Raw genomic sequence first — 57671 nt, forward strand, 5'->3', positions numbered from 1 at the left:
CGACGTTGCAGCCGCGGCTCCATCCGCGGAAGATTAATTCCATCCAGTGCAGTCTACGAAAAGCTAAAACTTGTGTAGATACCAATGCCCAGTGAGAGAGTCGGGCTTTCAGGCCCGGAGAGGGCACCCTCCCCGGCCGTTTGCTCGTCCGACCTTCCCGCGAGCGGGAAGGTGTTATCCAGATGCATAAACCCAAAGACTCATGTTTACCTGCTTACCAGACGATCTTTTCGGCATCGAAGATCGGACCTTCGACGCAGGTTCGTTTGTAATCCCACTCGCCGTCGTCTTGCTTGACTTTGGCGACGCAGGAAAAGCAGATCCCGATGCCGCACGCCATCGGGGTTTCCATCGAAACCTGGCAGTGGACATCGCGTCCTTCGAGGCGTAGCGCCGCGCAGACTTCCGCGACCTTCTCCATCATGATTTCAGGGCCGCAGGTCACAACGCGGACCCGCTCGCGGGCATCGGTTTCTTTCAAGCGTTCGGCGAGCACGTCGGGAACGAGTGCTCGCGTTCCGGCTGATCCGTCGTCGGTGCAGAGGTGGACGTCAAAGCCAGCCGATCGGAATTGATCGACTCCGGCGTGCAGCGATTGCCGCCGAGCACCGTAGATCACTTCGGCATGCTTGGCCCAACCGCTCTCCCGGTCGAAGCTCTGTTGGCCGAGCGCCTCGCGACCGAGAAGCAGCATTGGGGTTTGCCCGATGCCGCCGACCGCCATGATCAACCGGTCGCAGTTCTGGTTGGAAAAACCATTGCCCAGTGGCCCCCAAAGTGAAACACGCGTACCGACGGGGCTTTCGGCACAGGCCGTCGTGAAGCTGCCTTTCTTAAGGTAGATCAGATCGATGTAGGTCGGCGTGCCTTCCGAGTCCGCGATCACATCCCAGATCGCGAACGCTCGGCCGATCAGCGGTGCGTTGACATCGGCAAGGCGGATCATCATGAATTGGCCCGGCACGCAGCGTTGAGCGATCGACGGGCAGGCGACTCGCAAGCGATAGGTCGATTCCGCAATCGCTTCGTTCTCGACCAGTTCTGTTTGGTGTTGAACCAGTTGATTGGCGTAATAGTCGGCGTGCAGTGATGACATCGAAGCGGCTTGCCAAGGGCTAAAGGGAGCGGTCACGATCGGAATCTGCGCCGCAATCGACCGCACGCATCAAGGATGCCGGTCAACAAAAACGGGCGTGATTCCACACTACGGTAACGAAAAAGGGTTAAAACAGTGAAGCCCCAACCTGGGGAAGGTCGCGTCGGATGTGATTGTCGTCGCTTGAACGAGAGTAAGCTTCTACGACCTCGGTTTCGGTTTCCCGGCGTGTTCTCCCCTGCCCCGCCCTTCCCTCCCCTGCCCGATTCTCTAATCGAAAGAGTTGACTGTGATGAGAACGAGATGCCAAGTGTTCGCATTGGTGCTCTGCTGGCTCGTCGGTGCCGATACCGTGAGCGCTCAAGAAACCTCACCTGATTCGAAGACGCCGCCGCTGAAAACGCTGAACGATCATTTCCCCTTTGACGTTCCGGAAACGGTCGAATTGTGGCAGCAGCGTCGCGAGGATTTACGACGCCGCGTCTTGGTCGCCAACGGTCTTTGGCCGATGCCCGAGAAGACACCGTTGAAGCCTGTGATCCACGGCCGGATCGAACGTGATGGCTTTGTCGTCGATCGAGTCTACTTTCAGTCGCTTCCCGGGCACTATGTTTCCGGCATGCTCTTTCGCCCCGCCGAAGGCAACACGTTGGGAGTCATCGATGGAAAGCGTCCGGCGGTTCTTTCACCGCACGGCCACGGCGGTCGAACGATGAAGCTTAGTGATGACGCGTTAAAGAAACAGTTGGAAACCGGTGGTGAGATCTTCGAACAATCGGGGCGTTATCCTAAGTTGGCTCGCTGTGCTCATCTGGCGCGAATGGGTTGCGTCACGTTCATTTTCGACATGCTCGGTTATGCCGATTCACAACAGATCACTTATCAAACGGCGCATCGTCATGCCGACGCGCGACCCGAGGAATCGAATCGTGAGCAACCGATCTTCTTTAGCATCGACGCGGACTTGAACTTGCAGTCGATCATGGGGCTGCAGACGTGGAATGCCATCCGTTCGCTCGATTTTCTCGCTTCGCTTCCCGAAGTTGATGAGGAACGCTTGGGAGTGACCGGTGGCAGCGGCGGTGGGACTCAGACGATTCTCCTTTCGGCAATCGACCCACGTGTGAAGGTCGCATTTCCCAATGGGATGGTCAGTACGTCGATGCAAGGCGGGTGCTACTGCGAAAATTGTAACTACCTCCGGATCGGAACCGGGAACGTCGAACTTGCCGCCTTGTTCGCCCCCAAACCTCAAGGGATGACGGCGGCGGATGATTGGACCAAGGCGATGCTTGACGATGGCTTTCCGGAACTTAAACAGCTCTACACGATGTTGGGCAAGCCCGATCATGTGATCTGTGGTGACTTGTTAAAGTTCCCGCACAATTACAATCACGTCACCCGTGCGATCATGTATCCGTTTATGGCGAAGCATCTTGGGCTGCCAAGCAACGTTCCGCTGGAAGAACAGGACTATCAACCGTTCAGCGAAACGGAGATGGCGGTTTACAACGATCAGCATCCGGCCCCCGATGAAACCGGTGTCGACCATGAACGAAAGGTCTTGGCATGGTGGACGAACGAAAATCAGCGCGCGCTCGCTGATGCGGTTCCCGAATCGAGTACCGGCGAAAACGCCGACCAGTGGAAGCGATATCAAGATGTCATCGGTGGGGCTTGGCGAGTCATCTTTGATCGCGATTTGCCGGCGGGGAGTGAGGTCAATGTCGAACAGCTTTCCGAACGCGTCGAGCAAGGCGTACGTCGCCAACACATACGCGTCAGCCATCCCGAATGGAAGACGTCGGTTGAGGCGATTGTGTTTCGTGTCGCCGACGCTGATGCGAAGCCTCAATCGTTGGTCGTTAATCCGAGTCACGATGGCATGCAGGAAAAGTGGCTACTCGGCGACACGTTGACGGCCTTCAAAGAAAACTATCCGCGGTCTGCGTTGGTGATTCCTTTCTTGCAAGCTCCCGAGCGTGAAGGCGGCAACATGGTTCAGCCGTTGATCGATGACAAACGAAGCTACTCTGGATTTACCTTCGGCTACAACCGGCCGTTGGTTGTCAAGCGTTGTGATCAGTTGCTTTGTGTGTTGGCGATGGCACAAGGCGAAGTCGCCGCACCGCTGCGATTGGTCGGCCAGTTTCCGGCGTCGATCGCGGCCGGTGTAATCGCCGGCGACGCGGTTGACGAGCTGGTGCTGACCGATTCGGAGTACCGGTTTTCGACGGTCGAACGATACCAGGATGCGGACTTTGTGCCGGGGGCGGCGAAGTACTTCGACCTACCGGGCTTGATCGCTTTACGGGCACCGCATGGGCTGGCGTTTGAGGGGGGCGAGGTTCCCAATTTGGTCGAGCGAGTCTACGCCGCCGCGGGTGCAAGCGAACGGTTGACGCGGTCGGAATAGGGGTCCCGAAGGCGAAGAGAACGAGTTTGCTGGGCATTCGCCGGGATAAAAATCGGCAATTGGTTGACGAATTTGGACCGATATTGCCGGGAAACCGGCTGAAATACGGGGAATCGTGAACCAATTGGCCTTCGGGGCTGTCAGGCCTGCTCCGGTGCCCTTGCTGCTATCAGCGGCCAAAATTATCCTACCGGGCTCAAATTTTGGCTCTTTCCTTACCCCTTTACGGTGAAATCTGGTCTTATGTCCAGCCCCACACAGCGACACGTTCTGTCCGCGTTGGTCCAGAACGTTCCCGGTGTGCTTGCCCACATTTCTGGGATGCTTGCCTCGCGTGGATTTAACATCGACTCCTTGGCTGTCGGTGCAACCGAAGATGACGCTCTCTCGCGAATGACGTTTGTCGTCGTCGGCGATGACCGCGTCCTTGAACAAGTCCGCAAGCAGCTGGAGAAGATCGTCACTGTCGTACGTGTGATCGATGTCAGTAGCCGAGACTACGTCGAACGCGATTTGTTGCTGGTGAAAGTTCAGGCGGCGGCCGGACCGAAGCGTGCCGAGATCCGCGAATTGGTCGATATCTTCCGCGGCAAAATCGTTGATGTGGGGCCAGACGAGCTGATGATCGAAATCAGCGGTCGCGAAAACAAAGTTCAAGCGTTCGTCGAGCGTATTCGCCCCTACGGAATCACCGAATTGGTCCGTACTGGCCGCGTCGCGATGGTGCGTAGTGATTCCGAAGTCGCACTTTCTGAATCGACCAAGGCGACCGCCTAGTTCGGGCGATCGATCTGTCACCAAATACCAACACCTTCCTTTCCAATCCCGTTCACCCCGTTTTTTCATCCATGGCTGCAAAAGTTTATTACGACAACGATGCTGATCTGTCTCACCTAAAAGGCAAGACGGTTGCCATCTTGGGCTACGGTTCCCAGGGACATGCCCAAGCTCAAAACCTTCGTGACAGCGGCGTCAACGTCATCATCGGGCAGCGTCCCGGTTCGGCCAACTACGATTTGGCCGTCTCGCACGGCTTCAAGCCCTTGTCCATCGCGGACGCGACCAAGCAAGCCGACGTGATCAACATCCTGCTTCCCGATGAAGTCCAAGCGGATGTTTACAAGAACGACATTCAGCCGAACCTCGAGAACGGAAACGTTCTGATGTGTTCGCACGGGTTCAACATCCACTTCCAACAAATCGTTCCGCCGTCGGGAATCGATACCTTGTTGGTTGCCCCCAAGGGCCCCGGACACTTGGTCCGTAGCGAATATGAAAAGGGCGGTGGCGTTCCTTCGTTGATCGCTCTCGGCGAAGGTGCGAGCGAAGAAACCAAGCAAATCGGCTTGGCCTATGCGAAGGGGATCGGTGGTACTCGTGGTGGTGTGATCGAGACGTCGTTCAAAGAGGAAACTGAAACCGACTTGTTCGGCGAACAGGTTGTTCTGTGTGGTGGCGTCAGCGAGCTGGTTAAAGCTGGCTTCGAAACGTTGGTCGAAGCCGGGTACCAGCCCGAAATGGCGTACTTCGAGTGTATGCACGAACTGAAGTTGATCGTCGATTTGCTTTACCAAGGCGGCCTAAGCTACATGCGTTACAGCATTAGCAATACCGCCGAGTACGGTGATTACGTCACCGGGCCGCGTATCATCACCGACGAAACCAAGCAAGAAATGAAACGTGTGCTTGAAGAGATTCAAAACGGCACGTTCGCTCGTAACTGGATCTTGGAAAACCGTGGTGGCGCCGCGTTCTTCAAGGCAACCCGTCGTCGCGAACGCGACCACGGTGTCGAGCAAGTCGGTCGCGGCTTGCGAAAGATGATGTCCTGGATCGAAGAAAAAGAAGTCTAGGATTCGTCGCGTGACAGCTTTCACGTCGCTGCGACTGTGGCGACCCGAAACGAGCGACGTGGGCTCCTGCCGAAGCGAACCGTAAGGTGAAAGCGCTTGCGTTGGGGGTGTGTCGCGTCGGCCCCGTGTCGCGAAGCTTGGCAATCGACGTTGCCCGCGGCTTAAGTCATTTCACTCTCCCACTGGGAGAGTCGGGCCTTCAGGCCCGGAGAGGACGCCCTCTCCGGCCGTTTGCTCGGCCGACCTTCCCGCAAGCGAGAGGGTATTATCCAGAGGCTTCAACCCAATGACTCGTGGCCAACTGCTTAGCGCCGTCGGCCTAGTGGTCGGCGCACATCGGTTTGCGGACAATCGTTTCTGGTACGTTGTCATTTTTAATGTTTCGCAACGCGTTAGAATGAGACTCCGCAGGCAATCTTTCGTTTTCGTCAGTCATGACGTCGTCTTCGCAACGTGACTGATGGAACATCATTTGATCATAACGCCAAACGCCTGGGCGTTTCGGCAAAACGTAGCAAAGGAAGCACCATGTCAACTACCAGTGTCGCTCGGCAGCATTTACCCTCCGTTGCTGAAATCACCAAAACGCAGGTCGACACCGTCGAGGCATGGCATCAGGGGCCAATCGAGAATCAATACGATGGCTTTCTGGAACTCGTCTGCCGCCAACACGAGTTCAACTATCGTCTTTGGCACGAAGAAGACATCGCTCGTAGTCCGACGGCGGATGATGCGAAAATTGCAGAAGTCAAACGCGCGATCGACAAGCTCAACCAAGCCCGCAACGACATGATCGAAAAGCTCGATGATGCGATCACCGCGCTTTTGGAGCGTCTGCATATCCGGCCTGCGGATGACGCCCCGGTGAATACCGAAACGGCCGGCAGTGCGATCGATCGCCTTTCGATCATGTCATTGCGTCTTTATCATTACCGTGAACAACTCGATCGTGCCGACGCCGATGCCGATCATCGTAATAAGGTCGCGGCCCGAATTGACCTCTGCCAACAGCAGCACGCAGACCTGTCGAAGTCACTGCAAGAGTTGCTTGACGACATTTTCGACGCAAAAAAACGTCACAAGACCTATCGTCAAATGAAAATGTACAACGACCCTTCGTTGAACCCAGAGATTTACAACGCTTAGAACGCGTCAGAAAATCGGTTCAGGCTACCGATGCGTAGACACGGTTTAAGCCGACAGCGGTTGTGCATCCGTTTCCGTTCTTGCTTTTCGGTAGCGGAACCCACCTAACGAACGCAGTTTCGAACTCTTGGTGCTCGGTCCACTGCTTTGCCGGAGAAAGACAATGCCCCGTCCTGCCGCTCGTGTTCGATACGACAATACTGACCGCGTCGTCATTGTCACCGGGGGCAGCAGCGGGATCGGGCAAGCGATCGCCGAAGCTTTTGTCGAATCGTCGGCGCAGGTCATTTGTGCGGACGTCAATCCACCGCCGGAGGTTCTTGCAGATCGTGTGACCTACGTCAGGTGCGATACCTCAAGGGAAGAAGAGTGTCGCGACGCCATTGAATTGGCAGTGCAGCGGTTCGGCGGTGTGGATGTGTTGGTCAACAATGCGGCGATCCAACCGGTCGAATCGTACCGGCCGATTGACGAGCTTCCGATGGACGTTTGGCATCGGATGGTGGCGGTCAACCTGACCGGTTATACGTTGATGGCGAAGTACGCGATCGCTCAAATGCGACGGCAAGGAAGTGGTGTCATCGTCAACTTATCGAGCGGGCAAGCTCATCGAACGGCTCGCGAGGTTGGCGTCTATGGCCCGATTAAATCGGCGAACATCATGCAGGCCAGGCAATGGGCGATTGAGTACGCACGTGAAGGCATTCGTGTGGTGTCTGTTTCGCCAGGGGCGATCGACACTCCATTGGTAAGGGCATCCTTAGAGGCTCAAGGAGGCGCGGGGCCGCTCGCCAATCGGCATCCGATCGGGCGAATTGGTAAGCCCGAAGAAGTGTCCGCGGCGGTCCTCTGGCTTAGCAGCGACGATGCTTCGTTCATCACCGGGACCGATCTCGAAGTCGATGGTGGATTGGGGGCGTTCGGTGCCTTTGCCGATCCCTATCCAATGAGTTCATCAGAGGGTGACCGATCCGGTGCAAACTGAACGCCGTTTGCCTTTGAGGCGATTCCTTTTCCGTGATTACAGGCAGTGTTCTTCCAAGCCTCCGGGCAGTAACTCTCTCAGACGCGACCTGGCTCGTGCGAGTAAAGACTTGATCGCCGGCGGCGATGTGTCGAGTCTTCTGGCAACTTCGGAATACGACATGCCTTGGTAGTAAACCATTTCGATCGCTTCACGCTGACGCGGAATCAGCCGCTCGATCGCACTTCGCAGGGTCGCATCCAGTTCGGCGCGATCGAGCCCTTCGGTGGGCTGACCGCCGGAATCATCGCGTGAATGATCGAGGCTCTCAAGGTTCGCGTCGATGCCGGATGATTCCACCGAGACTGCTTTCCGGCGGGCACGGTTGCGGCGGATATTGAGTGAGTAATTCTTGGTGATTAGCGACAGCCAGGTACAGAATTTTGCGGTGGGAACGTAGTTGTCTCGCGATTGAAACACTCGCAGGAACACTTCTTGGCTGACGTCTTCGTCCGGTTCTTGCGACCCGAAGACATTTCGCACCACGGCGGTAACCAGGGGGGAGTACAAATCCATTAAACCGTCGAGGGCGTCAAGTTCGCCTTGTTGCAACTGAAGCATCAGTTGGACGCCTTGATCGTCAAGGTAATGGTCGAATGAAGTGGCGGGGGCGATCATTTGGAACGTTGGGAGAGAAGGCAGGCTGTCAGGGCGATAGGCATGCGACGAACCTAGTCGGAAACGGTGAATCGGATTCGCTAGGATCGGCCAAAGGCATAAAGCCCAGCGAAAGATAAGAAGCACCCGTTCTCAAATAGGTCGTTAAGCGAAAAATGTTTGCCCTAAATCAATCAACGCAGCGGTAGCGGAGATTCAACAGCATTTCCGAAAATTCTTTTCCCCCAGAGAAAGCTTTCACCGATTCCCCCAGAATTCAGTTTTTCTCGTTTAATTTCGACCTGTTTTCCGTTCTGTGCTATAGCTGGAAATCGCCAGATCAGACGGACGCTAGCGATTGAACATTGGGGGCAGTTTTCGTAATTGCGAATCTGTGTTCTCAATGGTTGGTTTGTTGCGAAACGTTGTTCGCGTTTGCGTCGGTTTGTGCGGTTCCACCCGCGAAACTTCTTTAGACTAAAAGACTGCAACGCACAGCTTGTCATGATCGGAATCAGGACAGGCTAGCGTGGCTTTTTTTCTAATGATGTCTCGCGTGATTGATTGAAATGATGGTTGATGATTCTGAACAACACGATATCCGTTCCCGGCTGCAAACCGGTGGGCAAGATGTGTTTGCAGAATTGTTTTCGTCGCACCGTGGACGTTTGAAAAAGCTGTTGTTGCATCACGTGGACGCACGCCTTCGTACCCGCACCGATCTATCCGATATCCTTCAAGAAGCGTACATGGATGCGTTTCGCAGGATCGAGCATTTCTTGCGAAAGCCCGATTTGTCGTTTTACGTTTGGTTGCGGCAGATCACGTTACAGCGGTTGATCGACAATCATCGGGCACACTTGCTGGCCGAAAAACGCAGTCTGAAGACCGAGGTTTCGTTATCGCAGTCGGCTTACAGTTCGCAAACTTCGCGTGCCTGGGCCCTGCAGTTGATCGAGGCCCAGTTGTCGCCGAGCCAAGTGGTGATGCACGACGAAATGGTTGGGCGAGTTGAGCGTGCTTTGGAATCGATGGACGATACCGATCGCGAAGTATTGATGCTGCGGCACTTCGAAGAATTAAAAAACAACGAAGTCGCCGAGGTCTTGAGTCTTAGCCCTGCCGCGGCAAGCAACCGCTACGTTCGCGCCTTAAAGCGACTTCGCGATGTCGTTTTATCTCGTTCCGAAACGCAGTGACTGGACCGAAGACGTGGTGAAATCTACCGAGCAACGTGAGCCCGTCGAAGTCCTGTGTGAACAGTTTCTCGATCAATGGCGATCGGGTTCCGGGATGACGATCGAAGAGTTCGCTTCGAAGCACGAAGATGCGAAGGATGACATCCTGACGCTGTTTCCCATGATGTTGGCGATGGAAAGCGTCAAAGAAAATCGTGTGCATGAATCGACTCATCGGCCCGTCCAACTCAAGGTCGATCGACTTGAACAAATCGGTGACTATCGCATCATCCGTGAAATCGGACGCGGCGGGATGGCGATCGTTTTCGAAGCGGAACAACAATCGCTTCATCGCCGCGTCGCACTGAAGGTCTTTCCGGCACAAGCGTTCGAAGATACCGATCACTTAGTGCGCTTCGAACGCGAAGCCAAGATGGTCGCAGGGCTGTACCATCACAATATTGTGCCTGTCTACGGAACCGGGGTTCAGGACGGGTTGCATTACTTCGTGATGCAACTGATCGAAGGCCAGACGCTTGATCAATTTACTTTGGGAATCAAGCGGAAGAAAAACGAATCCGATTTCGCCCCCACCACCGAAGTGCTTTCCGAGTACATCGATCCAGTGTCGATGCAGCGCGGGCGATCGTATTGGCATCGCGTCGCTGAAATTGGTCAGCAGGTCGCCGAGGCGCTCGACTATGCTCATCAACGCGGGATCCTGCATCGAGACATTAAGCCATCGAATCTGATGCTTGACTCGGATTGGCGTGTCTGGGTGACCGACTTCGGGTTGGCATCGGAAGTCGCCCATGACCCCATCAGTCGTACCGGTGATATCGTTGGTACCCTGCCCTACATGGCACCCGAGCGTTTGACCGGCATCGCCGACGTTCGATCCGATCTGTATAGCTTAGGATTGACGCTGTATGAGCTATTGACGCTGGAGACCGCCATCGGTGGTTTTAGCCGAAGCGAAATTCGGCGTCGGGTCTTGGACGGCAACGTGTTACCTCCACGCTCGATTTGCAAGGACATTCCCGCCGATCTGGAAACGATCATTTTAAAGGCGGTCGCCCGAGAACCGCACGCCCGCTATCCGACCGCGCGGGCGTTGGCCGACGACTTAGATAACTTTCGCAAGGATCGTCCGATTCGCGCACGTCGGGTGGGGCCGGTCGGCAGGCTACGTCGGTGGAGTCGCCGTAATCCGTCCGTCGCGATGATGAGTTTCGCACTGCTGTTCTGTATCCTGGTGTCGATGACAATGGTCACCGTCCAATGGCGGCGGGCGGTCAACGAAGGCACGCGGGCCGAAGCCAACCTGCGATTGGCACTGTATTCGATGGATCGGCTATTGGAGCGTTTCGAAGCCGATTGGATGGAGCATCCCAGTATGCTCGATTCGGATCAAGAAACCGGGCCCGCCGAAATGCGTTTTGTTGTTAGCGATCGAAGTGCCGCCGTGCTTCAGGAAGCGTTGTCATTTTATGAGCAGTTTGCCGAAAACAACGAAGGCGACCCGTATCTCAAACGTGATACCGCAAGGGCCTACAAACGCGTCGGTGGAATCTATGAGCGACTCGGTCATCTTGAAGACGCAGAGATTGCCTACCGCAACGAACTCAAAACGCTACAGCAGATGGAGGATGATCCGGACAACGAGAAATTGATGCGTTTAAGTGAGTCTTACAATCGCTTGGCGATGGTCTTGAATGCGGAGTACAAACACAAGGAATCACGTCAGCAGTTGTTCGGGGTGATCACGCTCTTGACCAGTCACGGCATCGAAACAAATTCATCGCCCAAACTGCGTTACCTTTTGGCGGTCAGCAACAACAATCTTGGAAAAGTGATGTGGTGGCTGCATTCGTTTCGGGATAGCAACAATCGTCATCGCACTGCGATCGGATTGCTGGAGCAACTCGTCGACGAGTACCCTTCCGAATCGATCTATCGGCATTCCTTAGCGAAGGCGTATCGGGATCATCGTTTCTCGTCGTTTCGGCATGACCGGTCCTCGTCCCGACAATTGGAAACCGCCGCGATTTGTTTGCTCGAGGAACTGGTCGCAGACTATCCCGACGTCCCGGACTATCGTTGCGAGTTAAGTGAGTTGTTGGAGACGTGCTCGAAGTTCGGGAGCGCTTCGCAAACAGAAAAGGAAGATCAAGCCAAACGTGCATTGGATTTATCGGAAGATCTAGTTGCGGAGTTTCCTGCGATCCCTCGCTATCAGGCATCGCTCGCTCGCGCGCTCTCGACTTGTGCTTCACATTTAGAAGAGACCTCGCTCGACAAGGCGATTCGACATCACCGCCGATCGGTTTCGATTTATTCGCGTTTGTGCAAACAGTTCCCCGGCGTGAACGATTACTTGACGTTCACCGCGCATGCAATGGGAGACTATGCCCAATGCCAGCTGGAATTTGGCGAGCTTGATGAGGCGAGTCTTTCACTTCAAGCCGCAACCTCGCGACAAGAAAAGTATCTCGAAAAACGCCCGAATTCCACTTTCGGCCGACGATGGCTCGAAGGGCATTACTGGCTGTTGGCTAAGGTCGAAGCCGATCGAGGACAAGCGGAGTCGGCAGAGCTATATCGTGCCAAGGCAAGTGAGATCAAGAAATCCTATCCAGATTTTAGGTCTCGAAGAAGTCGCGACCGCGACGACGAACAAGAAATTGACGACCAACGAAACGACAGCGATCTACAAAGTTGATTGCGGATTCGGATTCGCCAAATCAATCCCCGTTGCTTTCGATGGCTTGAGCGCTTTCGATGGTTTGAGCGGGGCTATTTCGCGACCACAGTGGGGTGATGCCACGTGGCCGCCATTTGGATCGACAGTAACGCAGCGAGTATCGCGTAGACCGGTTGGTTCCAAGGTCCAATCGCTTGGACGAGTAACACAAGCAGTGGACCGACGAGAGTCGCAGTCGTTAGCCATCCGCCCCATGCCCCGATCGAGGGTCGACCGGTGAAAGTGCGGCCGAGGCTTGCGACAAATGCGGGGAGCACAAGGAGGTAAGCTCCGGCGGGAACTAAGACCGCTGCCATCAAGGCGAGCAATGATGACATCATCCAGACGGAGTCGCAGAGCTCATGGCTGTTATCGCAAGGCATTAACTTAGGAATCATCCGCTCAAGAATTAGAATCGACGTCGCGACGGCAAGGCCGATCGTTAGCAAGCCCGCGAATAAATCGACCGGCGTATAACGGAGTTGATGATACGGCGTCAGCTTGAGAGTAACATTGGCGATAATTCCAAGAATGGCACAGGCAATGATCGGAAGCATGCCGGTTCCAACAAATCGAAACATCGCCTGGAACGGAATCTTGTAACCTTGTTTTAAGATTGGCAACCAAGTTAGTGCGAACGCAAAGATGGCGAGCGAAATCTGCGATGTCGCGTCTAGCGTGATAACTTTTAAACCGAATAGGTCGAAGAAGATTGCGTTTCTTGGAGTCAATGTCGTTTGCCGCCGCAACGCATCGATTTGCTCTTTCGTTAAACGATCGATGGCTTGGTGCACGGACGCGACGTGGTCACCCATGTGCTGCAGTGTTCGATCGCTGAGGTTTTCTGGAATGTCGTGAGGGGTGTGGTAGTGATGGGCGCCGCCGATGGTTGCAAAGTTAAATCCTGGCCAACCAAACTTTTGGCTGAACACATCGAAATCTGTCGCATTGGGAAGTGTTCGGTAGACCATCACGGCTAATGACGTGGTGATTTTGGGTTTGGCCAAGTCATCGATGATGGCGGTAACCCACGCAGCGTTGTTGTCATGCGTTTCAAACATCGGGATACCACCCGTCGTTCCGCGGGCATCAAAATTCAGGACAAATGCAGGGTCTTCGATTGGGAGAGCTTGGTGATCGTATAACGCGTGGGCTCCGAGTAAGCCGAACTCTTCTCCATCTGTGAAAAGGAAATGCGTCGTGCGTCTTGGAGGATTTTGTCCCAAGATGCCCGCGTATTCGACCAGTGCTACGACGGCGGAACTCGCGTCGCCTGCCCCGGGACCCCAAGGACAGGAGTCATGGTGCGTGACCAACAAGATCGGCCGCAGGTGGGGGATGGTTCCGGGAATTGTCACCAACAAATTTTTGAGGATCGTATTTTCCGGTAGAAGCCCGAGACGATCGTTGGGGTGCCAATCTTGATGTTCAAGATCAAACGGGATTTCGATTCGCCGTACGGTGGCTTCTGCTTGGAAGCGGACCGCCGACTTGAGTGTCACTTCGAGACGACGCAAGTAAGCATCGCCTTCGACGGTACCGGCAGAGTGTTGAAGGGCCGGTCGACCGAGCAGCAAATGAAGCGACTGACGCATGCGGGCCGCCGATGGCACATCGGGTGGCGCATCAATACCACGAGGTGATGGCCCGTGATAGATCCAGCCACCAATTGCGATCGCTAACGTAAAAACAGCGACAGAAATGAGTTGACGATAACCCCGCCGCATCGGATTGCCCACGTCGGTGACTCTACGATTGATCTACATGGGTTGCCAACGACGCCTTCGGGGAGGGTGAAGTGCCATCGTACGGCCCACCAACGTACCAACGCGTGTGACTCCGTGAAACCTGTACGGCGTTCCGATCTAGATTTTCGGATCAGCCGCCGGGGCAGTACCGAAAGCTTGAAGCCAATGTGTTCTTCGGAAGCAAGATCGGACGTAAAAGCAAGATGCTCGGCTGATCATCTTGTCGACCGGCGTTAGCCACCATTATTGCGGCACACCCGTGGCTGACACCCATCAAGAAACCCCCGCAGTGAAGAGTCACGGAACTGCGCGAAGGTCTTCAGCCGAAGCAATTAGGAACGTTTCGGAGAAGGTCAAGGTCGAGCCGTCTTGTGAGTCGGCGGCGTTAGCCACGGGCCCCAGCATGGGCATGGGGCGTGCAACTAGATTCGGTGGCTAACGCGTTCAGGTCAATGTGATCTGAAAAGTCTCGCGGCTCTTGCCTTCCGCTATGCGGCCGGCGTTGGCGGAGCCGCCTTGATTCGACCCGCTTGCGGAAGAGGCGAACCAGGAGGCAGTCCATTTTCTTTCGCTTCGAGAGCTTTCTGATAGAAGTCGGCGTCAGGTGTGACGAGGGTGTTCTTCGCATCGGAGCAACCGACGGCGACAACGATCGTTGAGAACAGAAACGCGAGTGAGATCAATTTTTTCATTTTGTATTTCAAAGTGTTAGAGAACGAGATGTGACAGAGCTTGCACCCAAGCGATGAATGATGCTTGATTCACGTTCGCAGCGTTTCTGCAAACGTTTACGGTTCATCCAAAGGATCTGAGGGCGATTAGAATTCAGATTCCAATACTTCTTTCTGAGCACGGGTTCCCAGTGCACCCCACAGGCCGTACGGGCTTGGCGATCCGGGAGCCAATGGGCCAGTCAACACATACTGATCGTTGTGATACCCAGGGCTGTTCGAGTACTGGTCACCCGCTTCGATTGAATCGGTGATGAAGCGAACGGCACCGTCGCCCATCACGACATGGCATCCACCGGGGTGTTGGCTACTCGGTGGCATGTTGCCGGGTTGAAGCTTGCTCCACCATCCGTTGCAGGTGGGGCTATTAGGCGGTGCTTGGGTCAGCATGCCGGTATCGACCGAGCCCATATGAGCCCAGGTGCAACCACGTCCCCAGTTCGCAGCAAACCAAGCACTGCCACCCATCAAGTTTGGTGGTTCGATTCCACCATCGGTGCCGTCCGACCAAAATCCGGGACGTTCGGGACTGACATAGGCGTCACAACCGCGGGGGTTGTCGTAGGCCGTTGGGATGTCATAGGCGGTTTGTCCACGGACGTCTCGGTCGAATAGCGAGGTGATGTGTTCGCCAAACGCGATGGTATTTGAAAGCCCATCGATCACGTCACGGAAACGCGTTTGCACACGGATTTTGAAAAAACCACGACCGGTCGCGTTACTTTGTCGCGCGAAGTTATCAGCTGGGACAAAACCATCGGTCATGTTGCCATAGAGGGCCAACCAGTTTGATGAGTCACCCAGTGATGCGGAGTAGTTACAACGTCCCATCGCTGGAAGTCCCTGGCCGGGATCGCTCGGGCAGCGGAGTGTCGGAATCTGCGTCATCCAAGGGCGATAGTGGTACCCGATCGCGGTTTCTTCCGGGGCGGGGCCCATTGCCGGCCAGGCGGGATTTCGCGGCGTGTTCGTGTCCGGAATTTGATACGTCGATTCGTTACTAATCTCGTCCCAGAGGGCTTGTTGCTCGATGTACGGAGTCATGCTGACAAAGCAACTGAGCATCATCAGCGAAGTTCGACTTGACGACCAAGTTTGCATTCCGGCTGTGGGGTCAGCCGCCCCCGTACCGTGTTTGGGGATGACGTTGAACGCAGAGTGGTAGTTGTGCATCGCGAGCCCGAGTTGCTTCATATTGTTGCTGCAACTCATTCTGCGAGCGGCCTCGCGTGCTGCCTGCACGGCGGGCAATAGCAGACCAACAAGGACCCCGATGATGGCTATCACGACCAGTAGTTCAACAAGCGTAAAACCACGTTTACGCGTTCCATAAATTTCTTTCTGGATAGGCATTACTTCGTTTCGAATGTGCTAGAAGAATCAAGAAGGGCGCGAGCAGACTGATTGCGATCAATCAGTCATCGCGTTCGACTGACCCGCTACGCAACACGCAGACCAATTCAGAAAACGCATCCTTTGATTTCAAAGCTTTGGATTAAGTATGAAGTCGCTATGGAAATTAGATTTCCATCGCAAACTTTAAGAGCGGGTTTGGATTCCGCTCAAAATCCAAGAGAATCTCCGATCAGGTTCAAGGATCAATCACGAGGCCCGTCGAGGGGGATATTGCCCCTTGCTTATGAGAGTTGCACCTCAAGGCGAAGCGAGGTCGGTTTTGCCTGTTATCTATGCAAGTTTTGCGTTCGCACAACACGATTCTCTCATTCGAAAACCTGTGTCCGGATGAGGGAAAGTCAAGAACGAGGGCACGTGTCAATGGTGAAGATTCTTCCGGCCTTCGGGGGCGAACGAAACCAAGGAGAAGGTGTCGGCTTTGCCGGTGGGATGAGCGACGGATGGGCGCCGACCTCATCGTCATAGCAGTTTGATTGACCGACTCAATCAACACCGAAGACAGCGGCATCAGTGGTGGGGGCATCGCCGGGAGGGCGGTGTTGATTCGTTAAAGAGGGCTCGAATTAAGCAGCGACCGAGAGAGGATCCGACTGTTGTTCAATCGCGATTTCGGCGAGAACGCGTTTTGCCGCATCAATGTCCGAGAGCTGTAGGGGGCCCATCCGACGCATGTCGCTTCGCACTTTCTTCGCCTTGCGTCGCGGCAGTAACCCGAGCACTTCTTCCGCCTTTTCATTCGGAAGTCCGCAGAGCACGAGGAATGCTTGGCGTGTCGTCACTTTCGCCAACGCTCGGCAAAGCTCGTCCGCCGACAACGATTGGAGAAACTGATCAATCTGGCGAATGATCTCTTCGCCGGAGACGCATGAACTGGGGGGGCGGATCGAGTCACCACGACGTATGGTGGGGGGATTGGCGGTCGTCTTTCGATTGTGGTGACTTGATTGGCCGGGGCGTGCCGGCCGATCATTTGGCGGTCGTCCGAAAAGTCCCGAGGCGGGCATCACCCCGACGGCTTGGGACTGATAAAAATCAGAAAAGCGAAACGAGCTGACTTCGTAAATCGGATCATCGGAGTTCGCTGCCTGAGCTTCTGAATTGGAACTCGCAGTTCCGTTCGACGCCGAAGAGGTATTCGATGGACCAGCTGAGGCGGCGATCGAACCGGCGCCGGCGGAGTCGGAGTTTCGTGGCGTCGTCGAGGTTGAGTCCTCATTTGCCGTCGCCGAAGTATCCGAAGGGAGGTAGTTTCCGGTTCGACGCTTCCTTGAGACACGTGCCCGACCGATTTGGATTTCGTCTTGGATTTCTGATTCAACGCTTTCTGCGTCATGCGTGCCGGCTTGCAATTCCTCACGCAGTAACTTCATCACGCGATATTGCTCAAGAGGGTCGACGTCGTCGAGCGTGTCCAGTTGAGCATGGATGGCTTGTTTGTCGTCTTGGCCGAGTTGCCCGACCAAGACGCGGTGAGTCCGTGCCGGTAGCGAACGCAGCAATATCGCAATTTGTCGCGTGGCGTGGGAGCGTTCGTGGGCGTCAATGTCGGGCATGGAGTTGCTCCATCAACTCGTTGTGTCAGATCGACTGTCTACCTAGGATCACACCACGGCAGCGGACGCGACGTGAACGTGAGGTCGTCTGGTTGAGATCAAGCGGCTTCGGCGACCCAGCGATGTACAATCTGGGCCGCTAACTCTGGGTTGGCTTCTATCAACTCGGTCAGGTCATCGCGAATGGAAGTCTCGTCAGATTGTTGAGGTGTCTTTCCGTTCGCGACCTTCGGTGAATCTCGATGGTAGTGACTCGGGTTGGCGAACGCCGGAGACGTCGGGTCGGTTTCTCGCATCCGTAGTCGCAGAGCTGCCGTCGAGCAAATAAGGGTGACCGCGAGCAGCGACAGCACCGAAACCGTTAGCGGGATGTTGTTCGCCGCAAATTCGCGAATGTCAGCTAGCGAGATGACTTTCGTCGTCCCGGTCGCGTACTGGCCTTCCGGAATCGCGTCAGGAAAACTGCAAAGATGGATTGACGCGTGCGTGGTTGGCGAAGCGAGCAGCGGGGGCAGGTTGTCTTTGACGTTCACCAACACCCGTTGACGAGCCTGGACAAGTTGGTGATCGGTCGGCCAGGGAACGAGGGCAGCGTGATGGTGTTGCGATCGATAGTCTCGCGCCCACTGTAAATGAAACTGAGACTCTGGGATCGCGATCGATACATGAGGCTGCGGAGCCCCTTCGCTGGATTTATTGGGAAGATGCATCACCGCGATACGAACGTCGCCGAATCCGGAAAGCATCTCTGCCAATTGATGTTCCAATTCGTATTCCACGTGCCGCTGGGCGCGTTTCTGTTCGTCGATCTTTCCGTTGTACGACTCCATCGCCGTCGTATCGGTTACCGTCACCTGTTCGACAGACATTCCCGCGTATGCTCCCGCAACGTATTGGCGGATCATGTCGATTCGGTTGGGCGACAGCGGTTTTTCGTTACTGGGAATGATCACCACACTTGCCGACTGGATCGTTTCTTGGTCAATCCCGCCAAGTCGTTGTTGGTCGTAATCGACGCTCGCCCAGGCGATGTCGGGAAAAGCACAGAGTTTGGTGCCAAGTTCGCGAGCTTTAAGTGATTGCAGCTTGCTTTGACGTTGTGACTCGGAAGCGAAGATCTCGAAGCCGGTAAACGATTCTTCGGGCGAGTCGGCGAGGTCGACCGGCAAGGCTCGGGATTGCTGAGCGATCGACAAGAATTGGTGACGCTGCTCCGGTCGAACCCAAAACCTTCCGTCGCGATGTTCATAGCCATCCAATCCGGCAGCGCTGAATTCCAAGTCAAGCTCGTCGATTTGGCTATGACTGAATCGGCGATCACCGAGTAACGGTTGAAGATCGTTGGATGATTGCCGAGTCGGCACCAACAGCATTCCAATCAGGATCAAGGTGACACAGGCACCCCAAATCGCGATCTTGGACATCGGAAGCTGAGCGAGTTGGAAACCGGACACGGATAGCTACAAGAATCGGAGTGCGTTCGGACGTGTCGACAGCAATCAGGCACGTCAACAGAAATGGAGTGCGAAGCCGCCTGACGGGACAGGGCCGGACCGGTTGATCAAGCCGCGCGACGGGCTTCGTTGGCTTGGGCCGGGAAGCAGATCGTCACCGCGATCCCGCCTTGGGGACAGTTCATCCACTTCAGTTCGGCGCCGACAGCCGCAGCGGCTATCGGAATCGAGCGTTCACGTTCGTCAGTTTCGATTCCACTGTCCGCGATTTCTAGTTCAATCCCACTAGCGGTCTTGCACGCAGTGATCATCAAGTCGCCACCATCGGGCATCGCATTGAGTGCTTGACGGCTGAGTGTGGTGATCAAGTCCGCGGCACGAGTGTTGTCGCATGGAACCGGAAGCTCGACATCAATATCGACTTCCAAGCAGACTGGGGCGGCGTGCTCGATCAACAACGGCGCCGTTACCGATTCGACGAGGACAAGTAGATTGCGACACTGGTTTGGCTGGATCCATCCGCTGGCCATGCTAGGCTCCGATATCACTTGGTGAGTGGTTTCAAGTGCTCACCGGGCGTTTTTCTAAAAAATCAAATCTTTGATTCAAGTTCACCCGATCTCCTAGCAACGGCATAGCGGTTGTCGCCTGCCGGCAGCAAGCCCGATCACGCTGTCACCATCGCTTTAAGGCAATTTTTCGTCGTTCACGCCAAGCAATTCGATCGAGCGATCGGCAATCTTCCCCGGCTTAACTCTGTTCCGCCCCCAAGCTCCGGCTTATGATGAAATCGATCGATCGTCATTTCACCGGTTCAAAACGATTCTCATTCATGAAACGTTCTCTGCTAATCTTCACTGCTATTGGCGTTTTGACAGCATCTTCTGTGGCTTCTCCCGAGCGTGCCGCAGCACAGGGGCTGATTCAGCGATTGCGCGACCGAATAAATGTTCAATTGCAAAATCAGACTCGTCCACCGGCGCCAGGAACGCAGGCGGATCCGACCGATCGGCAGAGGACGCCGGGCGCAGGACCGCAAAACGCGAATCCCAGTTCACTGCCGCTATCACCTCTGCGAGCCAATCCCTCGGCACGCTACCGGAACTCACCATCGGGAGCCGATCCGACCGACCGTTCTGGAGGGACGCCCGCGGCGGGACTGCCCGGTGATCCAGGCGAATACGGATCATCGGTATTGACTCCGCTGGAAACGCGACGTGACGATGCGGCGTCAATTGGGATCTCCGGTGCCGACGGGAATCTCGGTCGCTACGCAGGTGTCCAAGTCACTGATTTTTTGCCGCATTCGCTGGCCGATGAGGCCGGGCTGCGTCGAGGTGACTTCATTTTCATGATCAACGGCACTGCGACGCCGCGAATCGCGATTTTGGCGAACGAGATTCGTCGCTATCAACCCGGCGATCGCGTCACGTTGCGCGTCGCTCAATCCGGTGTCGTTAAGGATGTCCAAGTCCCTTTGGTGACGAAAACGCCTGTCGCTACCGCTTCGACGCCCAGTGAGACGTTGGTCCCACAAGCGGGAGAGTCGCTTAAGCCAGCAACCGAAGTCTTACCGCCGGCAAATAGGATCACATCGGGTATCCAACGAGCTTCGGCGACCAGCGAGCCCAGCTACCTGCCCTTAATCGGAGCGAATGTCGTTGCCTCGACCGGTCAGCGTGGCGTTGTGGTCAAATCCTTGACTACCGGCAATGCTGCCGGTGGTCTTGCGGTCGGCGACCGTATCATCAGCGTCAATGGCAAGATGGTCTCCCGGCCGATGGAGCTCGCCTCGCAGTTGTCGGCGACCCAGCCGAATAGCACTCCGTCGGGCAGCGAGCAGTCGGTGATCGAACTTGGGGTCATTCGAAAGGACGATCTTGTCCAATTAACGATCGATCCCAACGCACAAGCTGACGCGGCCGAGCAAGGGAAACCTGCGGCCTCTGGTTCGTTACTCGGCGGTTTTGGCGCGATGTTGGGGGCGTTCGGTGGGCAGCAGGCATCCGGCGAAAAGGAAGCCGAGGTTGACGAAGGAACTGATGCCGCATTGCCGCCTCCCAAGCAACCGGAGGTCGATGTATTGGCGTTGGAGATGGAGTTGCCCGAGCCTACGAAAGCCGAAACCAAGCCAAGTCACGAGGACAAAGATGACACTCAAAAGTCTGAAATCAAATCCGAGATCGAGCGATTGAATGAACGCCTGCGCGAGTTGGAAGCCAAGCTAAACTCCGATAGGTAAGTTGTAACCAACGCCCGACTGGTCAGCGCAAGATCAGCATTTCTTATTGGGTGGGCTAGTGCTTCGTCCCATTCGAAAATACAGGTTCGAGTCATCAGCCGACGGGTGATAGCCCCGGTTATTGCGCCGAAATCGTGGCGAACGCCATGTGGCTAATCCTAAAATCAAATTGGACCGAAGCATCAGGTTGTGGCGTCAATTATATTTCGCGTTCACGCCAAGCCTACGCCGCCGCACGACCGTTTTGCCGCAGCCTTAATTCTTCGCTTTGAAGCACGTTCCGGTGCGAGTTGCCTTCGAGGGCCGCTTCGATCCGTCGGTCAACACTTCGTCGCATCGCTTTGTGGTACCCCACCGAAGCGGCAAAGAGGGTCACGAGGTTCATGAAGCTTCGCTGCTGCACTAGCGGATGCGGGTCAAATACCAAATGGCTATCACTACCAAAGGAAAAGAGTTTCCCGTCGATCTCCCCAATGCCCTGGCCGTCGGCTTCGACTTCGAAATCTGCGCCGATTGAAAACCAGTGACGACGCATCACGATATTCCACATTTGATCGTCGCTGTGGTAACAGAAGCTGAAGATCGAAGGGATCCGAAACGTGCGGTGGTTCTGTTGAACGTAGGTGACGTATTCGGACCGAGCGAGCATCACGGCCATTGTCAGCAGAGTCTTCCCCGTACCGATCGAGTTATGAACTTCGGTTGCGGTGATCTCTTCGATTGTTCCGCACCAACGGGTGCTTTCGCCGGTGGTGCGAAATAGTTTTAGGACGAGTCTTCGGGCTTGGATGTCACCCGACTGCATCTCCATGATGTCATCGTCGGCGAGTTCGTTTTCGAGCCGCTGTTTTTGCTTGTCGTTTAAACGTCCGCTGCGTTTGATCGAGCGTTTGACTTCGTTGCGACGCTTATCCTTCATCGCTTCGAGACAACTGTGCATTTCTTCGTCGTCCGGCTTCCAAATGTCGGTGCGCAAACCGACCAGATGCGTTTTCTCCCAATCACCGGTTTCCTGGTCGAGTGTATTGACGGTCCCAACACAATCCATGTTTTTGGTGAAATGGTTTGTATCGGCGGTCTTCAACCGCTGGAGCAATTCGACGTTGCTGGCATGGACACCGGGCAGAGCCCACATGTCGACAAAGCGTTCGCAACCGCGGAGTTCTTTTCCGGCCATAGAAGTCAAATGGCGATGAAGTGTATTGGATTAAGAGCGTTCAAAACGCTACAAGTGCTTTGCTTCAACCACATAACCGCACGTTAGGGCGTTGCGGCTGATCTAGGCACAACTCAACATCCGTCCCATCAGCCGCAGAGCGATAGCTCGCGGTTACGTGCCTCGGATAATCAGTGCCATCACTGGGGGGTGATGCTTGACGGCAGTGATGCTTGGCGACAGCGATTGCAACACAACCGGTGGTCGAAGCTACGCGGCGAATCCTAAGATCGAACCGGAACGATGCATTAACGATGCATTAGTAGATGTACGACAGACCGAAGTGTAGACCTTGGACATAAACCGTGTCTTTTCGGAAGACAGCCAGCGGTCGATTGGTCGCGTCCGAAAGGTCTGTACCAAGTTCAGGATCGATCACTCCGGACGGACGTAACGCATGCGTCATCGCAATGATGTGATAACCGAACGTCACATCGAACGACGGAAACCGTTGCCAGCCAAGTGTCAGGTCCAGTTCCGGCACCCATCCAAATGTATTGTCATCATGAACCCCAGCATTACTGTTTCTTACCAGCAAGCCGTTCGGTTGGCTGGCCGAGTCACCGTCGATACTGATCGTTTGATTTCCTGAGAGGTCGACCCGGCGGCGTGTGTTTCCAAAGGCGGCCTTTGCCAATGTGCTCAGTGACCAATCGCCTTCGCGATAAAAGGTTGACACACCGATTTGTGCCCCGTGGAAATCGTTTTCGATGCCAAATGAATCTTCCAGGGAAAGTATCGCCCCGGCGTCGACACCCGACAGCGACGTCGATCGACTCGAGATACGCAAATTCTCTTCGACTCGCATGTATTGGTACCCGTACAATAAATCCACGGTCGCACCGCGGTCTTTGTACCAAAGTTGACGAATCGAAACGTCGCCACCGGCGATTTGGCTATCCGCGTGCACGCTGACTTCACCCGAGGCGACACCGGGTTCGGCGATGACTTGGAAGCCTTGTTGGCCGAACTCGACATCAAAGAATGGGCGACCAAAAACGGATGCGCTCGAATCGTTGGCGGTGAAATCGTGAGAGTCTTCGCCGGCGAACCATAATCGTCCGACGACGCTGCGATCCTTGTAAGGGTCAAGCCACATGCCGATCGTTAGCCGACCGCCGGCAGTCATTTCGTCGAAAACTTTTTCGGCTCCGGACAGCACTTGGAAGTTGGCATCCAACTGGTCGGTCGTCACCAATGGCGGTAAGTGATCACCGTTGCGAAACATCAGAAGCAATTCGACAGACCCGAACCAATGGTTATCGCCACAACGATTGCAACCCATTGAATCACAGCCCCCCGCGTCGCAGCCTAGGTCGTAACTCGGTTCGCTGTAGACAACCTCGTCGTCATAGATCACCTCTTCGCCGTACGCCATCGTCGCCGGCGCTTGGCCGGACCGGCAGGATTGGCAGGAGCACGTTTCAACGTGTTGAGTTGGTTGACTTCGCCGCGCCTTGGGGACGGCAGGTGCGGCGCTCGCTTGTTCAAAGCTGACCGTTTTCAACTTTGGAGATTGCGTCTGCGTCTCGACGCTTTCAAGAACGACCGGCATCGGAAGTTCACGAAGACTTTCGTTGGAATCATTGCTCGCCGCTTCGTTCTCGTCCTGAGCTTCTGCGGAGACGGCAGGTGCGGCAACCAAGTTGACAGGTGCGGCCCGTCGTCGTGACGTTGGCGTCGGCAGAGCGGTGGTTGGGACCGTCTCCACTTGGCCTGCGACCAGTGTTGGAGGCTGGTACACTCCGCGATCGGGCATCCGCTTGCGGATTAGACCGTCAGCCGCGGTAGCCGAGTGGGTGATAGCCAAAATGCAGCTTCCTGCAAGAACGGCTCTGAGGTAGCGATGTCCAGTAGCGTCGTTTTTCATGGGCTCGCAATCGTAGCGTCGAATCCTTTCTGGTCGGACGCCACGCCGCGAAAAAGCGACGACGGACCGTCCGCCACGTTCTTCTTCGACAATGCGGATTGTTCCGCTTAAGTGAATTTGGCAAAGTTTGCCGGTTGCGTCGTGGTTGCGGGGGAGGCGGCCACGTCAAGAGCATCCGTTTCACACGTGAAACGACACGAAAACGTGCAAAACGGCATCGAAGGTCACACGTAGCGAACCTTGCCGGAGCCAAACACGATTTTCCCAATCGGCATCGATTCAATTCCTGCCGTCGCCAGTCGTGACTGAATGCTCGTGGCATAGAAATCGCTGACAATCACGGTCATCCCGATGCCCATGTTAAAGACGCGTCGCATTTCTGAAGTTTCGACTTGGCCAGTCGACTGCAGGAACTTGAAGATCGCGGGCAGTTCCCAAGAACTGCCATCGATTTCGGCATCCAACCCGGGCGGCAGGATTCGATCGACGTTCTCTTCCAATCCACCTCCGGTGATGTGTGCCAAGCCATGAATGACTTGCTTGACGCGGTAATGCGACTGGATTGCCCGAATCGCGTCGACATAAATACGGGTGGGTGCTAGGCAGGTATCTGCGAGCGAAACGCCGCCGAGTTCTTCCGGTGTGTCGTCCCAATTGAGGCCGGCGTCGGCGATGATTTTTCGAACGAGCGAGAATCCGTTGCTGTGGAGGCCGTTAGAAGCGAGCCCTAGGACGACGTCGCCTTCACTGATCAGGCTGCCGTTAATAATCTTTTTCTTTTCGACCACACCCACGGCGAAACCGGCCAGGTCATAGTCGTCTTCACCGTACATGTCCGGCATGATGGCGGTTTCGCCACCGAGCAGTGCCATGTCTCCTTCGACACAGCCATTGCTGATGCCACGGACGACTTTTTCCAGTCGCGCCGGATCGTCTTTGCCCATTGCGATATAATCGAGAAAGAACAGTGGCTCGGCGCCGGTGCACAGCAGGTCGTTGACGCACATGCCGACCAGATCGATGCCGACGGTGTCGTGTTTACCCGTTTGTTGGGCGATCTTCAGTTTCGTGCCCACGCCGTCGGTGCCGCTGACGAGCACCGGCTCCTCGTAATTGCGTGCAAACAGTTTGCCTGCAAAATCCAATTGAAATAGTCCGGCGAATCCACCGTCGCTGGGGATGACCCGTGGGCTGAAGGTTCGATGCATCAATTGGGGAAGTCGACGCATGGATTCGGCATAAACGTCCAGGTCGACGCCGGCATCTTTGTAGGTCGCAGCCATGTAAAAGAGTTCGCTGAAAGGGCGGTGGGAGATGGAATTTAGCCAGCAAAACGAACAGTTTGACATCGAACGGCAAAATTCGGTAGTCGTCTGGCTCGCAGGACGCCATTAGGGCCAGCTAGTGCGCCCGCATCTTACCGGCGGGTGACAGATGGCCACATCGACGGGCGTGATGGCGGTGAAACGGTCGCCAGAACGGTAAACTCTTACAGTTAAGCAGTCTCTTCTGGGGGGAAACGTCCGCTCAGAGGCTGCAATCCACAATCCTTTACCGACCCGTAGGTGAGGTTTCTTCGTCAATCTATCGCCAATAGTTATCGCAGTTTCCGATACACGCTCTGTTTAGGTCTCTCGGTGGTCTCGCTGCCGGTTTTAGATTAGTCGAGTGGTAGGCTTTCGGGCAGTCGCCGCACTTGAAGAAGAGTTCGGTGTTCAGGGCACACTGCGAAAGACTTAGCAACATGGGATTGAAGGAGACCCCCACGATATGCTTATGCGACAACCTACCGGAAACCTCCAATTTACCTATCAGCCACCGTTCGGGGCCACGGTCCAAGACGGGGGCGTTCAGTTTTCGGTGTTCAGCCGCTCGGCAACCGCGATGCGTTTGTTGCTTTACAACAAGGTGAACGACCCGGAACCGGCAGACATTATCGAGTTCGATCGTGATACCGATCGCTGGGGCGATGTGTGGAGTCTTTCGGTTCAGGGGCTCAACCCGGGCCAGCTTTATCATTTCCAAGCCAGCGGGCCTTGGGATCCCGAGAACGGCCAGCGGTTTGATTCGGCGGCGCGTTTGATCGATCCGTACGCGCAAGCACTGGCAGGGACATTTCAAAAGGGAGACGACGGTGTGGTGCGCCCGCCGAAGTGCGTCGTCGTCCAGGATGACTTTGACTGGGAAGACGACCGCCATGTTCGCCGCGACTTAAGCGAGTCGATCATTTATGAAATGCACGTGCGTGGCTTCACACGAAGTCGCACCGCCAAGGTCAAGTGTCCGGGAACTTATCTCGGCGTGATCGAAAAGATTCCTTACTTGAAAGAATTGGGCGTGACGGCGGTCGAGTTGATGCCGGTCAACGAGTTCCCAATCTTGGACATCTGGGGCAACTCGCCGGAACGTCCCAACTATTGGGGCTACGATCCGATGGCGTTCTTTTCGCCACACCGCGGCTACGCCCATGACAAGCGTCCGGGAGCTCAGGTTAATGAGTTCAAGACGATGGTCAAAGCGCTGCACGCCGCTGGGATCGAAGTCATTTTGGACGTCGTGTTTAATCATACCTGTGAAGGAAACGAGAACGGTCCGACGTTGTCCTTCAAAGGACTTGAGAACCAAGTCTATTACATCCTCAGCGAAGGCAAGCACTACTCGAACTACAGTGGCTGCGGTAACACGATCAACGGGAATCATCCCGTCGTTCGCGAGATGATTTTTCACTGCTTGCGGCATTGGGTACATAACTATCACATCGACGGATTCCGATTTGATTTGGCGAGTATCCTGTCGCGGGATCGTGGCGGAAACTTGATCCCCAACCCGCCGATGGTCGAACTGATCGCCGAAGACCCGTTGCTGGCCGACACCAAAATTATCGCCGAAGCATGGGATGCAGCCGGAGCGTACCAGGTTGGCTCGTTCGGCAACCATCGCTGGGCGGAGTGGAACGGTCGTTATCGCGATGATATCCGCGGCTTCTGGCGCGGAGACGGCGGTACGTTGGGTGCGCTGGCGACTCGTTTGGCAGGCAGCAGCGACTTATATCAGCACGCCGGCCGGCCGCCGTTTTGCAGCATCAATTTCATTACTAGCCATGATGGGTTCACGCTGAATGATTTGGTGTCGTACAAAGACAAACACAACATGGCCAATGGCGAGGACAATCGCGATGGCGACAATCACAACATCAGTGATAACTACGGCGTCGAAGGGCCGACCCGGCGCAAAGGGGTAAACACGATCCGCGCCCGCCAAGTGCGAAACATGTTGGCGACACTATTGTTGTCACAAGGTGTGCCGATGCTGGTAAGTGGCGATGAGATCCGCCGGACGCAGCGTGGCAACAACAACGCGTATTGCCAAGACAACGACATCAGTTGGTTCGATTGGCGGTTAGTCGAAAAGAACGCCGAAGTCTTACGGTTTGTCAAAGCGTTGACTCAATTCCGAAAGAACCAGCCGACCGTCCGACGCACCAGTTTCTTGACCGGCCAGCCGGTTGACGGGCGATTGATCAGCGACGTCTCGTGGTATTCCGACGACGGGCATCCACTTGACTGGAACCAACATCACCTCAGCATGGTCGCCTACATCGCAGCACCGAGCCGCGTGGAAGACCCGACCGGCCAAGGACGTGACATGGTGATGATGTTCAATAGCACCGGCGACGATCGAATTCAGCACCTTCCCGAAGTCGGGCGTGGCATGAAGTGGAATTTGTTCATCGATACCGCCGCCGAGTCGCCCGGAGATATCTACCCGGACATTGACGGCCCGATGCCACCGAGCAATCGTCAGGTGAGCGTTCCCTGCCATAGCTTAAAGGTCTTTGTCAGCGGGCGCGTTTCCAACCGTCGCCGAAAGTAGTCTTGAAGATCGTCGATGTCGGCGTCTTCGCCACGCGCCGACATTTGTCGTCATCCGATCGTAACGTTTGCCTAGCGGTGGATTAGATCTGTTAAACTGAGCGAACGTCGTCAATTGTGATGACAACGTGCTTGCCTTTTCGATACGCCGTCCACTTCTTTCGCTTCGACGATGCTGCTTTCTTGCGACGAAATTCGCCGACGTCTTGAAGACGGTGAGATTCGGATCGATCCGTTTGACACCGATCGGCTCAATCCCAACAGCTATAATCTGGCACTCCATCACGAGTTGTTGGTGTATGAAGAAATCGTTCTGGATGCCGCGGTTCCCAATCGCTATCGGCGGTTAACGATCCCCGACGAAGGTCTGACGTTGCAGCCCAACGTGCTCTACCTCGGACGCACCGTCGAGTACACCGAGACCCGCCGATTGGTTCCCATGATTCAGGGGCGCAGTTCGCTCGGGCGACTAGGGTTATTTATCAATCCCGGTGGATCGATGGGCGATGTTGGTTATTGTGGTACTTGGACGCTGGAAATGCACTGTGTCCAGCCGGTTCGGATTTACCGAGATATGCAAGTTTGTCAGATCTTTTATCAGCAATTGCTCGGCGAAGGGGCGGACTACTGCAGCGATAAGTACCAAAACAGTCGCGACATTCAACCCAGTTTGATCTATCGCGAATTCGGTCGTCGAGTAGACGATTCTCAGTTGGAATTAAACTTCGGTGATTCGACGCGAGAGTGACGCCGCGTCGTTTGACGCTTGAATAACGAAATGCCTAACCCAACGATCAAGTTAACATCGCCGGAAAAACGTCGCAAAGGCCAGTTGAAACGGGCGTGGAAAGAAAGCCACGGAACGGCGCTACTGGGGTTCGCGCTGTCAATCTTGGTGGTCGGCCTGGTGCTGATTTGGTTCAGTCCGCCTAAACTCGAAGGCCCCGATCTAGAAGTGTATGTTGACGGTTCGGTTCCCGCACCCGAACTGCCAGAAAACGCGCTGCTGATTCGGGTGGCGACCGATCAAGCGGTTTCGACCGGGCCGATTCGAATTGCGATCTACGATTCATTGGAATCGTTTGGCAATCCTGATAAAGCGATTATCAAAGACGCGCTTCAACCAGTCGATGGTTTTGTCGTTTGGGAAATCGATTTGGATTTTTTGCCCGACGAGTTTTCGATCGCCGCGTTTCATGATCTCGATAACAATGGTGTCTTGAACCGAGCGTTGCTCAATGCACCGGTCGAACCGTACGGTTTCTCCAACAACGCGCGTAACTTGTTCGGCCCGCCCACTTATGATCAAACTCTGGTGACTCGGCCGACCGAGCCGCGGGTGATTGAGATACGAGTGTATTGATGCTTTGGCTGCGTCCGCTGCTGCTGACATTGGAGCTAATGTCGTTGTCGGTTGCCGTCGCGGTCGCAATTGGCGTCACGTTGGCCTTCGCGTTAAGCCTGCTGCGGCGAGAGAACCGTTTGCAAGCTGCTGTCTTTTGGGTTTGTGTGATTGGGATCGTCGGGACATTAGCCACGCCGATGGTCATGCACGCCGCTGCATGGGAATCGACAGCGGGAAAGTTCGGCTGGATGTCGCTGACGCAAACCTCCGCGCGAACGTACAGCGGGTTTGCCGGGCGATACAGCGGGATGTTCGCTTGTGTCTGGATCCATGGGCTATTTGGAACAGCGATCGTCGCTCTGGCAACGCTTTATGGCACGGCCCGTATCGAGCGGGCAGTGATTGATCTGGCACGATGTGACGGCGGTCCGGTTTGGGGCTGGTGGCGGGTACGGCTTCCGATCGCCAGAAACTGGATGGTCTTTTCCGCGTTGGCAACCGCAGTGCTCGCAGCATCTGAAATGACGGTTGTCGATCTCTATGGGGTGAGGACGGTCGCCGATGAGTTTTATTTATTTCATGCCGCCGACCCGTCATGGTTTTCGGTTTTCATGGTGCTGGTCGTTCCCGCTTTGATCGGTGTGACATTGACGGCGGTCGCAATCTTGCGTCTCTTTCAGCCCGTGAATGCTCGGATTATCGATCGTGGCTTGAAGACGTCATCGGAAGCGGAGGAAGCGGTCGGTGGATTCTGGCAGGGGCTCGCGTCGTTGTTCGCCCTCGGCGTGACGACGTTGATGTTTGCGTTTCCTCTGCTAGGGGTGATTATCAAAGCCGGGCAGCAGACAATGGTTGTCAATGACGGCGGCCAGTCGGTCGTCCGGGTCATTTGGAGCGTGCGAAGGACGACGACGGTTTTGGTACGGGCACTGCAGGAGTTTTCTGGTGAATACCAAACGACGCTGCTGCTGGCATCGTGCACCGCGGTGTTGAGTGCACTCATTGCTTTTCTCGCGACTTCGATTGCGGTAGAGCGACCACGTTTACGCGTCTACTTGGATGGCCTTTCGGTGGGCTGCTTTCTGATGCCAGGCCCTCTGGTGGGTTTGGCGATTGTGCGGATTTTTAGCGTTCCGTTGCCAGGGGTTTCGTCGCTCTATCAACAGTCGCTTGTTCCGACGATGATTGCACTGTCGTTTCGGGCACTACCGGTTGCCTACTGGGTGATGCGCGTTGCCTTCAGTGGTATTGATGCGGCGGTCACGGATTCGGCGAAAATGGATTTGAAATGGAGGACGCGACTGTGGACGATCGAACGCCCCCTAATCGGGCGAGCACTGGGGATTGCGGTCACCGCTTCGGCAATCGTCGCAAGCGGCGAGGTGCCATCGTCGTTGCCTGTGATCCCCCCTGGAGTCGTGACCGTGGGAACGCGTCTATTCGGTTTGCTTCACAGTGGGGCGAGGTACCAAGAGGCATCGCTGGCATTCTGGTACCTGCTGTTTGTCGTGGTCGCTGCCGTCGTCTTGGTGCGGTTCGTTGGGGGGGACGGAAGTGCAGCGATTGGAAGCGACCGATCCAATGACGTAGACTGAGTGGGGCACGCAATCAGCGTTCCCGATCATTCGAACTTTTTTTGACTATACCACCGAGTCCAGTTTTGCATCGACGAATGAACCCTTCGATTCGACGCTCGCTACTGATGTTTGTCATCGCAATCGCATTTGCCGGACAAAGCCCAGTTGTGTCGGCCGTAGAAACGATCACTTTCAATTCAAAAGACGATGATTTAGTCAACGGAGTGCCCAAGCCCGTTCGTACGGTGAAGGGGCGAATCCTGGTCGAAGCCCAAGACGGTGGGCTGATGTTGCAAAGTGACGACGGTCGGATCTGGACGGTCCAACCAGAGCAGATCATTGAGCGGTCTTCGGACGATCAAGCATTCACGCCGTTGACCGATAACGAAATCGCAGATCGGATACGAAAAGAGCTGCCACCAGGGTTTGAAATCTATCAAACTGCCCACTATGTCATCGCGTACGATGCCAACGAAGCGTATGTCAAGCAAGTTGGATTGTTGTTCGAACAGTTGTACAAAGGCTTTTACGCTTACTGGCGGAATCAACGCTGGCGATTGCCCGAGCCAGAGTTTCCATTGGTGGCCATCGTTTTCGATAGCAAGAACGATTTCCTAAAGTACGCCAGTGCCGAAGTGGGTGATACCGCCAATGCCGTGATCGGTTACTACCACATCGCGGGCAATCGGATGGTGACCTACAACGTCCCGAACTTGAATCGAAACGTATCGACAATCATCCACGAAGCGACACACCAACTGGCGTACAATTGTGGATTGCAGACTCGGTTTGCCGACAACCCGATGTGGGTTAGCGAAGGTTTGGCGTTGTTTTTTGAAGCTCCCGATTTTAAGAGTGCTTCAAGATGGCGCGGAATCGGGAATGTCAACGAATTCAATTTGCAGCGTTGGAAAGCATACGTACCGCTGCGTGGTCGCGATTCACTTGTCACTTTAATTTCCGACGACAAACGTTTTCGCGCGCCTGAAACGGCGAGTGACGCGTACGGCGAATCTTGGGCGTTAACTTATTACTTGCTCAAAACGCATCGGAAAGAGTACGTCGATTACCTGAAGCGATTGAGCGAGGGCAAGCCGATGCGAAAGATGACCGCCCGTGAGCGGATCGAACTCTTCGAGGAGGTGTTCGGCGATCCGATCGCAAAGATCGACCAAGGGTTTTTGACCTATATGCGACGCTACGTCGGCGGATAAAAAACTATTCGCGTATTGCCGAAAATGGCGAACTGGCCCGAGTGTTCTCTGGTATCGGGCCAGTTGAGCGGCCGATTAAACGTTTACCGCTTGCCGAGGATCGCGATCAGTCCATCAGGAAACGTATGCCGCCAGTAATAGTAACCGTGGCCGGTCGCGTATTCTTGATGGTCCACGTCGTAGCCTTTTGCTTCGAGCACATCGCGAAGATGACGCGTCGAGTCGAAGATGCTCGTCTCGCCATGGTCTTCAAAATGTCCGGCTTCCAAGCGGAATCGGACGTTAGACTTATCATCCTTCGCATACTGTCGTGTCAGCCATTGAGGTGCCGCCTGTGGGACACCCGGTTTTGATCCCGGTGACCACCAGAACGATCCGGACTGGCTGTAGACATGGCCGAACAATTGGGGAAGTTTCAGTCCCATGTAGGCTGCCGCCAATCCACCGTAGCTTGCTCCAACCACCACGGTCTTTTCACGCTCGGCAGTGACTTGCTGGTGCTCCGCCCAAGGCAATAGTTCCTCCGATAAAAACGAAGCAAACTTAGGATTGCAAGGCAACTCTTCGGCACGGCTTGCAGAACTCGGGTTGCTGATCAAGATCGCTGCCGTGGGAATGATTTCACCCGCGAAGATCAAACGATCGAGAACTTCCGCAGTAGAAACGTCTTCCAGATAGCGTCTGCCATCGAACACGACCAGTAATCCGTTGCCGGGCTTTTCGGGGGCGTACCCGAAAGGCCGGTAGAGATAAACGTCTCGTCGATTGCCGAGGATCTCGCTGGAAAACTCATGACGCTGAACAGATCCCGCGGGGACGTTAGCTTGGCGGTCGAGCCACTTCGAGTGTGGGGCATCGGGAAGTGCGATTATGGATTCTCCCGCAAATCGGTCGATCGGCCGTTCTGGGAAAGAGTTCGGATTTAAAGGATCGAGTTGTGCGGTCGCTAGAATTGCTCGGCGTTGTTCCCAAAAAGAGCCGGCAAAACGTGGGACATCGGGAGCGATCTTGTAGCCGATTCGCGCGGTCCGTGGCACTCGATAGCTAGCGTACCAAACGTCGGAATCACCCAACCGCTGCATCTCGTCGTGGTTTCCCGAGGGTGCGGAAAACACTTGGACACGATGTTTCGCACCACGATAGAGAAACGTCACCAATGCTTGGTCTTCGCCGAGCGGTGGCCGAACCGAATCGAATTCGACCAGCGGTGTGCCTTGTTGGCGGATCGTGTCCCAAAACGTCTCTATTAACTTTGATCGCCGAACATCCGATGTTGCCGATCGTAAGAGTTCAACCTGCAGTGTTCGCAGCCTGGGGCTAGCTGGCGGTGATTGAGTGGCAACTTGATCGGCCTTGGGAATGATCTCGGAAAAACTGAGGGTGTATTCGGCATCTGTAGCTCCGGGAACACCAGCTTGAACTTTCAACCGGTAGGGCGCACCGTCGTTATGGATGAAGTAAAAGCTTTCTTTTGAACCGGTACCATTGGCAAGACGCCGTTGGTGGTTCCCCTGTTCATCGACCAACGACAAAGTGACGCCTCGCCCGCTAAATTGGCCACGGACATAATCACCCGGTTGAGCGTCGATACGAATCAGATGCGCATTCGCATTTGACAAGCTTGCGTCTATCTGGTCTCCACCGGTGATGGAGCGTTTTGTGGAAGCCGGGTCAGCCGCACTGCTGTCGCGGTCATCGCAGAATGAAACGATGACCATGAGAACGGAAAATGCGACGATCGCGGAATGCGAAAGAGAATGTCGAATGAGTTGCCAACGGAACGTGAACAATGGAAGTCTCGCGATGGTGTTGATGTGTGACTTGAACGCAGGTCCTGGATTACATCGATCCCCGACCTGCCTGAAGCAACGAGAGGGTTTCCAGCCGACCGGTACGAACAGACGGCCAAACTGAAGCAATCAGGCAAAGGGTAAGCGTCATCGCAAAGCCGATCGCAAGATGGTGCCACGGGATAACAAACTGAGGGGCACCGCCAAAGAAATAGCCTCCATACTGGGCCATTCCGACACCACACCATCCCGCGATTAAGCCGAAGATCAGGCTTAACGTGCAAGCCGCCATTCCAATCAAGATGGTTTCGACAACGATCAGCCGGACCAGTTGCCAAGCGGTGACACCAACCGCACGCATCACTCCGAATTCCCACGTTCGTGATCGGACCGAGGCGACGACGGTGTTGACCACTGCCAATGACATAATTGCCAACGTGACAAGCGGCAAATAGCTCATGCCCCAAATCATGTCGTTGGCGCGAATGGAAATCGCTTTCTTGACGTTGGCCGTTGCGGTGGCACGGGCGAACGGGCGATACGCTTTCACTTCACCAAACTGATCCGATTGAAAACTCTCGCCAGAGTTTTCTTCGGCAAGCTTTTGTAGCTGTCTCTCGACAGCCGGAATCGAAACGCCGGGGTGGAGGTTTAGCCAGAAGAACTCCGCGCGATCCAAATGGAAGTCCTTTTGAACATGATCGTGGTTGGCAAAAATCATACACGACGTTCGGACAAAGTGCCGGCGTACTCCCGAGAACTTGGTCACCCACTGCCAACCGGGCAGCGCAGCGACACCGGCAACGGTGTAGGCGACTGTTTCGTTGGGGGCATTCGGCGGCGTAAACCGAAGTGTTTCGCCAACTTGGATTTTGGTTAGCATTTGAAAGTCTTCGGAGATCAAGCAGTGGCGACCGGCGGATAGTTTCTTGATCGCGGCATCCCGATCGCCGGATACAAAATCGATGTCAACCAAGGCGTCTTCGCCCGCGAAAGCTCGGTGCGGATCGACTCCGAAAAGGACGGCATTGTCATACTTCATGCCTTCCGGGGGTGTTCCTTTTCCCCAGTCAAATTTGGCTTGTTCGATCGCCAGCGGAAGTACTTCGCCCGCCCGCACGCCGTCGACTTGTTTGATCTTTTCAACGTCATGCTCGTCGAGTCCGATCGGGTGAAAGGCGACCAACATGTCGGGAAGCCACTGACCGGGTAGGAACGGTTGGAGCATCGAGTAACCCCAGGTCTGCGTCGAAGCGAACAATCCTAAGCCGACGGATAAAGAGAGCGTCGCCCCGATCGTGCGCCACATGTTGCTTGATAGCTGCGTTTTCACAAGGCGGGAATCGAGCCTCATCATCGAAGTCAAGATCGGGCCGAAAACACGTTCGCTGATCACCACCACCAGTGGTGCCATCAGCAGCATGCCGATAAAGAGCGCCGGATAAGCAACGAATGAATAGCTCCATAGGCGTGACTGATTCGACATCGGTAATAAGAACACGACCAATGGCGTCATCGCCGCGAGAACAAAACCGGCGAGGCCCAAAGCCGTCCAGTTCTGCCAACGTGAGGAATGACGGCGTGGATTCATTGCCTCGAGGGGTTTGATTCGTGTCGCACGGATCGCCGGTAAGATCGCCGCGCCCAACGCCCCTGCCAAGACAGTCAGGCCACTTAAAAGAACGCTGGTCCATCCGATCGCCGACCCGGCATTAAATAGCCCCGGAAGGACTCGGCTGCCGACCATAACCAAAAGGAATCCTGCGGCGAGCCCACCAAGCCAACCGATCAATGCAAGGAGTACGCTTTCGATGGCAATGATGCCCGCGATTTGACCGCGGGTAAGTGCGATCGCGCGAAGCATCGCAAATTCACGGACTCGTTCAGAAACACCCATGCTAAGGGTCGAGAAAATAATGAAGATCGCCGCGATCGATGCCATGCCAGTGGCCGCCCACGCTTGCGATCGTTGACTGCCGACAGATCGCGTCGAGGTTAACCCCTCTCGGACCGCAGAGTAGTCGACCAGTTGCAATGGCGGTTGCGTTGCCGCGAATTGTTTTGACCACGCCTCGCCAAACTGTTTCGCCGATACGGTGTCGCGCAGTGCAACTTGAAGTACGTTCGCCTTTGCCGCATGCCCGTTGATTCGAGCGGCAAGCGATGGGCGAACGTAGACCGCGTTCGTAGCAACGCCTTGGACAAAACCCGTCGGCACAGTGAATTGATGAAGTCGCTTCGTTTCCGAAGTCGTACTACCGTTAGCGTCCGATTGATTCCCTTGCGATAGTCGCTGGTCGGCATTTGGGGGGCCAGCGGGACGACTACCCTTCTCTGCTGGCTTCTCACGATTTGGGCCACCACCACGCCGACCACGGCCACCAAATGATGGTGAATCCGATGGCTGTTCGACAATCCCAACGACATTCAGCGTGACTTGATTGGAAAGCGAGGTCACCAATATTTTGTCGCCAACTTTGGCGTTCAAATGATCGGCAGCGTTGGAACTGATGACGGCTTCATCAGCGATTCTTTGGTTCTCAATCGTGTTTTGATCGTCGTTATTAGCGGGATTGGCCAGCCATTCGCCCTCGATCATTTGGTAAGGAGCGGTGGGTGCTGGTGTGCTCACAAGTGTGGGGTCAATCGGTGGCGCGCCGAACACCGGAGGCCGATGTCCGATCAGTAACCCCAACGCAGATTCTTCTTCTGGTTGATCGTTCTTATCGGGCACCCGCTGGACTGAGATACGAGATTGGCTGATCGCATTTAGTTCTAAGACCCCGGCATCGATTTTCAACTCATCGATAATCCGCTGAGGAATCGTTTGGACACTTCCCGGAGGTCCCTTGGGGACGACGAGAACATCGTAGCGGCCCAGGTACTTTCCTGCATTGTCGTCGAAGCTCGCGACCAGTGAGTCATAGCCGCTGACGACCCACACGACCGCACATGTCGATGCGATCACGCCCAAGGTCGTGATGATCGCCCTGGTCGGATGAAACTTCATTTGCGCGGTGACAAGTTTTGCGATCAGTGGCCAACTTTGCATCGAAGGGTTCCTTGTTGTACGCGTGTTCGGTCTCGCCGACGAACCGATCCCGGACGCCTCGCAGGCGTTGCGATTGGAAACGAGATGCGTCTCCATTCGGGATGGAACGAGATCTGCTTAGTCAAACCCATGCCCATCGAACTGGTGGAACGTTCCGCGACATGCATCGCCGCGATCGCCGCGATCGCCGTGATAACGCTGTGGTTTGCTCAGAAGAACGATGATCACACGGGTGTGATTTATTGACAAGACACGGCGGGCTTTTGGTCGTTGCCGGCGGAATTTTCGCCGCCAGTTGTGAGGCGGGCATTTACGAGTACAACCCTAAGAGATCGCCAAATTCGAAGGTCCGATTTGTTCGTCAAACGGCAAGGTTGGCGTCCTTCACTGAACCGTATCACGCGGCAAACGCATAGGGAATACGCGGGAGATCGTCGTGGATAACATCACTTCGGTCGAAGGTTGGTGCGTCATCGTGAACCGTATGTACGGTGACCGTCAGTGATGCGGTCGAACATCGAAGTGACATGATCGATGTCATTGATGTATGGCGAAAAACATGATTCGGTTCGGTGGATATCGATTCGTTGTAGGTAGCGACGTGTGTTCGATGGAATCATCTGCTTGAGCATGGGCTGTTGAGATCGGCATTGTTTTATTTGAGTTCAAAGAAGGAATCGTTGTGATGGATAAAGTTGATAGTTCGCTCTCACCCCAAGAACATTCGCAGGCCAACGAGGCGATTTGTAAAGTCGAGGCTGCTTCCAAGAGCTATCCGCAAGGTGATGCTTCGGTCGAAGCCCTACGATCTGTCGGGCTTTCGATTAAGACCGGGGCGTTCGTGGCGGTGATGGGGGCAAGCGGATCGGGGAAGAGTACGTTGTTGCACTTGATTGCCGGTTTAACGTCGCCAACGGGTGGTAGCGTAGTTGTCGACGGTGTCGATCTTTCGACGCTGTCAGACGCTGCGTTGACTCGCTTCCGTCGCGAACGGATTGGTTTGATCTTTCAATCCTTTAATCTCGTTCCCGCGTTGAACGCATCGGACAATATCCTTTTGCCGCTGATGGCTGGTGGGATGAAGGATGATCGATCCGCGAACGTCAAAGAACTCGCATCGCGATTGGGGATTGATCATCGATTAGAGCACCGCCCCGATTCGCTCAGCGGCGGCGAGCAACAGCGCGTCGCGATCGCGCGTGCGTTGATCACCGAGCCGGCGGTGTTATTGGCTGATGAACCAACAGGGAGCCTGGATTCAACCACCGGGCAATCGATCTGCAAACTGCTCCGCGATCTTTGCGATCAGCAGGGGCGAACAATCATTCTGGTCACCCATGAACCGAGCGTCGCCGTTTGGGCGGATCAGGTCGTGGTGCTTAAAGATGGACAGATCATTGAAGAGTTCCCGGCATGCGAATTTCAGGACGCGCAATCCTTAGCGGCCCACTATCAAGAGATCCTCGATGAGGGCTTGCCCAGCCCGCAGGCGGTGGCAAGCACGAGCTAAATCCAACGTTTCGATGGTGAACGAGCGGCACGTTGTGGCGTTCGTAGCGGCGTGCGGCGGCCTGTCGTGTCCTGCCGGCGAGTTCACGGTTGCCAGTGAAAAATTTGAGGAGATCGAGTGACGGAAGTGCGATCACCTGGGAACTGCGTCCCGAACTGGGTGGGGGGGGGAGTTCGTGATTCTCGTTCTTTGGCGTCCAATCTACCGGTAAACGCTGGTGGTGCGGCAGGGATAGCCAACGTCCAGGGGCGGTAAAAATACAACGTTCGCGTATTGCGAGTGATTCGCAATAGCATTAGCTTGGTGGCTGCAAACGAGCGAGTTTGTTCAGCCTGTCGGGTTGTCGGTTCTGGTCGATCTGGATCGCGGCGGCCTTCATTTCTGTATCTGCGTCAAACCCAAGGAGTTTGGCGAGGTTCTTTTACTTCGGAGCGCATAGTAATGGATCGTATCGTTTGCCAATCAAATTCAGGAACACCTGCGGTTCCGTCCTGCCGAAGGCGTCAACGCCACGGCTTCACACTTGTCGAGCTTTTGGTCGTGATCGCGATCATTGGAATCCTGGTCGGGCTGCTATTGCCGGCCGTCCAGGCGGCTCGCGAAGCGGCGCGGCGAATGAGCTGTAGTAATAACATGAAGCAAATCGGGTTGGCCTTGCACAATTACGCTTCGGTTTATCGCGAGCGATTTCCGAATGCGGGGTATGCGTGGCCGGGCGGTTACCCGAACGATTACTCTCCCATGGCAAAGCTTCTGCCATTTCTCGAACAGCAAGCTTTGACGGATCTGATCGACTTCGATCTCTATCTCGGTCACCCAGCGATTGCGGATATTCCAGAAGGATTACACGAGGCGGCGGGGACAGCGGTTCCTTCGTACCTTTGTCCGAGTGATCCCGAAAGTCCCACGCACATCATGACAATGCCGTCAGGAGCCGATCTGGTGATCGCTGGCACGAACTATGCGATGAATCAAGGCAGCGGGATGGACGAAGTCTTTCACCCTAGTTTCGATGAAGCCGACGGGTTGTGCTGGGTCGGTGCAAAAACACGTTTCGCTTCTATCCTTGATGGTACCACGCATACTTTGGCATTCGCGGAATCGCTTCGCGGTCCGAGTGGATCACCGACCACCTTGGCCAAGAACAGCAACACCACACAGGTGTATCGCGCCGCTCTTTCTGCCGACGCCGCGACACTGACATTGTTGGATAACAATGACCTCGAAGGTTTGTGGCCGACGATTCCCAGTTGGAACGGCAATCGTCTTTCGTTCTGGCTGCGTGGGTGCTCACCCGACGGGCCGATCATGAACGGGCGTTTGACACCGAATGCGACTGTCCCGGACACCGTTCGTGGTTCATCGAAAGTCACCGCCGCACGGAGTCATCATACGGGCGGCGTGACGGTTGGGCTTTGCGATGGAAGCGTGCAATTCCTCACCGATTCAATCGATCGCGAGGTTTATCACGCACTATGGACTCGGCACGGCAAGGAAACGATTACGAACGAAATTGCCAGCCACTAAGATAGCGGGCCTTCGGACAACGGTAGCGTCCGAATCACCCACATTCAGATTTCAGCGAGCGAACCGCCAACGTGAGCCTTACCGTCACCGAATCTGCTGATCAGGTCACTGATCGTCCGCAGCCGACAAAGCCACGACGAAAGAGTAAAAACCGTCGTGCATTTTGGATGCGTCAGTTTATTGCCTGGCACTGGATCAGTTCGGCAGTCAGTTTGGTCGGGATGTTGATGTTTGCCATCACCGGCATCACGCTCAACCACGGTTCGGAGATCGAAGCCGAACCGGTGCGTCGATTCGAAGCAATGACGCTCTCTGATGACCAATTATCAAAGTTGGAGTCAATGCCTGCCGAGGGGACGGAAGTTTTGCCGGCCGAGTTGCGTGACTCGTTGGGCGAGCAACTCAATTTCAGTTTGAAAGATCGTGAGGCAGAGTATTCGGCCGACGAGGTCTACCTTTCGATGCAAAGCCCGGGAGCGGATGCTTGGCTTGCCATTGATCGGGAAACGGGCGACGTAGAGTTTGAGGAAACGAAGCGTGGTTGGATCGCATTCTTCAATGATCTTCACAAAGGCCGTCATACCGGTTTGGTCTGGAAGTATTTTCTGGATGTCTTCTCGGTGGCGACCATCGTTTTCTGTCTTAGCGGACTGTTGTTGCTAATCATGCATGCCAAACGGCGCGCGATGACGTGGCCCCTGGTTTCATTGGGGTTTATCGGGCCGCTTTTGCTGATCATCCTCTTCATGCATTGATTGAGATCACCCAATCATGCGTCGGCATACACACTTTACCAAAGGATTTTGCTTCATGAGATCGCTACTCGTCTTGTTGGCCCTCGCGTCGTTGATGACCGCGCGACTTTCAGCGGCGGATCTGACCGTCAACGTGGAAATCCCACGTTTAGATGTGTCAGAGTATCACCGTCCCTACGTCGCCATCTGGATCCAAACCCCCGAACGAAAAGTCGCCGCGAATCTTGCCGTTTGGTACCAGCAAAGCGCCGGCGCCGACGGCAAGGGAGAAAAGTGGCTCCCCGATTTACGGCAATGGTGGCGCCGTTCCGGTCGCGGTCTTGAAATGCCCGTCGATGGGATTTCCGGTGCGACGCGTCCGGCGGGAAAGCACGAGTTATCGTTCGATGGAAAAGGGAAACATCTGTCGAAGCTTAAGCCCGGCAAATACACCTTAGTCATCGAGGCATCACGTGAAGTCGGTGGCCGCGAGTTGGTCGAAATTCCATTTCAGTGGCCGGCAAAATCGCAGGCGACCGAAACCCGCCGAGGAGAAGAAGAGTTGGGATCCGTTTCCTTGAAACTGACCCCTTAGTCTGAACGGGTTTGAACCAAGTTTACCGTCAAGTATTTCTACTACTACCAAGGAATCGTTATGATCCGTTCCGTTGTTTTTTCTGCCACGGTCTTTGTCGCCTTAATCACGACGACCCAAGCTCACAAAGTTTGGTTGCGTCCCTCACAAACCTCACTCTCGGGCAATGATCCCTGGGTAACCGTCGACGCGGCAGTGTCCAATGACCTGTTTTATTTCAACCACTTCCCTCTCGGGTTGGACAATTTGGTGATCATTGATCCCAATGGAAACCAAGTCGAGGGCCAAAACCAGAGCACCGGCAAGTACCGAAGTGTTTTCGATGTTCAGCTCAAGGAAAAAGGCACCTACCGAATCGCAATCGTGAATCAAGGATTGTTTGCAAGTTGGGAACACGACGGTCAGCGTCGACGATGGCGTGGTAGAGCGAGTGACTTCGCTTCTGCGCTACCCGAAGGTGCGACGAACGTCAACGTGACAGAATCGGTCGGGCGGATCGAGACATTTGTGACCAACGGTGCTCCGACGGAAACCGCTTTGGAGCCGACCGGGAAAGGAATCGAACTGATCCCGGTGACTCACCCGAACGATCTGTATGCCGAAGAAGAAGGGACCTTCCAATTGTTGGTCAATGGTAAACCAGCCGCCGGATTGGAAGTTGAAATCATCCAGGGAGCAACTCGTTACCGCAACTCGCAAGATACCGTGCATGTCACATCGGATGACGAGGGCAAGATCAAATACACATGGCCCGAAGCCGGGATGTACTGGTTGTCGACGTCGAAATCTGATTCAGATACGTCGATTCCCAATGCGACTCAGCGACGTCTAAGCTACGCCGGAACCGTCGAAGTCTTGCCGCAGTAATGAAGTATCGATGCTGATTGAAGGGCTTCGGGAATTCGTGAGCCGTACACGCGGCCCGTGTCGTCAAACGCGTCAGAAAACGGGTAGTGCGGCGAGTGCAGTTGACTCGCCGGTTGGCGTAAGCCGGTTCAATCCGAGAATCCAGGGCAAAGTAAATCACAATTCGTGCGGCAGCTCGAGCGATCGTAAATGATCTTCGACGGCTGTCAGCAGGGTTTCAATCCGCGGCGCGAGTTGGTCGTAGGCATCTTGCGCGGCACGTAGGTTTACTTCCGCGGGGGCTTTCTCCAGAACTTGTACGAATTTCAATGTGTCGGATTGCTGGAAAAAGCGGATCGCATTCTTTAATTTATGAGCGTAACGACTTGTCTCATCTGCATCGTTGGTGGTCAGTGAGAATGACAGTCCTTCAGAAACCAGTTTGATTTCTAATGCATAAGCTTTGGTAATTTCACACAGACGTTCGGTTTGTCCACCGACGTGGTCGAGTAACTCAGGCCATGGGATCTCCGGCACCCCGCTGGGTTTGAAATCGTCCATGAGACTCGTTTGGGACGGCCGCGATGATGTGATAGATGAAGTCGAGTGTTCGATGTCAGAACGGGGATTCGTCGATGACTGCGAGTCCAGTCCGATCGCTTCTCCGATCGCTCGGAAGAGCTGAATTGGATTGACTGGTTTAGAGACGTAATTATCCATTCCCGCGTTGAGGCACCGCTCACGGTCGCCGGTAAGTGCATGAGCGGTCAGGGCAACAATCGGGGTATGGTAGTTTCTTAATTCGTCAAGTTCTCGGATAGCCGCGGTGGCTTCGAAGCCATCCATTTCGGGCATCTGCACGTCCATTAAGACGACGTCGTAGGTTTGCAATTGCACCGCTTGTACCGCTTGCAGCCCATTCATCGCGACATCGACGCGATGACCGGAGGCGTCTAGGATCGCCATGGCAAGCTTTCGGTTTGGCAAACTATCTTCGGCAAGAAGGATTTTCAGCGGGCGAAGATGAGAGGCCGGATCGCGATCGATCGGCGAGATGGAAACGTCGGTTTCCAAACCGTTTTTCCCAAGCTCCGTGGATTCTTCTGAGTCGCTATCGTCACGTATGTCAAGAGTTCGCACAATCAATTCATACAGCTCTGACTGTTTGATCGGCTTCGTCAGTCGACCCGCAATATTGCATTGTTCAAGGTCAGTGTCGTTATCCGTGAATCCTGACGATGTCAGCAGGATCAACGGGAGCCGTGAATAGTATTGGTTCTCCTGAGCGACCGCAGTTGCGAATTGATAGCCGTCGAGCTGCGGCATATTCAAATCCGATAGGATGATTTCGTAGTCGAAATCTGCGTCGACGCTGTCACGTAGTTTTTTCAATCCATCGAAGGCACTGCATGCGGTGTCCACTTCAACGCCGTGGGTTTCGAGCATCTCACGCAAAATGATCAGATTCATTTCGTGATCGTCCACGATGAGAACTCGCGTTGACTTCAGTTTGGAAATCAGCAACCGCCAAGGTGGGATCGACGTCGATTCGCTTCGTTCAAATATCGCTGAGAATCGGAACGTGCTGCCGCGATTGACATCGCTCTCGACGGAAATGTTGCCAGCCATCGCGTTAGCCAGACGTGAAGCAATCGAAAGCCCTAGGCCGGTTCCACCGAATTGTCGCGTGGTCGATGTGTCGACTTGTTCGAAGTTTTCGAATATTCGCTGCAAGTGTTCGTGTGGGATTCCGACTCCGGTATCAGTCACGCTGAATTGAACCTTAACGTGACTCGATGGAACAAGGTCAGCATCGTCGATAGTGACTTCGACAAGGACATGTCCCGTGGCGGTGAACTTGATCGCATTGCCGATTAAATTGAGCAGGATTTGTCGGGTTCGTCCCGCATCCCCGATCACCACCTCGGGAACATTGCTGGCGATTCGACAGGTCAATTCCAGTTTCTTTTCATCCGCCTTGACCGCAAACGTTTTCAGTGTGTCGCCGACAAGATCGGGGAGGGCGAAGTCATAGCGATCGAGTTCCAGTTTGCCTGCTTCGATCCTTGAAAAATCTAAGATGTCATTTATCACTTTGAGCAACGCTTCAGCGGAATCAGACACCGTATCCAAGTAATCTCGTTGCAATTCATCAAGTGACGTGTCGAGAACCAAATGGGTCAAACCGATGATCGCATTCATAGGGGTACGGATTTCATGACTCATGTTTGCCAGGAAATCACTCTTCGCTCGCGAGGCCTGTAGGGCGGCTTCACGTGACTCGATCAACAGTCGTTCTTGTCGTCGGCGCTCGGTCAAGTTCACGATGACGCACAGGTGGTATCGCTCGCTACCGGTTTGAATCGGAGTCAGTCCGACTTCGACGGGGATTTGATAACCGTTTCGGCCTTGAGCAAATAGCTCTTGCTTGATCGGACAAAAATCGCGTACGCCGTCGATGCTATTGTCGGTTTGAACGAAGAAGTTGGATTCGCAAAACTCCTCCGGCAGAAGATTCAGGATTGAATTCCCGAGTAAGCCTCCTGCCGGGTAGCCGAAGAGTAGTTCGGATTGTTGATTGGTAAGGGCGATACGCCCGTTCTGGTCGACCATCAACATTGCGACCGCAGCAGAGCTGAAGATTTCTTGCAGCAGTCGTTCTTTTCGTTGAAGAATCCCCTTGGCTCTCTCGAGCGCGCGGCTCTCGTTGGCCAATTGGATTCTCATAACGTTAAATTGATAAGCCAGTAGCCCCAATTCATCGTCGGATTCGACGGGGACTGGTGTATCAAGGTTACCTTGTCCGACACGGGACGCTGCTTCTGTCAATTCGACGATAGGAGACGCCAGCCGAGAGGCAATCCAGTTGGCACTTGTCGCCGATGCAAGGGTTAGCAGAATTGTCGTGATCACCGAAATGATTGCGACAAGATTGCTCAGGTTAGTGACCGTCTCCGACTCCGCGTTCATTGTCGTCAAATGATGCTCGCTGATTTGTTTCAAGATGTTGGTCACTTCGGTCGCAATCGGGATTGCTTCCGAGTTCAGGCGGTGTCTCGCGACATTCCATGGGCGTGGTCGTTCGGGATCGATCAGCTCGGTGGCCACGGATTGGTAGGCGGTAAATTCAGCATCGACGATCTTTACCAATTCCTGCTGCTCGGGCTCGAAACGGTCATGGAGTTTTTTTAGCGATTGAAGTTGTCGCTGGCACACTTTTAGCTGACGCCGATGTCGGTCTTGGTCGATCATCCCCTCTTGGTCGGAAAACTGCTGAAGGATGTCTTTGCATCGGACAAAGCTTCCGCGGAAATTAACCAGCGGTCCAAGGATCGCCACCCGGGCTCCCGAGTCGCGTTGGTTTTCCAGGTCAACTAGTTGCGATGTTGACTCGAAAATCGAGTGACTGATCGGAAGAACGTGCTCGGCATAAAAAAGTGTGTATGGTTCGTTTCCAGGGGTGTGTGCTACGTCTTCAATCCACCATTGTGTTTCGCGTAGGCTCTGTAGCTGCTTTTCGACTCGTCGAAGTGTTTCGTCAGAATCTGTTTGGCCCGATTGAGCCTGGATTTCATGGAGTGCCTTGATCGAAGGCGAAATCGAATCGTTCCAGGCGGAAAGTCTTTCGCCTTTAAATTGCGGATTACCTGCGACGATCCAACCGCGCAACGCCGCGAGGGATTCTTGGACGCCGGCAACAATTTGCATCGACGCTTGGGCAGCGGGGGCGCGTTCATTCGTCAAATCGAACGTTCGCTGTCGCAGATTTAACTGAAGCATCAGGATGATCAAAAGACCGATCAAACCGAACGTCGCGATCGACAGATGCGAGCGAAGAAGTTGCTTTTGAAGAGGTCGTTTGACCTCTGGCAAAGTCTGGCTTTGATCCATCGCAAATTCACTCGCTATCGTTGACGGACGCCGGTCCGAGCCATTGCGGGTTTAATTGGGCATGACTTTGCAAACGCTCAAGTTGGCGTTCCAGAATGCCCACCCGTTGGTAGACGTGGGCCGGGAATTTTCTACCGACCGCATACACTTCACGCGGGGGGGCGGTATTCGGAACCAAGGAATGGATGTAGGCGATTTCAGAAACGACGAGTGAGGCGAGGTTGAGGACATCGCCCGGTTCGACGTCCTGGACATCAGCTTCTTTCGTGTCGAGTTCCAGAATCGGTAGCCCCGACTGTTGTCCGATCCGTTGCGTGATCGCTAAGCAGTTGAGCAACCGTCGATAAACATCTGCCGGAAGCCGATCCGGAATGAAATCGGGTGTTTCCGGCATGACCTGTCCAGGTTGTGTCTGTTCAAGTATTCGCGACGTATACCCGATCCCGACCGTTACCTGCTCGAAAACATCACTGGGCGAAATGCGTTCGTCCAATAATCCGTTCAGCTTATGAATGGCGAGGACAACGGATTCAAAGACAAGAACCTCTGTCACAACTTTCTGTCTTGAAGCGACGACGTTCTGGGATGGCATGCCGTAAAGTGTCATCACTGATCGCAGTCGGTCGTGAGCCGCATTGGCAAGATCAAGGATCGGCGCATATCCGATCGCAGATTGACCGATCGGATCTGCACGCAAGCGAGTATGATCGAACGCAAAGCGTTGTGAGATACGATACAGCACTAGCGACTGAAAGTAGATCTGACGCGCTCTAACATCGCGGACGTTTAGCATCGCGGCGGAATGCTGGGAACGACCCATGTAGACACGGATCGTGTCGAGGTCGGAGTGGATCTGGGTTAACCGATCATAGATTTGATTCAACGGTTCAGTTGATCGTTTGTTGTCGTCGGCGGCAACCAGGTCCGAAGTTACCGATGCGACGATAATGGCAAGAACGAGCGCGACTCGTGAGAAGGAATGATGACACATGAGATGCACCCATTGAACCGAATTTGAAAGTTGGCAGTGAATCATGACAGACGAAGCATTAGGCGTAAGTCAGAGCATTCACGTTAGGAAACACGAGTTTGAACGTGCTGCCGATGCCCAATTCAGATTCGACGTCGATCGAACCTTGGTGTTGTTGGACGATTCGATTGCAGATCGCCAAGCCGATTCCGCTACCTTCAAATTCGTTGATCAAATTCAATCGTTTGAAGGGGGCAAAGATGCGCTCATAATTTTCGCTCGCGATTCCAATCCCGTTGTCACGTACTGTGACTGTCCATTGATCGGCTGAGGCATTTGCCGACTCAATCGTGACTTCAGGAGATCGCTCTTTGCAAAATTTGATCGCATTGGTGATCAGATTCTGAAATAACTGCCTAAGCGCCCTGCGGTCGCCTTCGATGGCAGGTAATTCGCCGACAGAAATCGTTGCGAGAGTATCGGCGATCTCAAGGTGAAGTACATCAATCACTTCCGCGACTACGCCATTGAGATCGACTACTTCAAAATCATTTGATTTGCGGCCAGATCGAGCGTACTCAAGTAGCCCATCGAGTGTCGACAAGGCATAAGTCGCATTGTTATGAATCGTCTTGATGCAACTTGTTGTATCCTCGTCAAGCTGTTTCGAATCGCTTTTGAGCAATAGCTCGGCATAGCGTCGTAGGATCGAAATGGGACTTCTTAGGTCATGCCCCGCGATCTGTGCAAAGCTCTCGAGTTCGCGTTGTTTGTCTGCAATTTCGGTTGCCATTGCCATTTTGTCGATCGCATTGCAGATCGCACGTTCGACTGACTCCGGAGTCAACTGTGGCTTGCTGACGTAATCTTGTGCGCCTTCTTTAAGGGACATGACCGCAATCGATTCACTACCATTGCCGGTGACCATCACAACGGGCAAGAATGTGTGTCGCGATCGGATTTTAGAAAGGAGTTCTAATCCGTTGAGCTCGTCAATCGAATAGTCAAGCAATAAGCAATCAAACATGCCATGGGCAAGACGTTCAAGCCCGCCAAGTGAACTCGACTCGTGAGTCACCTCGACATCATCTAATGTTGTCTGCTCGATCATCGATTTCATCAGCATGGCATCGCCAAGGCTGTCGTCGATCAAGAGCACTGAGAGGGGGGAATTGGGGATTGTCACGTGTTCGATATCCGTTGGAACGGTCGCATAGGTTGCGAACGCAAAATAGTCAATTCTTTCGCGATGCTTGGTTCCGAAAATTCAGCGTCACGGAACGGCCTGGCACGAGTGAATTCGTTCCACGTCCGCCCTGAATCCGTCGATCAAGAAGTCGACAGCAGGCCTGTTTTTGGGGGGGAGTCGTCGAACGGAGCTGCTCGGGCAACGTGATCAATCGGGGGAAGCGTGATCATCCGCTGACCCTCATCGACAACTACCGAAAGATAAGTCGCGATTGTGCAAGGTGGAGTGAATGTCGCTAAACCCAAGGCGACTGTCGCAGCTTAGACAGAGTTTAGGTGCTAGCATTGGCCCGGCGAGGAAATGCTGTTCCGCGCCAAGCAGTTGGGTGCGACTGATTGACTCGCGCTCGATCTTTGCTAAAAATTCGCAATCGAGTGCGACTTTCTTGCCCGAATTTGGATCGCGAATTGATGGACAGAGAGATGGAGCAGAGCGACGAGGTTGCGAAAAAAGAATTGCACCACGCGAAATTGGATGAGATCTATCAGCTCCACAAAACGCTTCGATCTCGAATCGAACTTGAGGCATCTCATTTGCAAAGCCTCGTCAATCAGTCGTTGCAAGCCCGGGCAATCGGCGTTGCGTTGCCCGAGTCGAAAACGGATGACCTTCAGCAGGTCGTCAATCTTGAAATGATTTGAGCAACCGATGCTAGGCGGGGTTTCGGCGTTTGCGCCGACGAAGGGTTCCCGCGACGCAAAGTCCGGCGATCGCAACAGCAGCACTAGGTTCAGGGATCGCGGTGATTTGAAAGTTGTCGATTGCAAAATAGGCAGGTGTGTTCATCCCGTCATCGCCTATGTCGGACGAACTAAGGTTGAAATGCAAGCTGCGGGCGTCTGCCAAAGGTGAGAGGTCAAGTTGTGCCCAATCGCCAAGAATGTAGTCTTCGCTTTCGGAGGCGAATCGAAAGTCCGCGAGATTGAACTCAATGGATGCATCGAGCGTCGAATCGGTTTCATCAAGCCCGTAGATGGATAATGTCAAGTAGTCGGAGTCGGTCCCGTCGATGCCACCAAACTTTTTTGCAAATGCATCGCCGTCTCGCATCGAAAGATAGCCATAGGTCGTGTTGGTAACCGCGACGCTATGCGCGCTGGCATTTTCGGGTAGATAGATACTCGGAAGCTGTTTGAGATGGTCGACGTTGTTGCGATCGAAAACGAAGTTCTCATCAATGAATCGAGTTGTCTCGACGTCACGATTGCCGAATGCGACGGCATAATTTTGCGACCCACCGGCGCCTGACCCTGGGTACGCGCTGTACTGATTGGAGAAGCCTGGTGTCGTATTGTCAGTGACATTGCTAATCGCAAAGCCGCCCCAGCTAAAAGCTGAACTGCGATTTGAGAGCTGGATCTCATCGACCATAAACGTACCCACCTGCTCTGTCTGAGACCCCCACCAGTAGTGCGTTTCTTCGGCGGTCGCATTGCCCGTTGGCCCGTTGAAATAGCTTTCCGGGCCGAGCGGAAATGATTCAAAGTCAATCACTGTTTCGGCAAACGTTGAAGGCACGAGTATGCCAGTGGCGAGTACCGAGAGAGCGAAGTGTCTAAGTAGGTTGCACATATCATTAAGTTTAGGGGAATGCGGATCGAAGCAATCGTAATCAGTTGAACACGAATGATTCGGCTTAAGTCATTTCGCTCTTCCTTCGGAAGAGTCGGGCTCTCAGGCCCAGAGAGAGCACCCTCCCCGGCCGTTTGCACGTCCGATCCTACCGCAAACGGGAGCGTGTTATTCAGATGCTTAAACCCCAGGCTCGTGTTTACCTGCTTAGTAGTCGGTGATCACCTCACCACCCCGGCGAGAGAGCAGTGCGGATAGGATTTGCAGATCCAAGCTTTGCGTGACGAACCGGGCGGAGCCATCTGCCATTAGGAAATGAGAACCGCCGACGTGATAGCTATGAAACTCTTGGCCAAAATCACAGAAGTCACCGTTGCGACTGGCCAGCATGGCTGAACATGAGTCCCATGGGGATCCCGGCGAGACATGTTCACTGATCGGTGCACTTTGGTCGAACAGATTTTTGTGCCCGATCCAAATGGAATGCAGGCCTTCGGGAGCTTCTCCGCAAACGATCGTGTGCGTCGTTCCATCCAAAATGTCTCGCAATCCAATCTGATGGTCTTTTCCGAATAGCATCACACCACGTCCTACCGCATCGCCGATACCAATATCGGAATAATTGTTCTGGCAGTTTCGCGATGGATAGCAACGCAACGATCGTTCGCCATAGTTACCGGCGTAATCGGTTCGCCCGAATTGCAATGTTGACGATGGAGAGTCGCCGTTGGGACGCGTCAACGTTGCCTTTGGTGCCGAAGGACACAAATAGGTTGGCACCACTTGCTGTCCGCCGGCATGATTGTCGGGGTGCAGGTAAGGGATCGCCGGATCAAGTTTTTCGTAAAGCGATTGCTGTTCAATAAACGGCAATATCGTCGTGCCCCAGCTTGGACGCCATCGCATCCGCAACGCCCAATTGGTCATGCTCGCGAAGCCAGCACCGCCATACGGAAGTCGCTTGTAGGCGGAGTGATAATTTAGAATACCAAGCCCGAGTTGCTTTTCATTGTTCAAGCACTGGACTCGCCGCGCCGCTTCGCGAACAGACTGCACTGCCGGAAGTAACATCGCAATCAACATCCCGATGATCGCAATCACGACCAATAATTCGACCAAAGTGAATCCTGGCCGAGTGTTTGAGGCCATTGCGTTGCCGCTGCTTAGGCGAGCCCGTGCGTTGCTGACGATACGAGCCTTCGTGTTAGAGTCGGCGGCGGACCAAAGACCGATCTCGTCTCGAGATCGGCCGCATCCGATGCAAAACGACGATGCATTCAGTCGGCATATCCCATTGCAGGGCGATGTGACTGGTCTGTCGTTCGCGTGTTCGCGATAGGGCTCCGGACCGACGTGTTCACTCACGAAGTCATCCTCATGCGCGGTTTCGACGTCGACGGCGAAGCATCATTCCGAACGATAGTCCGCCGAGGGCTGCCAGCGCCGACGGTTCGGGAACCGCACTGACATTAATGACGCCCACCGCACCGGTTGGCAGGCCGACGTAGTCAAAGCCACCGGAATCAAACGTGACCCAGTTGTCTATGATCGCGTTGCCCTGCGAATCGCGAGAGATACCCGCAATGCTGTTTCCGCTTTCATCGACCAACTCGCCACTGCCGACGACATCGACCAGGCGGACATAATTGATGTTGTTTAGATCAAGAACACCGCTAAGCACCAAGGCGTCAGTGCTTAGTTCATCCAAATCAAATGGCGTGCCCCAGTTGTTGGCATGTTTGCCGGCAAGGTTGTAGACGTTGGACATGTCAAAGCCCTGGAACGTCCCGGCGCCCGCGGTGGGGGCCGTGTTCAGTGAGATCGACGGGAAACGCAGGAAGTCACTGCCATTGCTAGAAACTTCGACGAACGCGAGCTCGGCGAACAGCGAGGTGTTTCCACCTAAACCAAATCCGTTCTCGAACACGGCAAAGTCCGCGCCGTCACCGTTCGCGATCGCCTTGTCAAAGCCAAGCGTGATCGTGCCCGGCATATCGATCCCGATGAATCCGTAGGTGTCCGAGTTGTCAAAGACGTTGCCGGCGTAAGGGTCCGTCACGGACCCGGCATGGAAGCTGCTCGGTTCGCTACCGACGTCCGGTTGGTAACGTTTGTCAAAGCCGGTAAGACCATCCGGGCGAGCGATCGGGCTGTACAGATCACCGAGGGAAGCAAAACCGGTTGTCGGAGAAACCAGCCGATCACCAACGCCGGGGGCTGGTGAGTAGTCGACCACACGAGACTCAAAAACGGACAGCTCGCTTCTCGCGATCGGGTTGTCGATCGCTCCGTCGGTCACCCCGGAAATTCCTGAGTAAGGGCCGTTCTGTTGCGCGATCGCAGTTGCGGCATTCAAGCAAGTCAATGCGACAATGATTAAGGTGAGGTGCTTTTTCACGATGGATGATTCTGGCAGGCGCGACCGGAAAGTTCTCAGGGTTGGCCATCTGTATCGTCGCTACGTGCGGACTGGTCAGACGGGCAGTCACGGCGTTGGATTCCCATCGTTGGGAGGAACACCGATGCGGGGCAAAGCCGGGAAGACGCTTTCGGATACGCGGTTGCGGGTAACATGCGTCAGCAATGACGGTGCCTTCGATAGGGCACGTGTCTGCTGCAACGACCGCCCCATTCCAGGAGGGCACTGAGCCGTCTTGCCTTAGGTAGGTCTTCTGACTCACCGCCTTTTCCGGTCGCTCGTTGCCTTCTCATTGAGGATCAGCGGAAAATCGCAGACCATCAACAATGGCATCAAGAATTGAGCGACGGATGCGATCCGATTGAGATCGCGGGCGGCACACAGCGGCCGGACCGTCCCGGAATTGCACCGGAGTTCCCTGTTCACCAAGTCACAGCGCATCGCGAATCTTGGTCACCAAAGGCAGCCAGATACTACCGCCGGCAGTGGGCCTGTCAAGCATGTCGTTTCTCGCGTTTTTTCTTGGCACGCCGGTTGCACCTCCCTAACAATGGCGGGTGACGTTCGGTTGCGTCCGGGATTGGCTCATTTGTCTGGCCAGAATTTCGAAGTTTCTGGCTGATCAACACAGCGACTGGCTGGGAAGAGCCAGACGCAAATCGGTGCTCAGCAATGAATCAGACGATCGCCCGCGATCGAAACGAACGAACGCTTCAACAGAGGTGCTAAGAGTGCGCATTCCCGACAGAAACGATGATGGACCCCGCCGGCACGATATCTTCTGCATCGCAGCGTCGATGGGCGGGATTGAAGCGATCTCCGAGCTTTTGCGTCAGATTCCCGCCGAGTTTCCGGGGGCGATTTTCGTCACCCAGCACACCTCTTCGACCAGTCGCCGTATTTACCTTGCCGAAATCTTCGGTCGCCATGCCAACTTGCCCTGCCATCTTGCGAGCGACGGTGAACCATTTCGCAAAGGAAGCGTGTACGTCGCGGTCCCCGACCATCACTTGTTGATTGAACGAGATTGTATTCGGACCGCGATCGGCCCCAAGGAGAATTATGCCCGTCCCGCTGCCGATCCAATGTTTCGTTCGGCCGCCGTTCATCATGGAGGAGCTGCGGTCGGAGTTGTGCTCACCGGAATGTTGGATGACGGATCGGCCGGGTTAGAGGCGATCAAGCAATGTGGTGGCAAGGCGCTCGCCCAGCATCCCGAAACGGCCATCGCACCTGACATGCCAAGCAATGCGATCCGCTACTGCGATGTCGATGGCGTGTTGCCGCTTGACGGGATCGCAACGGCGATGTCTTTGCTTGCCGAATCCTCCGCCGGAGATTCAGTCCCGCCTAGCCAAACGTTGCTCACCGAACTGGCCTTTGCTCAATCAGTCGAAAGCAATATTCCTGCCGAGCAACGCATCGGTCAACTCTCGCCCTATATGTGTCCCGATTGCAGTGGCCAGATGTGGCAGGTAGATCAAACCTCGTTGCGCCGTTTTCGATGTCACGTCGGACATGCTCACACGATTAAGTCACTTGTTGAGTATCACAGCGACGCCGCCGAGCGGATGGGATGGTCGATGTTACGAACCTTACGAGAGAAAGAACGAATGATTCGTCAGCTTGCCGATGAAGAAGATCAGAAGGGAAACACTGACGTTGCCGCGATTTATCGCCAGCAGGCCGAAGCTGTCGGGCAGCAAGCAGCGTTGATTTCCAACGCGATTAAGCTCGCACCCGAGAGCAACGTTCCTCAAGGCAGCACAAGGAGTAGTGGGATCGAAAACGGGCTCGCTGCCCTGCAGAGCAATCTCGCCAGCGAATAAACACGCTTATGTTGTCCAATGGCGTTCGCCACAAATGTTTCGGACCGAGCGCAAACTCTCTCTGCCGCCGGTCAGACTGAACTGAATCGCGTCTTCACGCGACTCATTGTTGCTAGGCGATGACCTATAGTTCTGCTTCAATGGCGCTGACCAATTCCTTCGCGTCTGGCTTGGTCGGTGGTGCGAAACGGGCAATCAATTGGCCATCGCGGTCGACCAGAAACTTTTCAAAGTTCCAGCTTACCGACCCGGCTCCCTTGGGCTTGGTCTCTTTGCTCGTCAGATACTTGTAAAGATCGCAAGCGCCGTCATCGTTGACCTCGACCTTGCTGAACATCGGGAACGAGACGCTGTAGTTTGACGTGCAGTACTGTTTGATCTCGGCGTTACTACCCGGGTCTTGGCCGCCAAACTGATTGCATGGAAAGCCAAGGACAACGAATCCTTTGTCTTTGTACTTCTGATAAAGCGATTCGAGCCCGGCGAACTGGGGTGTCAGCCCACACTCGCTGGCCGTGTTGACGATCAGCACAACCTTGCCTTCAAAGTCTTCTAGATCGACAACCTTGCCGTCGATATTTTTCATTTCAAAATCCAACGCACATTCGTGGTCGCTCTTTTTCTCGGCAGACGCCATCGTGGTCAAAGCTCCAAAGGCAATCATCGCGGAAAGGATCAAACGCATAGAATCGGTTCCTTAGGTGGTGAAGACAGGGTGGTTTAAGTGGGGAGCTAACCGATGGGCAGCCCTGTCGAAGCGGCGGCATTCCGGTTTAGTCCCATCTCAGTCTGGTCGCAAATTGTAGCCTAGCGGATACTGCTAGCGTCGAATTCTTACTCGCGTCGTCAAATCGCCATTGCCCCAGACCGCCCTGGTGTTCCGCCTAAAGTTGGGCCGACGACCGTCGATGGTCGCCGAGCTGCGGTGTAATTGGGATTCCGACAGTTCAACACAACAGGACCATCCGTTGGTGATCCTTCGGTCAATCTGCTGGCATTGCTGCTCTGGAGTTGGGGCGGATTCGGATTTTGGGGAGCGAAGGAAACGGTACGCTTACGATTCGGAAGATCGAGAGACAATGTCGCTCAGCTTTCCAAGTTGAATGCGGAACCAAGCAGGTGACTCCTCCCGTTAAAAACCCTTCCAGTGCTTGAGGTTTGCAGCGGATCACCGTTTGCACCCGCTCGGTTGTCGATCGAAACGCTTGATTAACACCGTGAATTTCGTGGAAAATTTGCCTGTCAGGCGAACTCTGACGGGCAAGCTGGTGGCAACGAGACCGCAGGGGGATTAACTTCTCTTTCTCGCCCGGATTTGCCAGCAACGTCTTGACCGTAACCGGTACCATCGGCAGCATTCCGGATCCCTCCCTTTTATGTCCTCCTTCTCGCCTTGTGGAGCTCCCCGAATGGAACAAGCACGTGGAAAATTGATGCTTGCCAGCTTTTTGACGCTGGTAGCCTCTGGAATTGGTTTTGCAACGCGAACCGCAGCCGGGGGCCCATGGGAGCGAGAATTCGATTTGGGACAAGTCCAGTTCGGTGCCATTCTTGGCGCAGGGTTTTTAGGCTTCGGTCTAATGATCTTCTTCGGCGGGATTCTGGTCGAGAAGTTCGGCTATAAGAAACTGCTGGCACTCGCATTCGTTCTGCACCTAGTCAGTGCGGTGATGTTGTTCGCCGCTAACCCGTTGTTCGATGGATGGCGCGAATCGGATCCCGAAAACGCGACGGCGAACGTTTATAGCGTTTTGTTTTGGAGTGCGTTCTTATTTTCGCTTTGTCAGGGGCTTTACGAAGCGGTCATCAACCCACTGATTGCCCAGATTTATCCGGAGAACAAGACGCACTACTTGAACATTTTGCACGCCGGTTGGCCGGCCGGGATGATCATCGGCGGTTTGTTCGCGGCTGGCTTCATTGGCGAGAATGCGTGGTTCGTGGAAATTCCGTGGCAGTGGGCGCTGTCTAGCTTCGCGATCGTCGTGATCATCTACGGCGTGTTGATTCTGCCTGAGAAACTTCCCGAGACCGTGGGTGAGTCCTCCGGCAGCTTCGGAACGGTTTTCTCTTGTTTCACCTCGATTCCATTCCTGGTCTTGATCGTCTTGCACGCATTGATCGGCTACATGGAACTGGGCGTCGACGCATGGATGACCAAGTTGATGGAGAACCTACTTCCCAACTCTGTTTTGATTCTCGTCTACACGTCGCTGTTGATGTTCGTGCTGCGATTCTTCGCCGGGCCGATCGTTCACAAGGTCAACCCGATTGGGTTGTTGTTCGGTAGCTCGATCATCGCTTGCTTGGGACTGCTGTGGTTGGGGTCGCCGATTCAAAGCGTCGCGATGATCTTCGTAGCCGCGACGTTCTACTCGCTCGGAAAAGCATTCTTGTGGCCGACGATGTTGGGGGTTGCCGGCGAACGGTATCCACAAAGTGGTTCGGTGGCGATGGGTGCCTTAGGCGCAGCCGGGATGCTTTGTGTCGGGCAAATTGCCGGGCCTCGCATCGGAACCCAGCAAGGCTATGAAATGAGCGAGCGTTTGCAACAGGCCGCCCCCGAAACGTTCGAGCGTTACGCCGATGCGGATCCGATCAGTTCTTGGGGGCTTGAATATCGCCCCGTCAATGCCGCAAAGCTCAACGCCGCCAACAACACCGAAGTCGTCGAGGGCGAATCGGTCGATACCGCCGCGATCAGCAATGCACAACTGATTCCCGATGAAGACAAGCCAGCATTGGTTTCCAATGCCGCGACGGATATCCCCGCGGTCAAAGAGGCCAACTTGTACGGTGGGCGTCGAGCTTTGACGTTGACCAGTTACGTCCCGGGGATGATGGCGATCGGTTTCCTCGGCTTGCTGATCTACTTCCGTTCCATCGGCGGCTACAAAGTCATCACCCTTGACGGTGGCTCAAAGGACCACGAAGACACCGATGACGCGTTGGAGCAACCGGTGCCGAGTGAATACTAATCCCGCCACCCGCCGTTAGTCTTTAATTGTGACGCCCCGCTAAACCAGCGGGGCGTTTTTTATGGCCAGATCAGCCGAATGGCGTCAGCCACGGTTGTACCGGTTCGCATCTACCCCAGGTCAGTCGAATGACGTTAGCCATGGTTGCTACGCGATCACCACTGGCAACATCGTGACCGCCGTCTGGGGCTTGGTTTTCGTTTCCAGAAAGAATTCGCCAGGGCTCGAGTGCCCCCTGAGCAATCTTGGCTTGGTGGTCTAAAATCGCGGTTTTCCAGGTCAACCTTCCCCCTTTTCCCGAACAATAGTCTCGTGCTGCGAACACACACCTGCGGCGAACTGCGCAAAGAACACGTCGGAACCGAAGTAACCCTGTGCGGCTGGGTCGAGAATCGACGCGATCATGGCGGTGCCGTCT

Annotated in this window: 44 protein-coding genes, 1 pseudogene and 1 riboswitch (1 of these 46 running past the window's edge); of the genes and pseudogenes, 23 read left to right on the forward strand and 22 right to left on the reverse strand. The window is 54.7% G+C overall.

All coding sequences use genetic code 11. The annotated features are described in order from the left end of the window. Nucleotides 1-214 precede the first annotated feature (214 nt). Nucleotides 215-1096, reverse strand: a complete 882-nt coding sequence (locus FYC48_RS25310; protein ID WP_149499642.1) for a dihydroorotate dehydrogenase electron transfer subunit — start codon at nucleotides 1094-1096, stop codon at nucleotides 215-217. A gap of 292 nt (nucleotides 1097-1388) precedes the next feature. Between FYC48_RS25310 and FYC48_RS25315 the strand changes: the two genes are divergently transcribed. From FYC48_RS25315 to FYC48_RS25335, 5 genes are all read left to right on the forward strand, one after another. Further along, nucleotides 1389-3512 carry an acetylxylan esterase gene (locus FYC48_RS25315; protein ID WP_149499601.1) on the forward strand — a complete coding sequence of 708 codons (2124 nt, stop codon included), beginning with the start codon at nucleotides 1389-1391 and terminating at the stop codon, nucleotides 3510-3512. A 243-nt stretch (nucleotides 3513-3755) separates the two neighbouring features. Beyond that, on the forward strand, nucleotides 3756-4289 hold the full coding sequence (gene ilvN / locus FYC48_RS25320; RefSeq protein WP_149499602.1) for an acetolactate synthase small subunit: 534 nt from the start codon (nucleotides 3756-3758) through the stop codon (nucleotides 4287-4289). Nucleotides 4290-4360: 71 nt separating this feature from the next. Continuing rightward, entirely contained in the window at nucleotides 4361-5365 is a 1005-nt protein-coding gene (ilvC, locus tag FYC48_RS25325; protein ID WP_149499603.1) for a ketol-acid reductoisomerase, read from the forward strand. 528 nt (nucleotides 5366-5893) lie between these two features. Then, complete coding sequence (locus FYC48_RS25330; protein WP_149499604.1) at nucleotides 5894-6511, forward strand: DUF4254 domain-containing protein; 618 nt, start codon at nucleotides 5894-5896, stop codon at nucleotides 6509-6511. 163 nt (nucleotides 6512-6674) lie between these two features. Next, nucleotides 6675-7496 (forward strand): SDR family NAD(P)-dependent oxidoreductase, encoded by an 822-nt coding sequence (locus tag FYC48_RS25335; protein WP_149499605.1) that lies wholly within the window; start codon nucleotides 6675-6677, stop codon nucleotides 7494-7496. A gap of 36 nt (nucleotides 7497-7532) precedes the next feature. Here the strand turns inward: FYC48_RS25335 and FYC48_RS25340 are convergent, their stop codons facing one another. Beyond that, nucleotides 7533-8153: an RNA polymerase sigma factor gene (locus FYC48_RS25340; RefSeq protein ID WP_149499606.1), complete on the reverse strand. Its 621-nt coding sequence runs from the start codon at nucleotides 8151-8153 to the stop codon at nucleotides 7533-7535. Between the two features lie 551 nt (nucleotides 8154-8704). Between FYC48_RS25340 and FYC48_RS25345 the strand changes: the two genes are divergently transcribed. Both FYC48_RS25345 and FYC48_RS25350 read left to right on the forward strand, forming a co-directional pair. Next, nucleotides 8705-9331, forward strand: coding sequence for a sigma-70 family RNA polymerase sigma factor (locus tag FYC48_RS25345; protein ID WP_160149765.1), 627 nt, complete (start codon nucleotides 8705-8707; stop codon nucleotides 9329-9331). Further along, nucleotides 9300-12032, forward strand: a complete 2733-nt coding sequence (locus FYC48_RS25350) for a serine/threonine-protein kinase (RefSeq protein WP_149499608.1) — start codon at nucleotides 9300-9302, stop codon at nucleotides 12030-12032. The genes FYC48_RS25345 and FYC48_RS25350 overlap by 32 nt, the downstream gene beginning before the upstream one ends. Nucleotides 12033-12106: 74 nt before the next feature. Here the strand turns inward: FYC48_RS25350 and FYC48_RS25355 are convergent, their stop codons facing one another. From FYC48_RS25355 to FYC48_RS25380, 6 genes are all read right to left on the reverse strand, one after another. Continuing rightward, complete coding sequence (locus FYC48_RS25355) at nucleotides 12107-13792, reverse strand: M28 family peptidase (RefSeq protein ID WP_149499609.1); 1686 nt, start codon at nucleotides 13790-13792, stop codon at nucleotides 12107-12109. Nucleotides 13793-14289: 497 nt separating this feature from the next. Then, nucleotides 14290-14493 carry a hypothetical protein gene (locus FYC48_RS25360; RefSeq protein ID WP_149499610.1) on the reverse strand — a complete coding sequence of 68 codons (204 nt, stop codon included), beginning with the start codon at nucleotides 14491-14493 and terminating at the stop codon, nucleotides 14290-14292. Between the two features lie 126 nt (nucleotides 14494-14619). Then, nucleotides 14620-15885 (reverse strand): DUF1559 domain-containing protein, encoded by a 1266-nt coding sequence (locus FYC48_RS25365; protein WP_149499611.1) that lies wholly within the window; start codon nucleotides 15883-15885, stop codon nucleotides 14620-14622. Nucleotides 15886-16511: 626 nt separating this feature from the next. After that, nucleotides 16512-17501, reverse strand: a complete 990-nt coding sequence (locus FYC48_RS25370; RefSeq protein WP_149499612.1) for a FliG C-terminal domain-containing protein — start codon at nucleotides 17499-17501, stop codon at nucleotides 16512-16514. A 98-nt stretch (nucleotides 17502-17599) separates the two neighbouring features. Next, complete coding sequence (locus FYC48_RS25375; RefSeq protein WP_149499613.1) at nucleotides 17600-18925, reverse strand: hypothetical protein; 1326 nt, start codon at nucleotides 18923-18925, stop codon at nucleotides 17600-17602. A 137-nt stretch (nucleotides 18926-19062) separates the two neighbouring features. Further along, nucleotides 19063-19485, reverse strand: coding sequence for a HAMP domain-containing histidine kinase (locus FYC48_RS25380; RefSeq protein WP_149499614.1), 423 nt, complete (start codon nucleotides 19483-19485; stop codon nucleotides 19063-19065). A 302-nt stretch (nucleotides 19486-19787) separates the two neighbouring features. Here FYC48_RS25380 and FYC48_RS25385 point away from each other — a divergent pair, with 302 nt between their 5' ends. Then, nucleotides 19788-21197: a PDZ domain-containing protein gene (locus tag FYC48_RS25385; RefSeq protein ID WP_160149766.1), complete on the forward strand. Its 1410-nt coding sequence runs from the start codon at nucleotides 19788-19790 to the stop codon at nucleotides 21195-21197. A gap of 223 nt (nucleotides 21198-21420) precedes the next feature. On the opposite strand, the gene FYC48_RS25390 is transcribed toward FYC48_RS25385, so the two are convergent. From FYC48_RS25390 to purM, 3 genes are all read right to left on the reverse strand, one after another. After that, a complete protein-coding gene (locus FYC48_RS25390) occupies nucleotides 21421-22374 on the reverse strand; it encodes a hypothetical protein (protein WP_149499616.1) in 954 nt (317 codons plus the stop codon). A 298-nt stretch (nucleotides 22375-22672) separates the two neighbouring features. After that, nucleotides 22673-24283, reverse strand: a complete 1611-nt coding sequence (locus FYC48_RS25395) for a BBP7 family outer membrane beta-barrel protein (protein ID WP_149499617.1) — start codon at nucleotides 24281-24283, stop codon at nucleotides 22673-22675. Nucleotides 24284-24507: 224 nt separating this feature from the next. Beyond that, nucleotides 24508-25566 carry a phosphoribosylformylglycinamidine cyclo-ligase gene (gene purM / locus FYC48_RS25400; RefSeq protein ID WP_149499618.1) on the reverse strand — a complete coding sequence of 353 codons (1059 nt, stop codon included), beginning with the start codon at nucleotides 25564-25566 and terminating at the stop codon, nucleotides 24508-24510. Nucleotides 25567-26053: 487 nt separating this feature from the next. Here purM and glgX point away from each other — a divergent pair, with 487 nt between their 5' ends. The 5 genes from glgX (at nucleotide 26054) to FYC48_RS25425 (ending at nucleotide 32291) form a co-directional block, all read left to right on the forward strand. Then, a complete protein-coding gene (gene glgX, locus FYC48_RS25405; RefSeq protein WP_149499619.1) occupies nucleotides 26054-28156 on the forward strand; it encodes a glycogen debranching protein GlgX in 2103 nt (700 codons plus the stop codon). A 171-nt stretch (nucleotides 28157-28327) separates the two neighbouring features. Beyond that, a complete protein-coding gene (dcd, locus tag FYC48_RS25410) occupies nucleotides 28328-28903 on the forward strand; it encodes a dCTP deaminase (RefSeq protein WP_149499620.1) in 576 nt (191 codons plus the stop codon). Between the two features lie 30 nt (nucleotides 28904-28933). Next, nucleotides 28934-29518 carry a DUF2141 domain-containing protein gene (locus FYC48_RS25415; protein ID WP_149499621.1) on the forward strand — a complete coding sequence of 195 codons (585 nt, stop codon included), beginning with the start codon at nucleotides 28934-28936 and terminating at the stop codon, nucleotides 29516-29518. Next, the gene (locus FYC48_RS25420) at nucleotides 29518-31095 is read left to right on the forward strand and encodes an ABC transporter permease (protein ID WP_149499622.1); all 1578 of its coding nucleotides are present in this window, start codon (nucleotides 29518-29520) and stop codon (nucleotides 31093-31095) included. Before FYC48_RS25415 ends, FYC48_RS25420 begins: the two co-directional genes overlap by 1 nt. Before the next feature lie 77 nt (nucleotides 31096-31172). Then, entirely contained in the window at nucleotides 31173-32291 is a 1119-nt protein-coding gene (locus tag FYC48_RS25425; protein ID WP_235034428.1) for a DUF1570 domain-containing protein, read from the forward strand. Nucleotides 32292-32374: 83 nt separating this feature from the next. Here FYC48_RS25425 and FYC48_RS25430 read toward each other — a convergent pair whose 3' ends face one another. Together FYC48_RS25430 and FYC48_RS25435 are read right to left on the reverse strand one after the other, a co-directional pair. Further along, entirely contained in the window at nucleotides 32375-34009 is a 1635-nt protein-coding gene (locus FYC48_RS25430; RefSeq protein WP_149499623.1) for an alpha/beta hydrolase-fold protein, read from the reverse strand. A 121-nt stretch (nucleotides 34010-34130) separates the two neighbouring features. Beyond that, on the reverse strand, nucleotides 34131-37133 hold the full coding sequence (locus tag FYC48_RS25435; protein ID WP_235034429.1) for an ABC transporter permease: 3003 nt from the start codon (nucleotides 37131-37133) through the stop codon (nucleotides 34131-34133). Between the two features lie 84 nt (nucleotides 37134-37217). On the opposite strand from FYC48_RS25435, the gene FYC48_RS28005 reads away from it, so the two are divergent. Next, on the forward strand, nucleotides 37218-37379 hold the full coding sequence (locus FYC48_RS28005) for a hypothetical protein (protein ID WP_160149767.1): 162 nt from the start codon (nucleotides 37218-37220) through the stop codon (nucleotides 37377-37379). 151 nt (nucleotides 37380-37530) lie between these two features. Here the strand turns inward: FYC48_RS28005 and FYC48_RS28695 are convergent, their stop codons facing one another. Continuing rightward, the gene (locus FYC48_RS28695; RefSeq protein WP_261345091.1) at nucleotides 37531-37662 is read right to left on the reverse strand and encodes a hypothetical protein; all 132 of its coding nucleotides are present in this window, start codon (nucleotides 37660-37662) and stop codon (nucleotides 37531-37533) included. Nucleotides 37663-37818: 156 nt separating this feature from the next. On the opposite strand from FYC48_RS28695, the gene FYC48_RS25440 reads away from it, so the two are divergent. The 5 genes from FYC48_RS25440 (at nucleotide 37819) to FYC48_RS25460 (ending at nucleotide 42366) form a co-directional block, all read left to right on the forward strand. Next, a complete protein-coding gene (locus tag FYC48_RS25440; protein WP_149499624.1) occupies nucleotides 37819-38643 on the forward strand; it encodes an ABC transporter ATP-binding protein in 825 nt (274 codons plus the stop codon). A gap of 441 nt (nucleotides 38644-39084) precedes the next feature. Then, nucleotides 39085-40170, forward strand: a complete 1086-nt coding sequence (locus tag FYC48_RS25445; RefSeq protein ID WP_149499625.1) for a DUF1559 domain-containing protein — start codon at nucleotides 39085-39087, stop codon at nucleotides 40168-40170. Nucleotides 40171-40241: 71 nt separating this feature from the next. Further along, nucleotides 40242-40925, forward strand: coding sequence for a PepSY-associated TM helix domain-containing protein (locus FYC48_RS25450; RefSeq protein WP_235034430.1), 684 nt, complete (start codon nucleotides 40242-40244; stop codon nucleotides 40923-40925). A gap of 55 nt (nucleotides 40926-40980) precedes the next feature. Further along, nucleotides 40981-41499: a DUF2271 domain-containing protein gene (locus tag FYC48_RS25455; RefSeq protein WP_149499626.1), complete on the forward strand. Its 519-nt coding sequence runs from the start codon at nucleotides 40981-40983 to the stop codon at nucleotides 41497-41499. 60 nt (nucleotides 41500-41559) lie between these two features. Further along, nucleotides 41560-42366, forward strand: a complete 807-nt coding sequence (locus FYC48_RS25460) for a DUF4198 domain-containing protein (RefSeq protein WP_149499627.1) — start codon at nucleotides 41560-41562, stop codon at nucleotides 42364-42366. 156 nt (nucleotides 42367-42522) lie between these two features. Here the strand turns inward: FYC48_RS25460 and FYC48_RS25465 are convergent, their stop codons facing one another. Genes FYC48_RS25465 through FYC48_RS25475 form a run of 3 tightly spaced genes read right to left on the reverse strand, consistent with a single transcriptional unit; the run spans nucleotide 42523 to nucleotide 48365 of the window. Continuing rightward, on the reverse strand, nucleotides 42523-46236 hold the full coding sequence (locus FYC48_RS25465) for a hybrid sensor histidine kinase/response regulator (protein WP_149499628.1): 3714 nt from the start codon (nucleotides 46234-46236) through the stop codon (nucleotides 42523-42525). 7 nt (nucleotides 46237-46243) lie between these two features. Continuing rightward, complete coding sequence (locus tag FYC48_RS25470; RefSeq protein WP_160149768.1) at nucleotides 46244-47272, reverse strand: hypothetical protein; 1029 nt, start codon at nucleotides 47270-47272, stop codon at nucleotides 46244-46246. A 13-nt stretch (nucleotides 47273-47285) separates the two neighbouring features. After that, nucleotides 47286-48365 (reverse strand): hybrid sensor histidine kinase/response regulator, encoded by a 1080-nt coding sequence (locus tag FYC48_RS25475; protein WP_160149769.1) that lies wholly within the window; start codon nucleotides 48363-48365, stop codon nucleotides 47286-47288. A 500-nt stretch (nucleotides 48366-48865) separates the two neighbouring features. Here FYC48_RS25475 and FYC48_RS25480 point away from each other — a divergent pair, with 500 nt between their 5' ends. Further along, nucleotides 48866-49096, forward strand: a complete 231-nt coding sequence (locus FYC48_RS25480; protein ID WP_149499631.1) for a hypothetical protein — start codon at nucleotides 48866-48868, stop codon at nucleotides 49094-49096. 10 nt (nucleotides 49097-49106) lie between these two features. Here FYC48_RS25480 and FYC48_RS25485 read toward each other — a convergent pair whose 3' ends face one another. From FYC48_RS25485 to FYC48_RS28555, 4 genes and pseudogenes are all read right to left on the reverse strand, one after another. After that, nucleotides 49107-49973: a DUF4465 domain-containing protein gene (locus tag FYC48_RS25485; RefSeq protein WP_230773997.1), complete on the reverse strand. Its 867-nt coding sequence runs from the start codon at nucleotides 49971-49973 to the stop codon at nucleotides 49107-49109. A gap of 261 nt (nucleotides 49974-50234) precedes the next feature. Continuing rightward, on the reverse strand, nucleotides 50235-51176 hold the full coding sequence (locus FYC48_RS25490; RefSeq protein WP_230773995.1) for a DUF1559 domain-containing protein: 942 nt from the start codon (nucleotides 51174-51176) through the stop codon (nucleotides 50235-50237). Nucleotides 51177-51206: 30 nt separating this feature from the next. After that, nucleotides 51207-51392, reverse strand: a pseudogene (locus FYC48_RS28880) (DUF1289 domain-containing protein); the annotation flags it as partial. 10 nt (nucleotides 51393-51402) lie between these two features. Further along, complete coding sequence (locus FYC48_RS28555; RefSeq protein ID WP_235034431.1) at nucleotides 51403-52425, reverse strand: PEP-CTERM sorting domain-containing protein; 1023 nt, start codon at nucleotides 52423-52425, stop codon at nucleotides 51403-51405. 247 nt (nucleotides 52426-52672) lie between these two features. Next, a riboswitch (cobalamin riboswitch) is annotated at nucleotides 52673-52922 on the reverse strand. Between the two features lie 255 nt (nucleotides 52923-53177). On the opposite strand from FYC48_RS28555, the gene FYC48_RS25500 reads away from it, so the two are divergent. Next, nucleotides 53178-54275 carry a chemotaxis protein CheB gene (locus FYC48_RS25500; protein ID WP_261345092.1) on the forward strand — a complete coding sequence of 366 codons (1098 nt, stop codon included), beginning with the start codon at nucleotides 53178-53180 and terminating at the stop codon, nucleotides 54273-54275. Between the two features lie 124 nt (nucleotides 54276-54399). Here the strand turns inward: FYC48_RS25500 and FYC48_RS25505 are convergent, their stop codons facing one another. Then, nucleotides 54400-54960: a glutathione peroxidase gene (locus tag FYC48_RS25505; protein ID WP_149499635.1), complete on the reverse strand. Its 561-nt coding sequence runs from the start codon at nucleotides 54958-54960 to the stop codon at nucleotides 54400-54402. Between the two features lie 724 nt (nucleotides 54961-55684). On the opposite strand from FYC48_RS25505, the gene FYC48_RS25510 reads away from it, so the two are divergent. Continuing rightward, nucleotides 55685-57253: an MFS transporter gene (locus FYC48_RS25510; protein WP_149499636.1), complete on the forward strand. Its 1569-nt coding sequence runs from the start codon at nucleotides 55685-55687 to the stop codon at nucleotides 57251-57253. Nucleotides 57254-57565: 312 nt separating this feature from the next. Next, nucleotides 57566-57671: the 5' portion of an aspartate--tRNA ligase gene (gene aspS, locus FYC48_RS25515; RefSeq protein ID WP_149499637.1), read on the forward strand. The gene runs 1673 nt beyond the window's last position; only the first 106 of its 1779 coding nucleotides appear in the window; it begins with the start codon at nucleotides 57566-57568; the stop codon falls past the right edge of the window.

Source organism: Roseiconus lacunae (assembly GCF_008312935.1).
In the GTDB taxonomy this organism is placed as follows: Bacteria; Planctomycetota; Planctomycetia; order Pirellulales; family Pirellulaceae; genus Stieleria; species Stieleria lacunae.

What these genes read in the sequence shown, in the direction of transcription:
- FYC48_RS25310 (WP_149499642.1), bottom strand. Translation starts at nt 1,096, where the DNA reads ATGTCATCACTGCACGCCGACTATTACGCCAATCAACTGGTTCAACAC.
- FYC48_RS25315 (WP_149499601.1), top strand. Translation starts at nt 1,389, where the DNA reads ATGAGAACGAGATGCCAAGTGTTCGCATTGGTGCTCTGCTGGCTCGTC.
- ilvN (WP_149499602.1), top strand. Translation starts at nt 3,756, where the DNA reads ATGTCCAGCCCCACACAGCGACACGTTCTGTCCGCGTTGGTCCAGAAC.
- ilvC (WP_149499603.1), top strand. Translation starts at nt 4,361, where the DNA reads ATGGCTGCAAAAGTTTATTACGACAACGATGCTGATCTGTCTCACCTA.
- FYC48_RS25330 (WP_149499604.1), top strand. Translation starts at nt 5,894, where the DNA reads ATGTCAACTACCAGTGTCGCTCGGCAGCATTTACCCTCCGTTGCTGAA.
- FYC48_RS25335 (WP_149499605.1), top strand. Translation starts at nt 6,675, where the DNA reads ATGCCCCGTCCTGCCGCTCGTGTTCGATACGACAATACTGACCGCGTC.
- FYC48_RS25340 (WP_149499606.1), bottom strand. Translation starts at nt 8,153, where the DNA reads ATGATCGCCCCCGCCACTTCATTCGACCATTACCTTGACGATCAAGGC.
- FYC48_RS25345 (WP_160149765.1), top strand. Translation starts at nt 8,705, where the DNA reads ATGGTTGATGATTCTGAACAACACGATATCCGTTCCCGGCTGCAAACC.
- FYC48_RS25350 (WP_149499608.1), top strand. Translation starts at nt 9,300, where the DNA reads ATGTCGTTTTATCTCGTTCCGAAACGCAGTGACTGGACCGAAGACGTG.
- FYC48_RS25360 (WP_149499610.1), bottom strand. Translation starts at nt 14,493, where the DNA reads ATGAAAAAATTGATCTCACTCGCGTTTCTGTTCTCAACGATCGTTGTC.
- FYC48_RS25365 (WP_149499611.1), bottom strand. Translation starts at nt 15,885, where the DNA reads ATGCCTATCCAGAAAGAAATTTATGGAACGCGTAAACGTGGTTTTACG.
- FYC48_RS25370 (WP_149499612.1), bottom strand. Translation starts at nt 17,501, where the DNA reads ATGCCCGACATTGACGCCCACGAACGCTCCCACGCCACGCGACAAATT.
- FYC48_RS25375 (WP_149499613.1), bottom strand. Translation starts at nt 18,925, where the DNA reads ATGTCCAAGATCGCGATTTGGGGTGCCTGTGTCACCTTGATCCTGATT.
- FYC48_RS25380 (WP_149499614.1), bottom strand. Translation starts at nt 19,485, where the DNA reads ATGGCCAGCGGATGGATCCAGCCAAACCAGTGTCGCAATCTACTTGTC.
- FYC48_RS25385 (WP_160149766.1), top strand. Translation starts at nt 19,788, where the DNA reads ATGAAACGTTCTCTGCTAATCTTCACTGCTATTGGCGTTTTGACAGCA.
- FYC48_RS25390 (WP_149499616.1), bottom strand. Translation starts at nt 22,374, where the DNA reads ATGGCCGGAAAAGAACTCCGCGGTTGCGAACGCTTTGTCGACATGTGG.
- FYC48_RS25395 (WP_149499617.1), bottom strand. Translation starts at nt 24,283, where the DNA reads ATGAAAAACGACGCTACTGGACATCGCTACCTCAGAGCCGTTCTTGCA.
- purM (WP_149499618.1), bottom strand. Translation starts at nt 25,566, where the DNA reads ATGGCTGCGACCTACAAAGATGCCGGCGTCGACCTGGACGTTTATGCC.
- glgX (WP_149499619.1), top strand. Translation starts at nt 26,054, where the DNA reads ATGCTTATGCGACAACCTACCGGAAACCTCCAATTTACCTATCAGCCA.
- dcd (WP_149499620.1), top strand. Translation starts at nt 28,328, where the DNA reads ATGCTGCTTTCTTGCGACGAAATTCGCCGACGTCTTGAAGACGGTGAG.
- FYC48_RS25415 (WP_149499621.1), top strand. Translation starts at nt 28,934, where the DNA reads ATGCCTAACCCAACGATCAAGTTAACATCGCCGGAAAAACGTCGCAAA.
- FYC48_RS25420 (WP_149499622.1), top strand. Translation starts at nt 29,518, where the DNA reads ATGCTTTGGCTGCGTCCGCTGCTGCTGACATTGGAGCTAATGTCGTTG.
- FYC48_RS25425 (WP_235034428.1), top strand. Translation starts at nt 31,173, where the DNA reads ATGAACCCTTCGATTCGACGCTCGCTACTGATGTTTGTCATCGCAATC.
- FYC48_RS25430 (WP_149499623.1), bottom strand. Translation starts at nt 34,009, where the DNA reads ATGGTCATCGTTTCATTCTGCGATGACCGCGACAGCAGTGCGGCTGAC.
- FYC48_RS25435 (WP_235034429.1), bottom strand. Translation starts at nt 37,133, where the DNA reads ATGCAAAGTTGGCCACTGATCGCAAAACTTGTCACCGCGCAAATGAAG.
- FYC48_RS28005 (WP_160149767.1), top strand. Translation starts at nt 37,218, where the DNA reads ATGCGTCTCCATTCGGGATGGAACGAGATCTGCTTAGTCAAACCCATG.
- FYC48_RS28695 (WP_261345091.1), bottom strand. Translation starts at nt 37,662, where the DNA reads ATGTCACTTCGATGTTCGACCGCATCACTGACGGTCACCGTACATACG.
- FYC48_RS25440 (WP_149499624.1), top strand. Translation starts at nt 37,819, where the DNA reads ATGGATAAAGTTGATAGTTCGCTCTCACCCCAAGAACATTCGCAGGCC.
- FYC48_RS25445 (WP_149499625.1), top strand. Translation starts at nt 39,085, where the DNA reads ATGGATCGTATCGTTTGCCAATCAAATTCAGGAACACCTGCGGTTCCG.
- FYC48_RS25455 (WP_149499626.1), top strand. Translation starts at nt 40,981, where the DNA reads ATGAGATCGCTACTCGTCTTGTTGGCCCTCGCGTCGTTGATGACCGCG.
- FYC48_RS25460 (WP_149499627.1), top strand. Translation starts at nt 41,560, where the DNA reads ATGATCCGTTCCGTTGTTTTTTCTGCCACGGTCTTTGTCGCCTTAATC.
- FYC48_RS25465 (WP_149499628.1), bottom strand. Translation starts at nt 46,236, where the DNA reads ATGGATCAAAGCCAGACTTTGCCAGAGGTCAAACGACCTCTTCAAAAG.
- FYC48_RS25470 (WP_160149768.1), bottom strand. Translation starts at nt 47,272, where the DNA reads ATGATTCACTGCCAACTTTCAAATTCGGTTCAATGGGTGCATCTCATG.
- FYC48_RS25480 (WP_149499631.1), top strand. Translation starts at nt 48,866, where the DNA reads ATGGACAGAGAGATGGAGCAGAGCGACGAGGTTGCGAAAAAAGAATTG.
- FYC48_RS25490 (WP_230773995.1), bottom strand. Translation starts at nt 51,176, where the DNA reads ATGGCCTCAAACACTCGGCCAGGATTCACTTTGGTCGAATTATTGGTC.
- FYC48_RS25505 (WP_149499635.1), bottom strand. Translation starts at nt 54,960, where the DNA reads ATGCGTTTGATCCTTTCCGCGATGATTGCCTTTGGAGCTTTGACCACG.
- FYC48_RS25510 (WP_149499636.1), top strand. Translation starts at nt 55,685, where the DNA reads ATGGAACAAGCACGTGGAAAATTGATGCTTGCCAGCTTTTTGACGCTG.